This is a genomic window from Enterococcus sp. AZ109 (assembly GCF_051714625.1).
Lineage (GTDB): Bacteria > Bacillota > Bacilli > Lactobacillales > Enterococcaceae > Enterococcus_A.
Genome location: NZ_JBIOSF010000001.1, coordinates 2503014 through 2560684, shown reverse-complemented (window position 1 = coordinate 2560684; position 57671 = coordinate 2503014). Strand labels below are relative to the sequence as shown.

58 protein-coding genes and 2 pseudogenes (2 of these 60 cut by a window edge) are annotated in these 57671 nt (G+C 39.8%); 17 read left to right on the top strand and 43 right to left on the bottom strand.

Features of this window, described 5'->3' with window-relative positions; genetic code table 11:
- The 7 genes from IGI42_RS12375 to IGI42_RS12345 all read right to left on the bottom strand — a co-directional run.
- On the bottom strand, positions 1–44 hold the start of the coding sequence (locus IGI42_RS12375; protein WP_438716178.1) for a hypothetical protein. Its footprint begins 709 nt before the window's first position; the window shows 44 of its 753 coding nt (coding positions 1–44); its start codon is at positions 42–44; the stop codon falls past the left edge of the window.
- A gap of 11 nt (positions 45–55) precedes the next feature.
- The gene (locus IGI42_RS12370) at positions 56–712 is read right to left on the bottom strand and encodes a hypothetical protein (RefSeq protein WP_438716177.1); all 657 of its coding nucleotides are present in this window, start codon (positions 710–712) and stop codon (positions 56–58) included.
- Entirely contained in the window at positions 709–1212 is a 504-nt protein-coding gene (locus IGI42_RS12365) for a signal peptidase I (RefSeq protein WP_438716176.1), read from the bottom strand. Before IGI42_RS12365 ends, IGI42_RS12370 begins: the two co-directional genes overlap by 4 nt.
- Positions 1196–2047 (bottom strand): LPXTG cell wall anchor domain-containing protein, encoded by an 852-nt coding sequence (locus IGI42_RS12360; protein WP_438716175.1) that lies wholly within the window; start codon positions 2045–2047, stop codon positions 1196–1198. Before IGI42_RS12360 ends, IGI42_RS12365 begins: the two co-directional genes overlap by 17 nt.
- 99 nt (positions 2048–2146) lie before the next feature.
- Entirely contained in the window at positions 2147–3043 is an 897-nt protein-coding gene (locus IGI42_RS12355; protein ID WP_438716173.1) for a hypothetical protein, read from the bottom strand.
- 37 nt (positions 3044–3080) lie between these two features.
- Positions 3081–3710, bottom strand: coding sequence for a signal peptidase I (locus IGI42_RS12350; protein ID WP_438717046.1), 630 nt, complete (start codon positions 3708–3710; stop codon positions 3081–3083).
- Positions 3711–4184: 474 nt separating this feature from the next.
- Positions 4185–5219, bottom strand: coding sequence for an aspartate-semialdehyde dehydrogenase (locus tag IGI42_RS12345; RefSeq protein ID WP_438716172.1), 1035 nt, complete (start codon positions 5217–5219; stop codon positions 4185–4187).
- 195 nt (positions 5220–5414) lie between these two features.
- Here IGI42_RS12345 and IGI42_RS12340 point away from each other — a divergent pair, with 195 nt between their 5' ends.
- Positions 5415–6308, top strand: a complete 894-nt coding sequence (locus tag IGI42_RS12340; protein ID WP_438716171.1) for an LCP family protein — start codon at positions 5415–5417, stop codon at positions 6306–6308.
- Between the two features lie 224 nt (positions 6309–6532).
- Here the strand turns inward: IGI42_RS12340 and IGI42_RS12335 are convergent, their stop codons facing one another.
- From IGI42_RS12335 to IGI42_RS12320, 4 genes are all read right to left on the bottom strand, one after another.
- A complete protein-coding gene (locus tag IGI42_RS12335) occupies positions 6533–6757 on the bottom strand; it encodes a CsbD family protein (RefSeq protein WP_438716170.1) in 225 nt (74 codons plus the stop codon).
- Between the two features lie 58 nt (positions 6758–6815).
- On the bottom strand, positions 6816–7418 hold the full coding sequence (locus IGI42_RS12330; protein ID WP_438716169.1) for an alpha/beta hydrolase: 603 nt from the start codon (positions 7416–7418) through the stop codon (positions 6816–6818).
- Between the two features lie 78 nt (positions 7419–7496).
- Complete coding sequence (locus IGI42_RS12325; protein WP_438716168.1) at positions 7497–7817, bottom strand: DsrE/DsrF/TusD sulfur relay family protein; 321 nt, start codon at positions 7815–7817, stop codon at positions 7497–7499.
- A gap of 171 nt (positions 7818–7988) precedes the next feature.
- The gene (locus tag IGI42_RS12320) at positions 7989–8744 is read right to left on the bottom strand and encodes a helix-turn-helix domain-containing protein (RefSeq protein ID WP_438716167.1); all 756 of its coding nucleotides are present in this window, start codon (positions 8742–8744) and stop codon (positions 7989–7991) included.
- Positions 8745–9194: 450 nt separating this feature from the next.
- Between IGI42_RS12320 and IGI42_RS12315 the strand changes: the two genes are divergently transcribed.
- The 6 genes from IGI42_RS12315 (at position 9195) to IGI42_RS12290 (ending at position 15203) form a co-directional block, all read left to right on the top strand.
- Positions 9195–10640: a helix-turn-helix domain-containing protein gene (locus IGI42_RS12315; protein ID WP_438716166.1), complete on the top strand. Its 1446-nt coding sequence runs from the start codon at positions 9195–9197 to the stop codon at positions 10638–10640.
- 303 nt (positions 10641–10943) lie between these two features.
- Positions 10944–11657, top strand: a complete 714-nt coding sequence (locus IGI42_RS12310) for a lantibiotic protection ABC transporter ATP-binding protein (RefSeq protein ID WP_438716164.1) — start codon at positions 10944–10946, stop codon at positions 11655–11657.
- Between the two features lie 2 nt (positions 11658–11659).
- A complete protein-coding gene (locus IGI42_RS12305) occupies positions 11660–12394 on the top strand; it encodes a lantibiotic immunity ABC transporter MutE/EpiE family permease subunit (protein WP_438716162.1) in 735 nt (244 codons plus the stop codon).
- Complete coding sequence (locus IGI42_RS12300) at positions 12387–13115, top strand: lantibiotic immunity ABC transporter MutG family permease subunit (protein WP_438716161.1); 729 nt, start codon at positions 12387–12389, stop codon at positions 13113–13115. The genes IGI42_RS12305 and IGI42_RS12300 overlap by 8 nt, the downstream gene beginning before the upstream one ends.
- A gap of 55 nt (positions 13116–13170) precedes the next feature.
- On the top strand, positions 13171–13848 hold the full coding sequence (locus IGI42_RS12295) for a response regulator transcription factor (RefSeq protein ID WP_438716159.1): 678 nt from the start codon (positions 13171–13173) through the stop codon (positions 13846–13848).
- Positions 13821–15203 carry a sensor histidine kinase gene (locus IGI42_RS12290; protein ID WP_438716157.1) on the top strand — a complete coding sequence of 461 codons (1383 nt, stop codon included), beginning with the start codon at positions 13821–13823 and terminating at the stop codon, positions 15201–15203. The genes IGI42_RS12295 and IGI42_RS12290 overlap by 28 nt, the downstream gene beginning before the upstream one ends.
- A 97-nt stretch (positions 15204–15300) precedes the next feature.
- Here IGI42_RS12290 and IGI42_RS12285 read toward each other — a convergent pair whose 3' ends face one another.
- On the bottom strand, positions 15301–16569 hold the full coding sequence (locus tag IGI42_RS12285; RefSeq protein WP_438716155.1) for a RidA family protein: 1269 nt from the start codon (positions 16567–16569) through the stop codon (positions 15301–15303).
- A gap of 165 nt (positions 16570–16734) precedes the next feature.
- Positions 16735–16959 (bottom strand): aldo/keto reductase, encoded by a 225-nt coding sequence (locus IGI42_RS12280; RefSeq protein ID WP_438716154.1) that lies wholly within the window; start codon positions 16957–16959, stop codon positions 16735–16737.
- A 464-nt stretch (positions 16960–17423) separates the two neighbouring features.
- Between IGI42_RS12280 and IGI42_RS12275 the strand changes: the two genes are divergently transcribed.
- On the top strand, positions 17424–18410 hold the full coding sequence (locus IGI42_RS12275) for an ornithine cyclodeaminase family protein (protein ID WP_438716152.1): 987 nt from the start codon (positions 17424–17426) through the stop codon (positions 18408–18410).
- 82 nt (positions 18411–18492) lie between these two features.
- A complete protein-coding gene (locus IGI42_RS12270) occupies positions 18493–20073 on the top strand; it encodes an L-serine ammonia-lyase, iron-sulfur-dependent, subunit alpha (RefSeq protein ID WP_438716151.1) in 1581 nt (526 codons plus the stop codon).
- A gap of 188 nt (positions 20074–20261) precedes the next feature.
- On the opposite strand, the gene IGI42_RS12265 is transcribed toward IGI42_RS12270, so the two are convergent.
- The 6 genes from IGI42_RS12265 to IGI42_RS12240 form a co-directional block, all read right to left on the bottom strand.
- Complete coding sequence (locus IGI42_RS12265; RefSeq protein ID WP_438716150.1) at positions 20262–21647, bottom strand: hypothetical protein; 1386 nt, start codon at positions 21645–21647, stop codon at positions 20262–20264.
- Positions 21648–21661: 14 nt separating this feature from the next.
- Positions 21662–22345, bottom strand: coding sequence for an RraA family protein (locus IGI42_RS12260; protein WP_438716148.1), 684 nt, complete (start codon positions 22343–22345; stop codon positions 21662–21664).
- 61 nt (positions 22346–22406) lie between these two features.
- The gene (locus IGI42_RS12255) at positions 22407–23135 is read right to left on the bottom strand and encodes a PIG-L deacetylase family protein (protein WP_438716147.1); all 729 of its coding nucleotides are present in this window, start codon (positions 23133–23135) and stop codon (positions 22407–22409) included.
- Positions 23128–24030: a DUF6282 family protein gene (locus IGI42_RS12250; protein WP_438716146.1), complete on the bottom strand. Its 903-nt coding sequence runs from the start codon at positions 24028–24030 to the stop codon at positions 23128–23130. Before IGI42_RS12250 ends, IGI42_RS12255 begins: the two co-directional genes overlap by 8 nt.
- Positions 24031–24188: 158 nt before the next feature.
- Positions 24189–24836: a GntR family transcriptional regulator gene (locus IGI42_RS12245; protein WP_438716144.1), complete on the bottom strand. Its 648-nt coding sequence runs from the start codon at positions 24834–24836 to the stop codon at positions 24189–24191.
- Between the two features lie 711 nt (positions 24837–25547).
- Complete coding sequence (locus IGI42_RS12240) at positions 25548–26654, bottom strand: tyrosine-type recombinase/integrase (RefSeq protein ID WP_438716143.1); 1107 nt, start codon at positions 26652–26654, stop codon at positions 25548–25550.
- 775 nt (positions 26655–27429) lie between these two features.
- On the opposite strand from IGI42_RS12240, the gene IGI42_RS12235 reads away from it, so the two are divergent.
- The 5 genes from IGI42_RS12235 to IGI42_RS12215 all read left to right on the top strand — a co-directional run bounded on the left by IGI42_RS12235 (position 27430) and on the right by IGI42_RS12215 (position 30149).
- The gene (locus IGI42_RS12235) at positions 27430–28221 is read left to right on the top strand and encodes a hypothetical protein (RefSeq protein ID WP_438716142.1); all 792 of its coding nucleotides are present in this window, start codon (positions 27430–27432) and stop codon (positions 28219–28221) included.
- Between the two features lie 299 nt (positions 28222–28520).
- Positions 28521–28736, top strand: coding sequence for a hypothetical protein (locus IGI42_RS12230; protein WP_438716140.1), 216 nt, complete (start codon positions 28521–28523; stop codon positions 28734–28736).
- Between the two features lie 13 nt (positions 28737–28749).
- Positions 28750–28971, top strand: coding sequence for a DUF2922 domain-containing protein (locus tag IGI42_RS12225; protein ID WP_438717045.1), 222 nt, complete (start codon positions 28750–28752; stop codon positions 28969–28971).
- Between the two features lie 172 nt (positions 28972–29143).
- Entirely contained in the window at positions 29144–29527 is a 384-nt protein-coding gene (locus IGI42_RS12220; RefSeq protein WP_438716139.1) for a hypothetical protein, read from the top strand.
- 58 nt (positions 29528–29585) lie between these two features.
- Positions 29586–30149, top strand: a complete 564-nt coding sequence (locus IGI42_RS12215) for a DUF2922 domain-containing protein (protein WP_438716138.1) — start codon at positions 29586–29588, stop codon at positions 30147–30149.
- Positions 30150–30354: 205 nt separating this feature from the next.
- On the opposite strand, the gene IGI42_RS12210 is transcribed toward IGI42_RS12215, so the two are convergent.
- The 12 genes from IGI42_RS12210 to IGI42_RS12155 all read right to left on the bottom strand — a co-directional run bounded on the left by IGI42_RS12210 (position 30355) and on the right by IGI42_RS12155 (position 45461).
- Complete coding sequence (locus IGI42_RS12210; protein WP_438716137.1) at positions 30355–31767, bottom strand: lipopolysaccharide biosynthesis protein; 1413 nt, start codon at positions 31765–31767, stop codon at positions 30355–30357.
- A complete protein-coding gene (gene wzy / locus IGI42_RS12205) occupies positions 31764–33251 on the bottom strand; it encodes an O-antigen polysaccharide polymerase Wzy (protein ID WP_438716136.1) in 1488 nt (495 codons plus the stop codon). The genes IGI42_RS12210 and wzy overlap by 4 nt, the downstream gene beginning before the upstream one ends.
- A complete protein-coding gene (locus IGI42_RS12200) occupies positions 33214–34329 on the bottom strand; it encodes a glycosyltransferase (protein ID WP_438716134.1) in 1116 nt (371 codons plus the stop codon). The genes wzy and IGI42_RS12200 overlap by 38 nt, the downstream gene beginning before the upstream one ends.
- On the bottom strand, positions 34326–35231 hold the full coding sequence (locus IGI42_RS12195) for a glycosyltransferase family 2 protein (protein ID WP_438716133.1): 906 nt from the start codon (positions 35229–35231) through the stop codon (positions 34326–34328). Before IGI42_RS12195 ends, IGI42_RS12200 begins: the two co-directional genes overlap by 4 nt.
- A 51-nt stretch (positions 35232–35282) precedes the next feature.
- Positions 35283–36644 (bottom strand): hypothetical protein, encoded by a 1362-nt coding sequence (locus IGI42_RS12190; RefSeq protein WP_438716132.1) that lies wholly within the window; start codon positions 36642–36644, stop codon positions 35283–35285.
- Between the two features lie 3 nt (positions 36645–36647).
- Positions 36648–37619 (bottom strand): SDR family oxidoreductase, encoded by a 972-nt coding sequence (locus IGI42_RS12185; protein WP_438716131.1) that lies wholly within the window; start codon positions 37617–37619, stop codon positions 36648–36650.
- A gap of 33 nt (positions 37620–37652) precedes the next feature.
- Positions 37653–38378 carry a CpsD/CapB family tyrosine-protein kinase gene (locus IGI42_RS12180; RefSeq protein WP_438716130.1) on the bottom strand — a complete coding sequence of 242 codons (726 nt, stop codon included), beginning with the start codon at positions 38376–38378 and terminating at the stop codon, positions 37653–37655.
- A 41-nt stretch (positions 38379–38419) separates the two neighbouring features.
- Positions 38420–39166, bottom strand: coding sequence for a YveK family protein (locus IGI42_RS12175; protein ID WP_438716128.1), 747 nt, complete (start codon positions 39164–39166; stop codon positions 38420–38422).
- A 91-nt stretch (positions 39167–39257) separates the two neighbouring features.
- On the bottom strand, positions 39258–40568 hold the full coding sequence (locus IGI42_RS12170) for a nucleotide sugar dehydrogenase (protein WP_438716126.1): 1311 nt from the start codon (positions 40566–40568) through the stop codon (positions 39258–39260).
- The gene (locus IGI42_RS12165) at positions 40552–41694 is read right to left on the bottom strand and encodes a glycosyltransferase family 4 protein (RefSeq protein ID WP_438716124.1); all 1143 of its coding nucleotides are present in this window, start codon (positions 41692–41694) and stop codon (positions 40552–40554) included. Before IGI42_RS12165 ends, IGI42_RS12170 begins: the two co-directional genes overlap by 17 nt.
- 450 nt (positions 41695–42144) lie before the next feature.
- Positions 42145–44583 (bottom strand): glycyl radical protein, encoded by a 2439-nt coding sequence (locus IGI42_RS12160; protein ID WP_438716123.1) that lies wholly within the window; start codon positions 44581–44583, stop codon positions 42145–42147.
- A gap of 134 nt (positions 44584–44717) precedes the next feature.
- The gene (locus IGI42_RS12155; protein WP_438716122.1) at positions 44718–45461 is read right to left on the bottom strand and encodes a DeoR/GlpR family DNA-binding transcription regulator; all 744 of its coding nucleotides are present in this window, start codon (positions 45459–45461) and stop codon (positions 44718–44720) included.
- Positions 45462–45611: 150 nt separating this feature from the next.
- Between IGI42_RS12155 and IGI42_RS12150 the strand changes: the two genes are divergently transcribed.
- A complete protein-coding gene (locus IGI42_RS12150; protein WP_438716121.1) occupies positions 45612–46385 on the top strand; it encodes a glycyl-radical enzyme activating protein in 774 nt (257 codons plus the stop codon).
- Positions 46386–46491: 106 nt separating this feature from the next.
- On the opposite strand, the gene IGI42_RS12145 is transcribed toward IGI42_RS12150, so the two are convergent.
- Both IGI42_RS12145 and IGI42_RS12140 read right to left on the bottom strand, forming a co-directional pair.
- Positions 46492–46830 carry a hypothetical protein gene (locus IGI42_RS12145; RefSeq protein WP_438716120.1) on the bottom strand — a complete coding sequence of 113 codons (339 nt, stop codon included), beginning with the start codon at positions 46828–46830 and terminating at the stop codon, positions 46492–46494.
- 75 nt (positions 46831–46905) lie between these two features.
- Entirely contained in the window at positions 46906–47394 is a 489-nt protein-coding gene (locus IGI42_RS12140; RefSeq protein WP_438716119.1) for a beta-galactosidase small subunit, read from the bottom strand.
- 19 nt (positions 47395–47413) lie between these two features.
- On the opposite strand from IGI42_RS12140, the pseudogene IGI42_RS12135 reads away from it, so the two are divergent.
- Positions 47414–47488 (top strand): annotated as a pseudogene (locus IGI42_RS12135) (hypothetical protein); the annotation flags it as partial.
- Positions 47489–47560: 72 nt separating this feature from the next.
- On the opposite strand, the gene IGI42_RS12130 reads toward IGI42_RS12135, so the two are convergent.
- On the bottom strand, positions 47561–48571 hold the full coding sequence (locus tag IGI42_RS12130; protein ID WP_438716118.1) for a hypothetical protein: 1011 nt from the start codon (positions 48569–48571) through the stop codon (positions 47561–47563).
- 242 nt (positions 48572–48813) lie between these two features.
- On the opposite strand from IGI42_RS12130, the gene IGI42_RS12125 reads away from it, so the two are divergent.
- Entirely contained in the window at positions 48814–49377 is a 564-nt protein-coding gene (locus IGI42_RS12125; protein ID WP_438716117.1) for a DUF4839 domain-containing protein, read from the top strand.
- Between the two features lie 208 nt (positions 49378–49585).
- Here IGI42_RS12125 and IGI42_RS12120 read toward each other — a convergent pair whose 3' ends face one another.
- The 9 genes and pseudogenes from IGI42_RS12120 to IGI42_RS12080 form a co-directional block, all read right to left on the bottom strand.
- Positions 49586–50092: a hypothetical protein gene (locus IGI42_RS12120; RefSeq protein WP_438716115.1), complete on the bottom strand. Its 507-nt coding sequence runs from the start codon at positions 50090–50092 to the stop codon at positions 49586–49588.
- A 234-nt stretch (positions 50093–50326) separates the two neighbouring features.
- Positions 50327–51022 carry a CPBP family glutamic-type intramembrane protease gene (locus IGI42_RS12115; RefSeq protein ID WP_438716114.1) on the bottom strand — a complete coding sequence of 232 codons (696 nt, stop codon included), beginning with the start codon at positions 51020–51022 and terminating at the stop codon, positions 50327–50329.
- A 458-nt stretch (positions 51023–51480) separates the two neighbouring features.
- Complete coding sequence (locus IGI42_RS12110) at positions 51481–52047, bottom strand: VanZ family protein (RefSeq protein WP_438716112.1); 567 nt, start codon at positions 52045–52047, stop codon at positions 51481–51483.
- Between the two features lie 102 nt (positions 52048–52149).
- Positions 52150–52329: pseudogene (locus IGI42_RS12105) on the bottom strand (UDP-glucose 6-dehydrogenase); the annotation flags it as partial.
- A 189-nt stretch (positions 52330–52518) separates the two neighbouring features.
- On the bottom strand, positions 52519–53724 hold the full coding sequence (locus IGI42_RS12100; RefSeq protein WP_438716111.1) for a polysaccharide pyruvyl transferase family protein: 1206 nt from the start codon (positions 53722–53724) through the stop codon (positions 52519–52521).
- Positions 53725–53755: 31 nt separating this feature from the next.
- Entirely contained in the window at positions 53756–55261 is a 1506-nt protein-coding gene (locus IGI42_RS12095; RefSeq protein WP_438716110.1) for a lipopolysaccharide biosynthesis protein, read from the bottom strand.
- A 43-nt stretch (positions 55262–55304) separates the two neighbouring features.
- Entirely contained in the window at positions 55305–56660 is a 1356-nt protein-coding gene (locus tag IGI42_RS12090) for a hypothetical protein (RefSeq protein ID WP_438716109.1), read from the bottom strand.
- Between the two features lie 21 nt (positions 56661–56681).
- Positions 56682–57590: a glycosyltransferase family 2 protein gene (locus IGI42_RS12085; RefSeq protein WP_438716108.1), complete on the bottom strand. Its 909-nt coding sequence runs from the start codon at positions 57588–57590 to the stop codon at positions 56682–56684.
- Positions 57583–57671 carry the 3' end of a hypothetical protein gene (locus tag IGI42_RS12080; RefSeq protein ID WP_438716107.1) on the bottom strand. It continues 985 nt past the right edge of the window, so the window shows 89 of its 1074 coding nt (coding positions 986–1074); its start codon lies off the right edge, out of view — the gene reads right to left on this strand; the stop codon is at positions 57583–57585. Before IGI42_RS12080 ends, IGI42_RS12085 begins: the two co-directional genes overlap by 8 nt.

Here is a 57671-nt window from a genome sequence, read left to right as displayed (position 1 = left end):
AGGACTAAAACAAGCATCGCTAAAATGGTCTTGTTGCGTGTCAAAAAATCTCCTCCTAATCAATTTGGGTAAATCTAGGTACCAAATTCATGTACTGATCGGCTTGATACCCGATTCGATTTCCCTCTTCATCGTTCTCCCAGTTGTAGTCCGCTAAGCCAGAGTTTCTCATAGTAACTGAGAAAGTATAAGTTTGTGGTTGCTCACTAGGATAAACATCATGGGAAAGCATCGTCACATCGTTGGGATCGCCCGTCTTTGTTTCGGCAATTCCCGGTCCCTTCAGTTCCACCTTTTCGATTGTCATGGGACGGTCAGCTGGTACTTCTTTTTCCATAGCGAGCCGGATAGCGACTTCGGTTTCTAAGGTAATGGCGAAATCGACTCGTACTTTTTCTGCCACCTTTTCCTCTACACCATTGCCTGTGTTTACACTATATTGGAAGACTCTTGAAGTGGATTGCCACGATTCTGGCTTAAGATCATAGGTCTCGAGCACATCCTCCGCTTGATTGATTTTATGAACGGTACTATCAATCTTGTAGGAAAACTGGGCTGTTCTGGCACTGTCGGGGCTAGCATGAATATCTGTCGTATACCTTGCACTAGTCCAACCAATACTGGCACAAGTTAAACAAGCCAGCAGAAAAAGATACCTGAAAGAGTTAGCACGTATATTAGCGATCACTTTTTTGAAGTTGTGTTTAGTCATTCAGCTACTCCTTTTCCCATCTTTTTTGAATCATAATAAAACATCAATAAAAATAAGAGGATAACCACTAGTATTCCTAACGGGGTCGTCACAAATTGAATCAGATAGCCGATCCACGGTAAGGAAAAGACCACCCGTCCAAAAATCTGATCCGCCACAATTGGGGCATCCGCCACATTGTTAGCATCTCCTTGGGTGGTAAATTGTTCTGTATCCATCGCTATGATTCGGTGGGTAGTCGTACGTGTGTCTTCCTCTTGGATAAAAGTAATTACGTCGCCTACCTTATAAGTATCTTCTTGATGAACCACTACTAAATCCCCTAAGGACAAGGCCGGCTCCATACTGCCAGAAGCTACCACGGCATACCCATAGCCAAAAGCCATCGGAAAGCGCGCGTCATTCATCCTTCGCTGATACAAACTGAACAAATTAAATCCTAGAATCAGCAGCAAAAAAACAATCGTTATATTTTTTAATAGGTTAACTATCCTGTTCATCCTGTCGTCCTTTGCGTCGCCAAATAATAAATACGAAAAATACAATCAAAAACCCGATGACAATACTCGCCTTTGCCAGTGATTCTCCTGTTTGCGGCAGGCTGCGCCATTTTCTTTCGGAAAAGAAAGAGGATGCTCGTTCAATATAGGACTCCCCATCAGCCGGAGTATTCCCATTCGTGTCTGGTACTGTCCCAGAATTTCCCGGGTCCTCATTTGTCGGAGTAGTTCCTTCGTCCGATTCAACGACGACATTTAATGACAATTCATAAATTAAATCGCGTGTGGTTGCCAATACGCCATAATCCGTATCCTCTGGGTCGCGATTTCGTTCAAAAGGCCACTGCCATTGCAGGTTGATGGTTTCGCTCATTCCTGATTCAAGGGTGCGCTTGTAGTTCAATGGAAAAGTAGTTGACCACAAATTCCAGCTGTTCTCTCCTTGGGTAATCCACGGCCCATTGGCTACCCGCAGTTTAAAATCTAAGGGAAGCTCATCGACATTTTGGTCCCTGCCGATTACTGTATACTCAATGGGATATTCATAGGTATTATGAATAGTAAAAGAATAATTTCCGCTTGTCCCTGGCGCAATTACTTTTTCGCCATTCAAAGCAGGATTCGCCACCGTGTCTTCAATAACCGTTGCGAAGATATTAGTATTAGTCATTTCGCCTGGCCGCCAACGCTCACCGTATTGATCGATTACGTAGACGAAATCTTCAATTGCACCATAAGTCTCTTGCGGTTGTACAACAAAAAAGAGGAATAAGGCTGCAACAAATAAGATCAGACGACTTATCTTGCTGGCTGGATAACACAATTGTTTATCCATCATTTTTCCTCCTCTACTTTTTTCAATTTCTCAAAAGGCTGCCTGAAATAGACAACCTTTTGAGAAGCTGAAAACAGCTTCTCAAAACATCTTATTAAATTAGTCGACTTGGACTGCAGTATATTTCATAGTTAGTTCGAATCTTGGCATGCTAGGATCTGTTGATCCCAGGCTAGCTGCTCTATTACCTAATACAGTATCCCAACCATCTACCATGGCAATTGTTCCAGCAAGTTCGTCATCGTTAGGCGATAGCTCAGGACGTTCAAACGGCCATTCCCACACGATTTTCACAGACATTCTCTTTAATTTTTCTTTTTTCACCTCTAAGGTATCGCTAGGATAAATCACTTCTGAGCTTTCAATAGCTTCTAATACCTCGTTCAACCGATTACGCTGTACATCTCCTCCATTTACTCCACCAGGTGTTAAAGCATCCTTACCCATAGCATTGATACCATCATAAACCGGAGTAGTGTATTTATCTGCACCTTGTTCAGCTTCATTATAGGAATAAACGCTAAAGCGAAGAGGTAACCAATCTACTTGTTCACCTGAGTCATTAGACCTTTTCCAATTACCAACGTATGTTCCAAATACGCCATTGGCATTTGGTGCATATCTTAATCGAAAAGCAGTTTCAACTGCATTTAACTCATCCTCATCCATTACCGGCTCAGCAATTACACTTTTGGTAGTCCCTGGCGCAAACAGGTTTTGGTTGTCTGAAGGGTCCGTAATATTCTCAACTGTATTTTGTTTACCTGGTATTTGGTCATAAGCTGTATCAAATAAATCTAGTGTTTGCTCCTGAGGTGTAATTCCCCAACGTGCGACTCTGGCCGTATCAGTAGCTGTCCCAATTTCGCCCACATACTTCGCTAACGTGCCCCCTAACAAACTAGTTGTTAGTAGGACCGCACCAAACAACAAAACAGCGGTTTTTACAGACTTATTACTTTTGCGTTCTGTAATTGTTTTCTTTTTGTCACTCATTTCTTTTCTTCCCTTCTTTAATCAAATTCCCCTTTATTTATGATTCAACTTCCTTGCGTCGTGTCACTCGCTTGGCAACAAAGTCATATCCCAAAAACAGTAGTATTGGAATCCCAATACAAATCAACATACCTAACGGCGTCCGTGAAAACATGATGAAATCTCCCACTCTTGGTACACGCTGCATAAACTTACCGATGATCTGTTCCTTTGCGACTGGATCTAGATCTTCTGTATCATTGGCGTCACCTTTTGTAGTGAACGTATCCGTCTCTTGATCATAGGCGACAATTCGGTGAATAACGGCTGTCTGACCACTTTGGAACATAATGATATCGCCGACTTCCAAAGTATCTGGATCGGTCTTCCTAGTAACCACCATGTCGCCCGCACGAATGGCATCCGGCTCACCGGTGTTCATGGAATTGGTGACCACGGCCATTGGTGCAAAGCCCATTACAGTAGGTATTTCATCTTGGTTCAAGCTACCTTTCACGATAATCACTAGATTGACAATCAGAATTGGCAGCAGCAACAGACAAATAACGATTGCTATCCAACCAGTAATTTTTTGCGGCAATGATTTCGTTGCCTTTTTCTCTTCATGATTCTCTTGAATTACTTCACCATCTTCGTTTTGACGAATTTCCGTTTCACTCTCCTCCACCAAAAGCACGCACCTCCTTCTTATAACTAAGAACACTGCTAATTAAAATATCATTTTTTCCTTTACTAAAAGAGTACAGCCACCTGAATTTCTAATCCTCCTAATGTAATTATAATAATGTAACAATTATTAAAACACAAGATTTTTCTCAACAGTTAAATATTTCTTTTTAAGACTAACAAATCATCTGTTACAGAACAGAAGTGAGCGAAAATATTTATCAAAATTCCTTACATTATCATTTTACCAGATAGAATAAAAACATCAAAGACATTTATGTAAGTGTTTTCTTTAAAACTCAAACTTAAAATGATTACAATAAATAAAGTCAATCTTTTTATTTAAAAATTTTAATCACTAATACACCTGTACTATTTATCAAAAGATAAACCTCATCATTTTGCCGTTTTAATCACATTTTCTTAACAGAAAAAAAGACGCTCCTAAGAAGGAACGCCTTTACTACACTACGATTTACAGTAAATCCATTTCTACCATTTTTTCAGCAATTTGAACAGAGTTCCAAGCAGCACCTTTTAGCAAGTTGTCTGAAACCACCCACATGTGAACGCCGGTTTCAACATCTAAGTCTTTTCGAATCCGTCCAACAAAGGTTTCTTTTTTGCCGACACAGTTTAATGCCTGCGGATAGATTTGTTGGCTTGGATCATCTTCTAAGACAGCACCTGGTGCGCTAGCAATCACGTCTTGGATTTCTTTAACAGTCGCTGGTTTTTCCGTTTCAATATAGATTGATTCAGAGTGACCAGATAAAACAGGAATGCGGACACACGTTGCTGAAACTTGAATACTATCATCGGACATGATTTTCTTGGTTTCATTCACCATTTTCCACTCTTCGTAGGTATAGCCTTCTTCTGCGAAGACATCAATTTGTGGTAGCGCATTGAACGCTAACGGGTAATGCTTTTTGTCGCCGCCGCATGGCAGAATGTTAGCTTCCATTGGTTCGTCATTTAAGAATGCTTTGGTTTGGGTTTTTAATTCTTCCATTGCTTGGTTACCTGCACCAGAAACGGCTTGATAAGTGGAAACAATCACACGTTTCAAACCAAATGCTTGACGAACTGGCTCTAAAGCGACCATCATTTGAATCGTTGAACAGTTAGGGTTGGCAATAATCCCTTTATGGTCCCGTAAAGCTTCTGGATTCACTTCTGGAACAACCAATGGTACCTCTTTATCCATCCGGAAATGACTAGTATTATCGACTACGACAGCGCCGCGTTTTACGGCTTCTGGCGCAAACTTCGCTGAAATACCGCCACCGGCTGAAAATAAGGCTAGGTCAACGCCTTCAAAGGATTCAGGTACTAATTCTTCAATGATTTTCGTTTCGCCATTGAAGGTTAATTCTTTGCCTGCTGAACGGAAGGAAGCTAAAAATTTCACTTCGCCTAAAGGCATGGATGTTTCTTCTAACATCTTGATCATTTGTGTACCTACTGCACCCGATGCACCTACCACAGCTACGTTGACTTTTCTCATTCTAATCACTCTCTCACTTCATAGTATTTTTACCATTCTATCATATACCTTTCAAAAGACAACCATTGATTTTGTTAGCGGAACCAGCATTTTTTGATTTTTTCTAAATTTTCGAATTCTTTTCCCGATATGACTACCCATCTGGCAAAAAAAGTTCATAATAAGCACGAATGATATTAGAAATGAGGAACATTTATGAAAGCTGTCAAACGCGGATTGTTAATCCTGCTAGGCGCCATCGTACTAGTGGAGGGCTACTTCGCTTATTCCTTTGTTCATGGCTACGAATCAACGAAAACGGCTACCACTGAAGCTTCAATTGAGTTTAACGGTGAAGAAGCACCGGACGTCAACGACTTGAATGTCCTGATCATCGGGTCAGATTCCCGTGGAGAGGATCGGGGACGCTCGGATTCCTTAATGGTGGCTCACTATGACCAATCGAAAAAGACACCGAAGCTGATTTCAATTATGCGAGACAGCTATGTCGATATTCCAGGGTACGGGATGGATAAAATTAACGCGGCTTATTCCTATGGTGGGATCGAGCTAGTAAGGCAGACTTTAGAAGAAAATTTCAATCTGCCGATTCAATACTATGTTGTGATTGACTTTGATCATTTTAAAGATGCTGTGGATACCCTGTTTCCAAAAGGTGTGACCATCAATGCGGAAAAAGATTTGGACTTAGATGGGGTCTTCATTGAAAAAGGCAAACAAAAAATGGACGGCAACACGCTGTTGCAATATGCCCGCTTCCGTAAAGATGAAGAAGGCGACTTCGGTCGCGTCCGGCGCCAGCAGCAGGTGATGCAGGCGATCGCCGAACAGATCACTAATGTAACGTCCTTAACCAAACTACCAAGAACCACGGGTAAATTATTAGGCTATGTCGAAACCAATGTACCTGAAAGCACCATGATCAGCGTCGGGAAAGACTTTGCGTTAGGCAACACCGAAAGCATCGAATCCTTATCAGTCCCTGTGGATGGTTCCTGGCAGTTCAACGACTACACCGAAAGCGGTAGTGTCATCGAGCTGGATGCTCAGCAGAATACCGCTGCTATTGAAGAGTTTTTAACTGAATAGTATTGGAAGGTTTCACAAACTCACTTGGCTTGAGAAGCCAAGCATCCATACGAAAAGGTCCTCCTTGTGAGGGCCTTTTTTTGATCGACAAAAATACCCCAGCAACTACCAGCCACTGGGATATGTCTATTTAAACGCCATTCGTACTTCTTTTCCGAAGTTTGTCGCAATTTCGTACAGGACTTTAACACTGACCACTCCCGTAGGAATCGTCAGTCAGATAATTAGTCTTCTTTTTGCTTGTTGAATTTATCTTTCAGCTTTTTACCTTCGCTTTTAAGATCATCACCAAGGTGGCGGGCATCATTTTTCAAGTCTGCTCCGAAAGACTGACCTTTGCCTTTAAGTTCTTGGCTTTTGTCATCTCTTACCTTGCCGGCTGTTTCGTTAGCTTTGCCTTTTGCTTTGTCTTTCATGTCTTTTACTTCTTTGCTTGTGTCTGTCATCATAATGACCTCCTCTTTCATATAGAGTAGGCTTTATTCTGATTTGGCACAACTTTCCTGCCTATAGATTCTCCAGCCAATTACGTGCCGATTGCAGCTCGTCCATAGTAATTTGATGTCCGGTGCTGGTTTCTTCCACCGTAACATCGGCATGACGTTTTTGCAAAGCGGTGACTAATTCATCAAAGGATGCTTGACTTACAATTGGATCACGATCACCGCCATACGACAGCCAAAGTCGTTTATCAGACAGATCGAAATTTTGCGTATGCACTTCTAAGGACATCGGATGGAAAAAAACGCCTTGTCGCAGCGGTGTTTTACGTTCCAATAAAAGATGAGCAGCAATATTGGCTCCATTAGAATAGCCTACCAGTACCCAATCTTCCATTGCCACACCTTTGTCTTGGCTTTCCTTTTCAATCGCTGCCAACAGCTTATCACTTTCTTCTTCTAAACTTTCAAAATCGAATTGATTCAAGCCGTTGCGTTTAAAGAAACGGTTCATCCCGTCTTCTTGAATTTCACCACGGAAAGACAGAATACGGCAACTACCATCTAAAAAGCGGGCAATGTCCACTAAAGAGGTTTCATCGCCGCCGGTACCATGTAATAGTAATAAATTCTTGCCGTTGGATTTCCCAGTATCATAGAATGTTTTCATCGCTATGCCTCCATCGCTTACTTTTTATAAGTTAAAGGTAGCATGTTCCACCGCAGATGGCAAAGAATCTGTTTACAATTAGAAGGTTACAACTTTGTCCGCCCATTCCACCATTTCGACACAGTCAAACATCGTCGAAATCGGGCAGCTAGTTTTGTCTTCCAATTGCCGAGATTTCAGGCATGTTCCACACGCCAGAAGCTCCCCGCCGGCAACTTCGAGTTTCTTCATTTGATCCAGTACATCGTAGGCTTCGTCTTCGATGGCTTCTACTTCTACCGCTTCGCCCATCAAGAAAAATTTGACCGCATGCCCTTTTTTTAAGCTGGCCACGCCAAAACGAAAGGCATTCCAGGCTTTTTCTGGTTCTTTGGTTTCTAATATGATCGCTAGTTTCATTTTTGATTCGCTCCTTTTAGTTGGTAACTGGCTGATATTTCCGACATACGTTAACAATCTCACTAGCTATATTATAGTAGCTTTTTGCGTTTATACAATACGAAGAACCGCACAAATAAGAGGCTAAACAGTTTTCTGCCTAGCCCCTTGCTTATTTCTACGATTATTAAATTAACCGACTAACTGTCCTTCCGATTTCGCCAACTGGATTAATTGCCAGAACTTATCAGTGAAGGCATAGCCTTTCTTCCACTGATTCTTGATGATTTCATCTTGAATGCCCACTTCTTGGAACTTCCCACGAATCTTTTTCACAATGTTGGATAAAGAGGACAGCTGGGAATTGGTTAGGTCATCTCCCCAAACATGTTCGCAAATTTCTTTGCGGGAGATGGTGCCATTTTCCACTGATACTAAATAGTAGAAGACTTTCCGTTCATTGCTGGAAAGCTTACGTAAAGCTTTTAGGAATTGCTCGCCTTCTGACAAGAAGAATTGACTCTTAGATCCAAAGACACCTGCAGTTGTTTGGGCACTTCCATCACTTGGATCGATCATTTTAAGTGCTGAACGTTCAAGTTTTTCCCGCAACACTTCTAAAGGATCTGAAACCTCCAACCACTCATCAATCGCTAAATCTTCATACTGTGCGCGGACCTTTTTGTCTGGCATATCCTGCACTTTACGAAATACCTTAGTCTGTTGCGGATTTAGCACTTGAAGAATCTCTGACATTTGGTTATCCGAGACTGTCTCACTAATAATCACGATTTGGAAAAAATTAACGATGTTCATCAAGAAAACCTTATTATCCAATTGCTCAAAATCACACAATGTACAATAAACTTCATGACTCAAGCGCTGGATATTCTCCTGCAGCTCCTGCTCATTTAATATATTTTTGGTGACAATCAAGACTTTACGCATAGTTGTTCCCTCCATTTTTAAAATAATTTGCGTTTGTTTTTTCCATTTACAGCTACTGATCTCCAATAAACAACCCTGTTAGTTTTAGAAAAATCATTCGAATTATTTCTAGTTATATTCCATTTTTAAATCAAATAATGATCTAACAGCTAAAATTTTCTAACATTAATGCACCGCTAGTTAGTTGATTTTATTCATTAATACATTTTTAACAGCAAAACCTGACTTTTTATACGCTATCGTCCTTTTTATTAGCTTATTTTAATTATCAGACTATTTTTTTACTTTCCTAAACTAAAATCCAAAACAGATATTTCCTTCTGGCAAAAATGATTTTTCTTCGTTTTGCTTCAATTTTTTGTTATAATGAGACTTAAAATGGTTATTCATTATTTTCTTGTTTTGTTTTTAACATAAATAAGAAAACTGGAGGATAAAGGAAGTGAGTCAATGAAGGAGTTATTATCTGCCAAGCACCAGATTCAACTGACTATTATGGAAGCTTTTATCAAAAGGAATGAAGTTACGATTGAGGAACTGGAAGCTATGACTGGTGCCTCAAAGCAAACCATCCTTACATATATTGATGAAATAGAACAGTCCACTGATTTTTTCGAAATCCAGCGCGGGCTGAAAACCTATTTCCTCAAGCGAAACAACCGAACAACATATAGTGCCATCTATCGCTATTTCTACCAGGAATCTGTCCAGCTGCGCCTGATGGAATTCATCTTTTTGAATCCCTATACCCAAACTAAAGATATTGTTAAGAACCTATCCATCAGCCGTTCCCAGTTCAACCAGTTAAGACAGAACCTCAAACATATTTGTCAGTTGTATAACTTCTCGCTGAGTGATTCGCCCTTTCACTTGCAGGGGGACTATCACGCTATCTGCTCTTTTTACATTGCCTACATGTTGGAGAAATACGATCGGTTGGATGAATTTATTTCAGCTAAGGAGAACAAGCTGCTGGATCAATTAGTCTTAAGCTTCACCAATTTGCCGCTTGTAGGTGGGATTCAAGACAATCAACGGCTAAAAGTTTGGCTCTGGGTTCTTATCAAACTGAGCAAGCATTTCCCACAATCCTTGAGTTTAGACGTCTATAAAGGAGACAGTAACCTCTTTGTGTTTAGCCACCAGCAGTTTGAAGAAGCCTTTGAGGTGAAGTTTTCGGGGTTTATCAATACGGTATTAACTGAGCTTGGTTCTTTTCTGGAAGAGGCAGTGAACTCTCCAGAGTTGCTGGAGAAAAAGACTGCCGCCCTGACCTTTGCGAAAAATCTATTTGCCGTGCTGGGGAGCAAGGAAAGCTTTAGTAATAGCCGGGTTCTTGATGCCACCCTTTCCCTTTACAAAACACGAAACTATATTTTGAACAACAAGAAGCTGCGCTTTGTCCAGAGTTTCTTTGAACAAAACAGTTGCTTTTCAGAGCCCATTGCCCAAGGTATCCAAAAAGAACTCTTACACTTTCGTCAAGCAATTAAAAACGATGGGCTGTTCTTTGAATTGGTTTATTGCCTGATCGTCAACGAAACTGCCCTAACAGAACTAGTGAAGAAGAATCAGATCAAGAAAAAAGTCGGTATCTTATACACCTACGACAAGGAGCACAGTGAACTCTTTTCCCATCAACTGAATAATTCCTTTACCAATAATTTAACCTTTGAGGTAATCGATTATGATCAGTTTTGCGACTCTTCGTTGGAGCTGACAGGCTTTGATTTTATTATTACTAGCCTGACAACCATCAAACAAGATAATTGTGTGGTGACGGATGTCTTTCCCACTGTTTCGGACATTCGATACCTGAACCAACTGGTGAATGCTTCGATTCAGCGAGATTTCGAAAAAGGGTTAAAGCAAGTTTTGGCCCTTCCTATTTCCTGAGCCATATCAAAAATTCTACGCAAACTCGCTTTATGAAATCAGTCACTGTTTGAATTGCTGGTATCATCCTGCTAGTTGCGAACAACTGATCCTTTCTCCCCTGACAAGAAAGGTTTTGCAAACTCGCTTACGCTTTGGAGCAACTAAGACTAAAATTGGGATAAACCTATACTTTCTTAAAAAATCGAAAAAGAGGCAAACCAGCTTGAGCATGTTCAAGCCGGTTTGCTTCTTTTTATTTTCGATCCTTATCCTTTCCTTATATTCTCCGATTATAGTAAAGCTATCAAAGGAGGATTTTCCATGCAAAAAATGATCTTAACTACCAAAAACCTGACGAAAACCTACCATAAAGAAACAGCAGTCGATCAGCTCAATTTGTCGATCCCTGAAAAGAGTATTTACGGTCTGCTAGGACCTAACGGCGCAGGCAAATCGACCACATTAAAAATGATCGCCGGAATTGTTCAGCCGACAAAAGGGGAACTGTTCTATCGAGGACATGTCTGGCAGCGGCAAGATTTAGTGGAAATTGGCGCCCTAATCGAAAGTCCACCCCTTTATGGCAATTTGACTGCCTATGAGAACCTTTTAGTACGAACGACGACATTAGACTTGCCCACTTCTCGCATTCAAGAGGTGCTAGAGCTGGTGGATTTAACTGATACCGGTAAAAAGAAAGCCCGCCAGTTCTCGATGGGGATGAAACAACGTCTGGGGATTGCTTTAGCCTTGATTAATCAGCCCAAACTGCTGATTCTGGATGAACCAACTAATGGGTTAGACCCACTTGGTATTCAGGATTTGCGAGAATTGATTCGCTCGTTTCCAGCTAAAGGCATCACGGTCATTTTTTCCAGCCATATTCTTTCCGAAGTCGAAAGTACCGTAGATACTATCGGAATTATCGCCAATGGTCGCTTGGGTTATCAAGGTGCCTTACCCGAAACTAGTGCTGCCTTGGAGAACTTGTTTATGGAAGTTGCTCGAGCACATCGTACCAAGGAGGTTGGGTAACTATGGGGAAGCTTATTTATGCCGAATACATTAAAGGCAGGCGCAGCTTTGGTCGGCGAAGTTTGTTTTTCTTTCCATTATTGATCGCTTTGCTGGCGATTTTCTTGATGGGTGGTCAATTTACGCAAATCGGTGCCTATAACTGGTGGTATATGACGTTGCTGCCGACTGTAACGGCATTGGTCTGTATCAACCTAATTAATCCGGATAAACGCTGGGCTTTTTTCAATCTGGCGGTTTTACCAGTTGCCCAGACAAAGATCTGGCAAGCTAAGCTTTGGACAGGTTGCAGTTACCTGCTTGTAGCAAACTTCATCGTTTTTGGCTTAACCACGCTATCTGGTCTATTGTTCGGTGGACAATATCCCCTTTGGCGCGGATTGGCAGCTGGAATTGTTCTTACCTTGACTTGGCTATGGCAAATTCCGTTGGGGATGTTCTTAGCGACACGTTTCCATTCGATTGCGACGTTTTTAAGTCTGTTGGGGTTAAACATTGTCTTTTCCATTCAAGATTTTGCTGGTGGTTCTTTGTGGTTCATCCCCTTTGCGATTGCTCCTCGATTGATGGCGGCGATTCTGGGGATTAATCCTAACGGTGTGCCGATGACTGCCGACAGTCCCTTACATGATACTCGTGTAATTTTGCCTGGGCTGGTGATCTCGCTTATTTTATTTTTGATTTTTTCTTGGCTTACGACGAAATGGTTTGGCAATCGGAGGGATTCAAATGAGTAATCAACTAAAAGCCGATGCCCTCAAACTCAAACGGACCGCCTTTTTCTGGCTGCATCTAGCCATTCCGTTAGTGGGAATCATCAGTTTTGTCAGCTACCAGCAGGCCACCCCTTATGCGGCAGAAGCCCTCACCGTCAATTATTACCAACTGCTAGCATTGATTTACCCGTTAATAGCAGCTTGGATGTGTACCCTAGTCACCGATCAGGAAATCGAAGCCGGCGGTGGTTTCTTTCTATTATATGCCGCTTCTCGTAATCGGGTTTTAGTGTCGAAGCTGCTATTTCTGATTATTTTCGGATTAGGGGCTTGCTTGCTGATCACTGTCGGCTATCACCTGATCGTCAGTAGTTTTATCGCCGATTATGATCTGCCAATTGCCACTAGTCTTCTACTGACGATGGTCATTTGGGGCTGCGCCTTGTTTCAATATTTCTTTCACACATGGTTGGGACTGCGATTTGGTCGGAATGTTACCTTTGCTGTAGCGGCATTTGAGCTTTTACTTGGGGCATTGCTCTTGACTGGATTAGGAGAAACAATCTGGTTCTTCTTCCCCTGTGCTTGGGGTGTTCGATTGGTTCCAATGGTCGCAAATCAGGCATGGGGACAGTTCGGCTTGCAGCTAGGAATCATCGTCTTATTGTTGGATACAGTGGTGATGGTTGTCGGGCTCTTTAGGTGGTTTCAACGCTGGGAAGGACGAAAAAATGAAGAATAAAAGTCTTGCGGAATGAAGCCTCTCAAAATATACTTAACGCAACGGAGGTGCAACGATGGCACAGATTTTAGCAATTGACGACGACAGAGAAATTTTAACCTTCATCAAAACGGCTCTGGAACGAGAAGGGCACCAGGTAATGACTGCCACCTCCACGTCAGAGGTCACACCAGCCAAGATGACCTTTGCTGAACTGATTTTACTAGATGTGATGATGCCAGATGAAGACGGCTTCACCTACTGCCAGAGAGTTCGTCAGCTGGTGGATTGCCCGATTCTATTCGTTACTGCCCGCACAGCCGAATCCGATCTAATCCACGGTTTGGGGCTGGGTGCCGATGATTACATTCAGAAGCCCTTTTCTGTCGGCGAGCTAAGAGCACGAGTAACGGCTCACCTGAGACGAGAATCTCGCCCCCATCGCCATGTCCTGCATGTCGGCTCATTCATTCTAGATTTATCTGGGCAACAGGTACTTTATCAGGAAAGTCCTTTACCCTTAACTAAGTCCGAATACGCCATTTGTGCCCATTTCATGGAACACGTCGGTCAAGTCTTCTCCAAAACCCAGCTTTATGAGGCGGTTTTCGGCTATGAAGGCGTGTCTGAAGAAAGTGTGATTGTCGAACACATCAAAAATATTCGAGCAAAGCTCAAAAAAGTTGGGCTTGAACCAATTGAAACAGTCTGGGGGATCGGCTACCGATGGCAAAAAGAAAACCAATCAGCTTAACCAACTATGTTACCCGCATCTTACTGGCGGCCTTTGCGATTATTTTTCTGATTTTGCTCATGGCGCTAGTGGGCTTTCAGTTGCTGATTCAGTTCAACTTGATTACGCCAGCCAATGCCGGAGAAACCGCCGCTCGAGCAGAAATTGATCGTTTGAGACAAGCCGGCAGCTTTACTGGCGAGTTGAATTCCCAGCTTTACGAGTACGTCTATTTTGACCAAGAAGGACAGGTGCAAGAGTCTTCATTAACTGGCAATGCCCTCAAACAAGCCATTGAGCGTCATCCGGCAGAGGATGTCACTTATGCCACTGGTGCGTACGTTTCTTTCCCAGATGGCAGTCGCTGTCTGTTTACTTGGCGTTATACCGCTTATTTCACTAACGAAATCTTACAACGGCTTCTTCCTAGCGCTGAGGTCACTTATCTCTCAAGCGTCGGACTGGTTTTACTGCTTTTTCTAGTTTTTTATACCCGCTCAATCAGTAAGAAGCTTAGACAAAAGCTCGTATTAGTCGAAGCTGCCAGCCAGCAGATTGCACAGCAAAATTTAGAAACGCCTATCCCTACTACTGCTGGTATTCGCGAGTTCAATCAAGTGCTGCATTCAATGGAAAACCTGCGAGAAGCTTTAAAGACTTCGCTACTGAAACAATGGGAAACCCAGCAACAGCGCACGCAAGAAATCGCCGCCTTGACTCACGATATAAAAACACCACTAACCGTCATTAACGGCAACGCTGAATTATTATTAGAAGACCCGCTAGATACTGAAACCAAACAATTGGTGCAAGCCATTCACAACTCCGGTACAAAGGCACAGCACTACGTCAGTACCCTCCAGCAAGTGGCAAACTTTGATCTGATCAGCTACGAAAAAGAACCCTTAGCCGTCGATTCACTCATACGTGAGCTTGTAGCTGCCCTTTCACCCTTAGCCAAAGCAAAGAATATCCAATTAAGTTACAACTATGACCAACCGCTGCAAAAGATCACAGGATCAGCCTTTATGTTAAGTCGCGCATTAAACACCCTCGGCGAAAATGCGATTCGCTACACTGATACAGGCACAGTAACCATTCAAGTGAAACAAACAGATAACGAGACCCATTTTTGTTTTGAAGATCAGGGTCCCGGATTTACCTCCGAAGCCCTGCAGCACGCCACTGAAATGTTCTGGCAACAAGACAAAAGCCGCACGGGAGACAACAACTACGGCATCGGTTTAGCCTTAGCTAAAAAAGCCGCCCAGCAACACAACGGTCAGTTGGTGTTAGAAAATACAGAAAACGGGGCTAGAGTAACTCTTGCGATAAAAAATAATGCCTCTTCCAACGATCCAACCGGTCGATCATAAGTCAATAAACGAGTGAAACGGTGGCATGATAATATGTCACTGCTTCACTCGTTTTTGTCATTGTAGAAAGTACAAGTTATTGACCATCGAAAGATGATTAAACCAATGGCGGTGTGCCTTCAGCATTCCCAACAATCGCATCCATTTGGATCAAGGCACCTTTTGGTAATTCGCTAACACCAACGACTCTGCGAGCGGGTGTGCCTTCTGGGAAGAATGTTTGATAAACTTCGTTGACTGCATCCATGTCAGCCAAATCTTTAACGAAAATATTGATCTTCACAGTATCTTCCATTACGTGGTCGACACTTTCAATCACGGCTTTGATATTTTTCAGGCATTGTTTCGCTTGCGCTTTTACTCCGCCCGATACGATATCGTCCGTGTTTGGTGCGATTGGTAATTGTGCCGCAAGATTATTGTAATGAGAAAATGCAACGGTTTGGGTAGCCAATGGGCATTGCCAAGCATCCTTTGTATTGTTTGCTTCTAGAATTAAGCCGTGACGATCCTCAATTGCTTGCGGCGGTGTCCCATCGCCATAAGAAACAACGGCTTCGATTTGGACAGCAGCACCCATTGGTAGATCACTGACAACGGCAATTGTTCGCGCAGGTACATACTTCACGGTTCTAGCAATCGCTGAATCTGGGAAGAAGGTTTTGTACACCTCGTTAACCGCTTTCATTTCGCTTAAATCTTTCACAAAAATCGTAATCTTAACAATATCATCCATCGGAACATCGACACTAGTCAAAATGGCTTTAATGTTTTTCAAACATTGTGCCGTTTGCACTTTGATGTCACCTGCGACTACCCGACCCGTTTCTGGATCAATTGGTAATTGAGCGGAAATGTTGGTGTAGTGAGAAAAAGCAACAATTTGACTGGACAATGCGTCAGCTGGTGCATGTTCCGTATGGTTCGTTAATTTAATTAAATCGCCAGCTTGTGGGGCATCAGGAATAGTTCCTTCGCCATTTGAAAGTAACGCTTCAACTTGAACTAAGGCATCTAATGGTAATGCGTCAACTGCTACGACCGTCCGTGTTGGAAGATACCCGGCAAAATAGTTCTTGTAAACAGCATCCACCGCATCCAAGTCTCTTAAATCTCTGACGAAAATCGTTAGACGAACCACATCGCTCATCACATGATCGATACTTTCAACAATCGCAGCCACATTTTTAAATGCCTGCTCTGCTTGTTCAGTGATGCCGCCTGCGACTAAGTTACCCGTTTGCGGATCAATCGGTAACTGGGCGGAAAGATTATTGTAATGAGAAAATGCAACGGATTGTGAAGCGAACGTATCAATTGGTGCCTCTTGGGTGTTTCTAGCTAATACTACATTGTCTTTAGTCATAAATAGTTCCTTTCTTGAGCTGAAAATTTTTTGTCATAAAAGGCATATTACGGCATAAGATCAATAATGTCAACGCTTTCATTGAAATTTTTTTTGGGTATGTACTCTCCACTGCAAGGCAAACACGAAAAAACCGCATCCAACGAAGGATACGGCTGTACTGATCTAGCCAATATTTAACCGTTCTAACTCGGCATTGATGGCTTGGATATCTTCATCAGCCAGCTGCCATTTAAAGGTTTCGCAGTTGATTTTGGCTTCCTGCGGATTGCGGACACCGATTAGAGCGGTGTTGACAAAGCTTTGCTGTGTAGACCAGTTAATCGCTACTTGAGCAACTGGTTTATTGTATTTTTCAGCAATCTTGTCTAACGTTTGCAACAGCTCCATGATTTTAGAGAAGGAAGGCTCTTTAAAGAATGGATAGAAGGATCACCTTCTGTCGTGGCGGCAAATAAAAGATAGCCGAATTTCCTTAGTTAGAAAAATCGCTCCTTACCTAACATCTAGCACGTTTGCCTCCTCTTTAACCTTAGTATTCTCAATCGTCCACTCACTTAAATCATCAAAATACGACGCCCATATTTTCGTTACCACTTTCCCTACAAATCCTTGGGGGTTAGCCGCTTGCTTACTCAAATAATCGATTAATGGATGATAGAGCAGAGCACCTAGCGCAATTAAACTTACCAGTAATAGTAAAGCAATGAAACCCGTTCACTAAAATGATTCCTGAAATTCTTACCAACCCTTACCACCTATTGAAATAGCTTACAAACTGATATATGATCCGTTTAGATGAACAGATCGTGCTTCACTATTTTTTGTTCAATAAAACACAAGGAGGAAGAACCATGCTACTGTTATCAAGAGCGGATATCAAGCAAGTATTTTCAATGAAAGAGGCCATCGAAGCTGATAAATTAGCGTTTAAGATGTTTAGCCAAGGAAAAACCGAGGTGCCATTAAGAACTCAAATCGTTGCAGAAAAACAAAATGGCACCTTTCTTTTCATGCCAGCCTATGCACCCGAGTTAGATGCGGCATCGCTTAAAATCATTAATATTTTTCCGGATAATATTGACAAAGGATTGCCTTCAGCACCCGCACAAGTGCTCCTAGTCGATGGCGAAACTGGCGTTATCAGTTCCGTCTTAGATGGCAATACGGTGACACAATTTAGAACCGGTGCAGCATCGGGAGTAGCTTTTGACGTATTGGGCAGAAAAGATGCCAAAGAAGGAGCCTTGATTGGTACAGGTGGTCAAGCCGCCAGTCAACTTGAAGCGATGGTGTGTGCTAGAGACTTAGAGGTTGTGCGTGTCTATGACATGAACTTCGAAAGAACAACCGCCTTCGCAAAAAGGATGGCGGAAGAATTAGCTGAATATGGCACTAAGATTGTTCCAGCAAGTTCTTCGGATGAAGCGATTACCAATGCCGACTTAATTGTGACTGTTACGCCAGCTACCTCGCCGGTATTTGAGGGGTCAAAAGTAAAGGCTGGTGCGACTGTTAGTTGCGTCGGATCTTACCAACCCCATATGCAAGAAATGGACCCCGTTATTTTAGAACGAGCGTCTAAGCTTTACTTCGATTCAGAAGAGGCGGTTCTGTCTGAAGCCGGAGACATTCTAATCCCACTGGAAGATGGAACGATCACTAAGGATAAGTTTACCGGTGATATTGGCAACGTATTGCTAGGCGATTTGGTGGGACGAGAAAACGAGCAAGAAATCATTGTTTTCAAAACAGTTGGTATCGGGGCACAAGATTTAGTCACCGCCAAACAAATTTATGATCTGGCACGGGAGAAAAATGTGGGAACTGAGTGGTCCTAAGAAGGCAAAAATCCCTTCGTTAACAATTTAGAATCCTGAAATTAATCAGAATAGATTTTTTATTTAGTAAGGAGGAAGTTCCATGCACGAATATCCCAGTATTTTTAATGATGTCTTAGGCCCTATTATGGTTGGTCCTAGTAGCTCTCATACCGCAGCTTCTGTCCGGATAGGCAGAGCACTAGCGCAAATGGTCAAAGGAAAAATCACCTATTTCCAAGCTGATTTCGATCCCAAAGGCTCATTGGCAGCTAGTTATGTTGGTCAATGCTCTGATGTCGGTCTTGTCGCTGGATTACTTGGAATGGAGCCGACTGACGACGATCTGCTTCACTCGATTAAAATTGCCGAAGCTCAAGGGATGGAGATAAATTTTAGCATCGTGCCTTACGATGCACCCCATCCAAACACTTACAAAATGACAGTCAAGAGTGACTTAAATGAAGAAGTGCATGCCACTGCTCTGTCTGTCGGCGGTGGAATGATTGAGTTCATCGACATTGACGGTGCCAACGTTTCAATCAACGGAGGGTTCTATGAAACCTTGCTATTTGGTAAAAACCTCCAATTGACGGAAAAAGAATTAGTGAATGAGTTAGAAAATACACGCACGAAGTTTTGCTCATTGTCTGTTGTGGAAACGAAGGATCATAGTGTTCTTCATATCCAAACCCATGAACCGATTCAGCCAGCGGAAATCACGCGTTTAAACGAACTGATGACAATCGAAAAGCTCATCGCATTTGATCCAGTCTTGCCGGTAATGTCCCAAAAAATACCTAGTGTTCCTTTCCTTACAGTCAAGGAAATGCTGGAGCAAGCCAAAAAGGACCAACTAGATTTAGCCGATATGGCCCTAAAATACGAAAGCATCCGAGGAAGTATTTCGGAAGAAGCGGTGTATGAAAAGGCAGACCAGATTGTTGATATCATGCGCAAAGGGATCGAAATTGGCTTAAATGGTACGAGTTATGAGGATCGAATCTTAGGGTATCAATCCTATAAAATGTTTGAACCTAACAACAAACTAATCGGCGGCGAGCTAAACACGCGGATTATTGGCTATATTTCAGCCATGATGGAAGTTAAAAGCTCGATGAATGTCTTCGTTGCCGCACCAACAGCAGGTTCTTGCGGGGTCTTGCCAGGAACCGTTATTGCTGTTTCAAGTTTTTATGATAAATCGAAAGATGACTTGGTTCGGGCGATTTTAGCAGCCGGAATCACTGGTGTTTTTATCGCAGAATATGCTACTTTTGCGGCTGAAGTGGCCGGGTGCCAAGCTGAATGCGGCTCGGGATCAGGGATGACAGCTGCGGCTTTGGTTCAATTAATGGGCGGAACGATCGAAGAAGCTGTAAATGCGGCTTCTATGGCTTTACAGAATGTTTTTGGCATGGTCTGCGATCCAGTGGCAATGCGGGTTGAAGTTCCCTGCTTAGGAAAAAATGTGATGAGCGGTTTCAACGCCTTAGGAGCTGCCAATATGGCATTAGCCGGCTATGATCCAGTTATCCCATTGGATGAAACGATCGATAGTTTTAACAAAGTTGGGCGAATGATCCCGTCAGAATTAAGATGTACCGGGCTAGCCGGTGTTGCTCAAACAGAAACTGGTTTAAAAATCGCAAATAAGTTGGGATGTTCACTGGATTGTTGCTAAGGAGTACCATCTACTAAGCCGATTTTTAGAAAAGTTTACCATTCAGTTGGTAGACTTTTCTTTTTTTAGGCCTTTTTCCTAATTTTAGTGAACTTTGGTAGCTAGTTTTTTGATTTACGGGATTTCAACAACTAAAAAACCCAAAGACATCATTGATGGCCTTGAGTTTTTCATTATTCATTAAGAAGCTATGCTGTCAACTGATGCAAAATGATGGTGAACAGAACCATGCCGATCATGGCAAACGGGAAAGTAGCTCCATATCCTGTAGCCGCATCATCTGAGTCGAGTACATCAATTAATGTTCCCATACCAGTCGTATTCGTCATACCACCACAAATAGCTCCTGATAACAGCACCCAATTCATCTTGAAGACATATCTTCCTACAAGGAAACCTGATAACAATGCTACTGCTGCTGTTACAAAGCCTACAACAACAAAGGTCAATCCAGAACCGGTAATAGACTCAACAACACCGAAGCCATAACGTAGTCCTACGATAGCCAAGAAAATTTCTAAACAAAGAGTTCGCAAAACCTGTAATACTTTATCTTCCATGCGAAAGTTAATAAATCTGATTTTGCCGATTGATCCTAAGACTAATCCGCCAAGCAAAGCACCACCAGTCATGCCTAAGCTAAACGTTCCAAAACTACCCAGAGGGATTTCTATACTCCCGATAATTAAGCCCGCTAGCGCAGCCAACGCAAATCCAGTAACATCAAATAGGACATTTTTTGAAAATTTATTTTTCTCATCTTTACCCTCAGTATCTCCATCCGACATAATTTTAGCGAACTCCGCTTTTTCATCCTTAAGATTGATTTTAAATATCTTATGAATGAAGCTCATAGATAGAATTACTACAATTGATCCAATCGGAAATGAGATTGAATGTCCAATACCAACATCAGCTGATGCTTTTTCCACAAAAATTTTTTGCTGGCTTTCAGTAAGAGTTTGGGTATTTTCAATCGTCAGATTTTCTTGAGAATTATCATTTAATACATCAAGAATCATCTGTTTTTCTTTCGTTGGTAAGGTTTCATAATTCTTGGCATCTTCAGTCGTAGTAGCCTGCACCGTTTCAAGTGCTGCAGCTAATGAAGGAGAACTTGTCATTGCCCCTGAATACGTTCCAGATACTTTAAAAATATCTTTCTGTGGGAGTGATTCTGTTAAAACGAAACTTGTAGCTGCACCCATAAAAGTGATTAAAAATCCTAAAATCACGAATTGAAACCCATATTTTTTGATGACTTTCTTTATGCTGTTTGAAGCCAGCAACCCGATAGCAGTAACAAATAAAACTAGAAATGTATTAAATAGCAGATGATCAATGACTCCTTTTTGAATAAAAGCCTGTGCTGCCCCATATTCATCTGAGCCTTCAGTAAAACTATGTGCATATTTTAAAACAAAATATCCGATAAATAGTCCGGCAAACAAGACACCCGAGCCTCCAAAGCAAAAACTTTTGATTCTAATTCTGCCAAAGAGCATTCCTAAAAAGATTGCTGCAAAAATTAAAACGAATGGATTAAAAACAAATTCTGTCAAATTAAAAAACATTATTCTCCCCCCAGTTAATCCAGCACCCCTAATTTTCGAAGCTTCTCATCGATATCAGGTTTGGTGATATGTCCCTCTTCAATTTCAATCGCTCGTTTTGCTTCGTATTTCAACTTCTTCTCAGTTCCACTTACAATTTCTTCAATTTGGTCTGGAGGAATAATCACTATTCCATTGTCATCGGCTACAACATAATCTCCCGGCATTACAACAACACCGCCACAGCTGATCGGATGATTGATTTCACCAGGACCATCTTTGTCACCAACTGCAGGGGTCACAGCTTTAGCAAAGATTGGGTATTTTTTTTCCATCAATTCTTCAATATCTCGAATTGCCCCGTCAATCACAAAGCCGCCAATTTTTTTCTTGAAGGCTGCACTAGACATCAGGTCTCCCATGATTGAATAGTTTTCAGTACCGCCAGTATCGACAATGATAATGTCGCCTTCTTTTGCAATATCTATTGCTTTGTGCAACATTAAATTGTCTGCTGGTCTAAGCTTCACCGTAATGGCCGGACCTGCTAGTTTCACCCCACTAGAAACCGCTTTAATTTTTGAATCTAAGGTATTAAATTTATTAAGTCCGTCACTAAGAGGCGGCGTCCCAAAATCCATTAATTTTTGAAAGATTGACGTATCCTTCGGACGGTTGATATCTTCCCCAATTCTGAAACCAATTCTACCTTTGCTCATACGTTTCTCCTTTATATGTATCTCACTTCCCAGTTTTAGGAAGCGAGATAATTTTATTGTTTTAAACTAGTTCCTCTGAAACTACCGCATAGAAATTTGCAAAGCTCTCAGCATACTTATACGTGTTGTTCCCAGATAAACGACGGGCATGATTGCCTCGCATAAATGCTCGTTGTTTGTAGTACTCAATTAAGTGGTGCTGCCCTGCAAAACACTCCATTGCTTTGACTTTTTTGTCGTATACTTCAGTAATGTCAATGAACTGATCCGGTACGTATCCGCTAATTTCTGTTTGATGAGGTTCAAACCCAAACATTCTCATTTGCTTTGTAACGGGATGTCCCTCTGTTAAAATCCCTGCAGAATTTGACATAATACTTGCCCGCCATACTAAATCATGGACGTTATTGTGATCGGGATTTAATATGTCATTTTTATCATGGGTGATGATAATGTCAGGTTGGGTTTTGCGAATAGTTTCAACTACTCTATTTTCTAATTCTTGGTTGATATCAATTGGATAATCCACCAAATCCCAATATTCCATATCAGTGACGCCAAGAATGGCAGCTGCAGCGGCTGTCTCTTGTTTTCTTACTTCTTTTACTGAATCATAGGAAGCGTTCTCTTTTTTCCATAAACCATTTGATTCTCCTCGAACTCCGTATGTCATAACGACTACCTTAACATTGGCACCATTTGCAGCATATTTTGCAATTGTTCCACCTGATCTCCAGACATAATCTGCAGCATGAGCACTAAATACTAATAAATTTTTTCCTTTAATCATTGCTATTCTCCTCTGCTAATAATTTTGAAGGGTTTTCTACGATCATTTTTCTAATATCATCCTCGGTAAATCCTTCTTCATTGATCAAACGTTCAGCGAATTCGCGAAGTCCTTCATCTGGGTAACAATTTGTTGATTGCCCAAGGTCAGTAGCAAGAATTACTTTATCCGGAGTCAGTTCACGAATTTGGCGAGCTGTTTCAGCAAAATCAACCTTTCCTGATTTCCACGTTACATAACAATGCTCCATGTATGCTCCGAATTCTGCTAACTTTTTCTGGTCTTCTACACTGTAATAGGTGGTTGGAAAATCTACATGGGTGATGATGATTTTCTTTACGCCCCGTTTTTGCGCTTCTTCAACTAGTGCAAAAGTTTCTTCATGTGATAAGTGACCAGTAGCCAAAATAATGTTGTATTTGGCGATTGTATCGATCACCTTAATGGTATCATCAGTCAGTTTTCCGTCTTCTAGGATAGTTATCGTAGGAATTTCAATATTTTCATCCTTAAGGTCTTTCACTATTTTGGCCCAGTAAGGAAGTTTTTTGTTAGGATCACCAGTCATAACATGAGAGATCTCATTTTCAGAGTCGGTAGTCGGGAACCAGACAATTTTTGCTCCCGATCTTGCTGCCATTTCCACAGCGATTGAATTGATCCCCCCAACAGACTGGTTTAAAGCGATAGCTCCAATACAATTGCATTCTGGCGTTACCTTGTTTACTAAATATCCACGTTGCGCAGTATTGAAATAATGTGACTTCAACACATAGCCAGCCATTCCAGATTCTTTGATTCGTTCGGCCATTTCCAAATCATCAAATTTCCGCGGCATGATATCTGGACCTGAATGTACGTGTAAATCATATGCACCTTTTAAAATATTACTCATCTTATCTCCTCCTGTTGATCATTATTGTTGAACAATCTTGTTGACAAGTGAATTGTAACCGCTATCTGAAAGAATGTCAATCAGAAATTAAAAAAAGACATTCGAAATCGAAATGTCTTTTCCAAGAATCCTGTATTGTTAATGTTTCAGGCGATAATTTAGTGATTTAAATAATCATTGTATTCCAAAAGTGTATCTCTCACACTGAAAATATGTTCTTTGGCTCTTTGAGAAGCAAGTGCGCCATCTCTAGTTTTAACTGCTTCTAATATGTTTTTATGTTCTATAATCGTTGCTTCTTTTCGACCCGGAATAAGTATGGTTTTAAAGTTATACTTTGATAGTTGATTTTTTAAGTCTCTTATGATGCCAATAGCCACAGTATTGTCACATTTATTGTAAACGACTTCGTGAAAACTTTTATTCAGCGTGGAATGATTTTGAAGGTTATTCTCAGCAATATTATCAACCATTCGCTCATATATTTCACTCATCTTTTTGATATCATCATCACTTAGAAGTGGTGCAACCTTTCGAAAAACATACCCTTCAAGCTCAGCTCTGACCTCCAATAAATTGATGATATCTTTAGTATTTAGTGCTGTTACCTTTGCTCCTTTGTGAGGCTCGATAGAAACTAAATTATCTTTTTCCAATAATGAAAGGACGTTTCTGATCGTATTCCGGCTTGTTTGAAATCGGTTCGCCAAGTCATTTTCTATCAGCTTTTCATTAGGATTATACACACCATCATTTATGTCTTTTTTTAGTTGATTCAATATTGTAGTGGTTTTGCTTTCACGCATAATTTCACCTCATCCCTCATTTTTTACAAAATATTTATACCCCTTATACTAACTAATTTTACCACATCTTTCATCAAAAATTCTGATTAGATAAATGGTTGTGCACAATGGTTATCTATAAAGAAGGGCTAAAATGAAAAAAGTCTATGACGAATCAATAAAACGTTAGACCTGATCCATTTGTATTGAAGAACAGCGTTACATGGTAATTTAAAATAATATGTAAAAATTCCAACTTTTTACTCAAATCTTTAACAGCTGTCTAAACTATTATGGTACTTGCAATCGTCATTGATCCAAAATAGATTCTATTTCCCTTTAATAGACCTTTTATTTCTCTAAGTCCTACAGTGATCTATTTCTTATGTAGTTCATTTTACGAACATTTTTGCTTTAAATACCCAAATCATTTATACTTTTATTAAACAAATGAGTACTATTTTTCCTAGTTTTAGAAAGACTAAGAAACCTGATAAAAACCTTATTAATTCAACAAAAACCCCCTCCACTTGACGGAAATTGACGGTCTATAATTCCAAAACAAAAGCAAAAAAAATCGAAAAAAATTTCATTTAATAACAGTCGGTCAAAGAGGTGCAACTCACACATGACCTCACTTAAGGATGTCAAATAAGGATGACTATTTTCGATACTTGTGTGCAATTTCAAGCACCTCAAACTGTCGGCATACACATTTTTTTGAAAATGTGGTTATTCCAAGTCTTTTTCCATTTGTTCGACGACTCGGATACGTTGCTCCATTAATGATCCTGCATAAGTATCCAGCGTCATTTGAGTAGAACTGTGTCCCATCAATGCACTTACACTCATGATATCCCCATTGCTTTCTAGACAACGCGTCGCAAAGGTATGTCGTAACCGATGGAAATTGACGCCAGCTAAATTTGCCTCTTCCCGAATTTGATGAAAGTGGTAAGTTAAAAGTCGCGGCTCTGAGGGATAATTTTTGCCAGAAACAACATAGCTCCCCGTAGATTCTTGCTTTCGTTTCCACAACAGTTGAGTTAACATCAGGCTCATTGGAATCGATCGTGTAGCCGAAGGAGTCTTAGAATCCATGTATACCAGCACAGTTTTTCGCTGGTCTTCTGAATTTGAAACCCGCTGATAAGTGGCTTCTACGTGGATCATCCTATTCTCAAAGTCAATATCTTTCCATGATAAGGCTGCTATTTCACCAATCCGTAAACCCGCATGTAACGCTAAGAAAACTGGTATCCCTTTACCTTCTTCCCTTTTCAGGGCTGCTTCTTCCAATCGCTTTTGTTCTTGTTTGGTTAAGGACTGATTTTTCTTCTTAATTACTTTAGGCAACTGAATTGAGGTAAAAGGATTTTCTTTAATCAGTTCTTTATTTAGCGCCGAATGCAAGCATTGGTTGATAATTCGAAAGATTGCATGAATCGTGGATGACTGTAGTTCTTGCTCTTTCAGATGTGCCAATAGTTGTTCGGCAATCTCTTCATTCAATTCATTAAGATTGTAGTCCCCTATCAATGAGAAAACGTAATGGACCAATTTGTGTTCATAGTTTGCATAGGTAGATTGTTTAATCGCTGGTTTAATCTCCTGCAACCAATGAAGTCCCCACTCACAAAACAAAATTGCAGCTTCGCCTTGAAAGTCCATAAGAAACTGATACTTCATCTTTTGGGGATACAGTTTTTCCCGTACTTCTTGCAATGTTTTGCCATAAACAGAACGATACTTTGTTTTCCCATTGGTATTTTTCCCAACTGCGTATCTTCCTTCCCAACGCTTGTCCTTCCGCCGATAAATATTTTCACCTCGACGCATCACGCCACTTCCTTTCAGTTTTTTTTGACGGTAATTTTGACGGTAAATAGATAATCCCGTTATCTCGGTAATTTCTTGACAGACTTTCCCAGACATCTTGAAGCACAAAATAAAATAAACATATATTTTTATTTTTGCAAAAAATTATTCAAGCATTTTCCAAACCGGATCGTAATAAACCCAGCTGTTATTGCGGAAATATAAAAAACAAAAAGAATAATTCACATTTCTCTTAGTCTTTCTAAAACTAGGAAAAGAAAAAGGATATCCCACCAATTAAATAACTAACAAATTCTTATTTTTTCTGATTATCTGTTTTCCGTCAATGACATATCAAAATACGTCAGAATTTTATTATATAACAAAACTATCAAACGAATATTAAAACTAGTTAAAAGTATAATATTTTTCATTTTTTATCAATGAAATCGTTGCCAAAAACTTCATGTTATGTTTCCACAAGGCGTTTTTTTTATAGTATGATTAACATACAGTCACTGTATTATAGCTGTACGCTCTACTAGTGTTGTGAAGATCAGGACTGAAAATAAACACTGATCCAAGGAAGCTTTAGCGCTATAAATACTTGTTAGGATCACTATGTTTTACCAAGAAGATCGTCGCCCAGATTCCGGATAACTGTGGCGAGAACGCTAAAGAAAATGACTCTGCCAGCTTTTAAAAGTACTCGAGTTAAGAACTGCTCAGTCAATGAATTGCTTACAGCGATTGTTACCCCATAACGCTAGTAATCAAACTTGTTAGGAGTTGATCCATGTTGAGAACTACTTTCAAATCAACGAAGCAGACGAATGATTCCCCTTTATTGCTTGACTGCACACAATTTTCGAATACTTGGCAAGAGGCGCTGGATCGAGCGACCCCTTACATGCCTAAGGAAAGTCGGTACCCTTCTTTAGTGATCCCGATTCCCAATCGGACAGATTCACTTATTATTTCTCAGGGTCGCTATTATTATTCACCCCAAAAGACGTTAAGTACTTTAAGAGATCACGAAGCAGTCTTACAAAGTTATGATTATGCTTGCTGGGCTCGTGCCCTTAGATATTTTGATTGTTTTGGTGTAAAGCTATTACCAGTAGTAAATAGAACGTCCTGCTTGTTTCCTATCATTTCGTCTATTCACCACGCTCTCTGGATAAACCCAATGGAGATTGAAGAAATGATAAAAATCGGTGACTTTACACGCATTATTATGGTTGATGGTACTGCCATACAATGTTTTGTGAGCAAACGCACAGTTAGTCTTCATGCAGCTCGTGCCCTAACTGCCCTAGCTACCATCCGCAGAGACCATTTATACCCTGATATTCTTGGACACCACCCGTTAGATTATTTGGAATTGCCAAACACTCCCTTTCTTCGTTCAATCATTAAACGTTCGAAATCACTTCAATTTTCCATTCCACTAAGTGAGTTAAAACGTCAATATGAAACCGAATGTTTGACTCGTCTGTTTACGAAGTTAGGGAAAAAAACGAATCTAGGTGGCTTAACTTACACTTCGATATTAAATTCTTTAAATAACACATATAGATTTTATTAAAATTACACCAATGCGGTTTTGAGCATAATTCAAAAACGTATTGGTGTCTTTTTTTCCTTTTTTCTACTAATTTGCTAACTTTTTTTACCCCCCTCTAACGTGCACGCTTAAAAAGAAAGAATGTTGTTATATCAATATTCTTTCTTTTTTGAAGTGCACGTTAGAGGGGTCTTTTGCAAGTTAGCGTTTTTGTCTTTTTCCAAAAAATGGTTTATCTTTTAGTCACCGGCCGGTACAAAAAAACAAAACCTAAAAAAACGAAAATAAAAATCTAAAAACAGAAAGCAGAGGAAAATAACATGATGCAAAAACTAGGAAACAAACTACAAGTCATTATCGAACAAGAAGGGCAAGAAAAACAAAAGAAAGTCAGCTTCCAAAATGTGATCGACAATCCCGCAGAAGCGGACATCCTTTCATTAGGTGAAATCATGGCAGAGTTATCGGTCAGCGACAGTATTTTTGACAGTGTCATCTTGACTTCGCAAACACGTATCACAAAGGAGGCGGAATAAAATGGTCACTAGTATGAAGAAATTAGTTGTAAACTTTCGAAACGCCGTCGGAAAAAGCCAGACGTGGAGCTTGAAGGACCCAGATACGACGAAGACCCCTTCACAGATCAAAACCTTGTTAGAAAAATTCTCAGGGTTAAACCTGTTCCAAAAAAACGGGGTGCGTTCTTACGAAACCCTTGTCAGTGCTAAATATGTTGAAACCATTGAAACCATCATTTTCACGAATGAGTAACAAGCAATCTAAACAAGGTTAACGCTTGAGCTTCCAACTGATCATCCTTCAACTTCGGCAGTTACTAGTTTCAATGCGCAAACTGCTGGAGTTGGTGGTTGTAATTGTTTAGCTATATTGGCTGTCTAAAAAACTTTAAACTAACTATATTAAAAAAAGGAGTCGAATCACTATGTCAGAGCAACCCTTCACACACTATCAGATCTTCAACCTCACACTTGAGACACTCGAGCAACGCATCGGAGAATACTATGAGCAAACGCAAGACGGTACCACCACCATTCAACTATTGCTTGCTTTACGCGTCCGCTATCAGCTAGGTGCGGAGGAGTTTGCTCTGGTATTACAAGATTTAGTTCGCTATTTATTCCTGCGGACCAAGGCGACCAAAGTTATGAAACGTTTCTTTTACTATTTTGCGGATTATTTTGAAGCACCTGAATGGCAGAAGCTGTGCTTAAAAGTATTTCCCGTACGCAATTTCATTGAAAAAGCCAAGTCCATCGCTGGGTCACTGATTGCTAAATTTCGTCCGACAGAAACGGCGGTTCCTTGAGATACTTGATTTGTTGCCTGGTCCTCTATGCTAAAAATTTTGAAAGGAGTCGCAAAAAATGATCAAATTAGTTGGGACTTTTCTAAATGATGTGGGAAAGAAACATACCTTTACTATGAAAGAGCCAAATATCGAGTTAAGTCCTGCAAAAGTCAAAGAATCACTGGAACTATTGACCGCTTTAAATCTATTTGAAAAAGAGGGCACTGCATTATTTCAAAAAGTAGTCAGTGCCAAGTATGTCGAAACGATCGAAACACCTATTTTTAAGGAAAATGAGTTTTTTGGAGAAGCCGAAGAACCGACCAAATTAAACCAACCGCTAATAGTAACTGATCCTGTCTTAGATGTGGCAGAAGAATCTATAAATGAAGAAAACACTCAAGCTGGCGATCCTCAGCAAATGCCGGCAGAATTAACTGCTCAAAGCAGCTACAGAAAACTGCCAGAAGTCCCAGTTGTTACACTGAAGGAGGTCTCACCAGAAGTCAAAGAAACTTCCCGTATTGCTCATTCAATCCAAGATGAAAAAGAATCAGGACTTTATAACCTTATTTTAGATATGTTACGTAGAAGAAATCAACGAAAAGCGCAGGAACAACAGAAAAAAAATCCCGATTAACCCGCCCACAAGCTGATTTTTATTTGATCGATCAATAAAAAAGACCACCTGCGAAGGTTGGGCACTTCGCAAGTGGTTTGTCCGTTCATTGACAACCGAATACATACGTAAACTTTATCATTGATCCGAAATAGCGTGCTTGGTTCCCCATTACGGATTACTTTTTCACTTTATTCAGTTGATCGCTTGTTTTAGCGATCCACTTTTATATAAATTTACTTAACAGCGTTACATCCTGAGTAACTGTTTTCCATTTTACTAGAAGTACGCTAATCAAAACTACAGTATAGACCGTTCCTGCCAAGGCAAGCGGTAAAAACTGATTACAAAGAATGAATACTAACGGCAGAAAGATTTGAAGAGCCAACATCTTCACATCTGTTTTCTCAAAAAACTTCAGCAAGAAGAGCTCACCTAGCAAACAGCGAATACCTAAAACCAAAGGAATACAGCATACCGCCAGCAAGAGATTTGGAGCAACAAAAACAAAGAAAATGGAACAACCCAGACTAACAAAAAACGAGAGCATGTTCATCAAAAATAGCGTGTTCTCCATTCGAAAAGCTTTTAATCCAGGATTTATCAATAAGGAGACCTTTGATTCAAATAAACAAATCGGAAAAACGATCCCCATATAAACGATACTGCTTTGATAATCCGGCAACCATCTAGTTAAAACGAATGCCAATGGGTAATACATGATCAGCAGGGCAGAAAGGACTAACGTAATACAATTGGATAGACTTGGATAAATTTCTTTGAGTTTTGATTTTCCCAATTGTTTGAATACAGGAAAAAGTACCAATCCCAACGCTGAGATAAAGATCAACAAGAAATTGCACAAACTCAGAGTTAACGACACCCTGCCAAAGGTTTCGATACTCCATTTACGTTCAATTGCCATCCGAACAGTCCCGATGATCAGCATACTCATGGTGCTTGCTAGAAGGATCATCGATCCAGACTTGATATTTCTGCCCACATCTTTTTGAACACTCTTCAACGTAAGTGTTTGGACTGCAGAGGCGCTGAATAGTTCACGATACGTATACATCGCATACAGTAATGAAAAAACTTTTCCTAAAATATCTGCTACCACAAGGTACCGATAGTCTTTTATTTGAAGCAACAGCACCACCACAATTAGAGCCACAGAGAGTACCCGCTCGATAACAATGATTTCTGAATACAACTTGAAATTACTAATCGCCTGCGAAAGATGGATGAAAAAATACCGAATATTCACAAAAACGATAAAAAAGGCAATCGCTTGGATGACAAAGCGCTTCTCTAAATCGGTCACCAAACAGGCGGCGAAAAAGACACCTGTACTTAACATAATCTGTAAGACTGAAAACAGTTTGAACTGGATCTGTAGGTTGCCAATGCCAATTTCCACTAATTGCTTGCCAGTATAACGTAAGCAAATTCCGTCAGTCCACCCGAGTGTGAACAAGGTGACGTACGAAGAAATGAAGATGTAATACTGCCAATAGCCATACTCTGTTATGCCAATAAATTTTGGAACAAGTAAAACCGTGATCGTTGATCCGATCATTTTTATCAGATTCGAAGATATACTATAGGAAAAATTCCTCAAGATTTTTTTATTGTTCATTGACTCATTCCTTCTTGATGGTCTTTTTCCTTACTATGCCATCTTCTTTCTAATTCGCTGCCCTCAAGCCACTGAGTCAAAATTACGATAGCCAAATACGGAAATAACAAGAGATACAAGCAGTGTCTGATATTCAAATAGATGGAAGAGCGACCAATAAATGCAAAAATGTAAAGCGCAATCGCTATAAACGGGATTCGTAAATCTTGATAACGTTTAATCCAACTACCTGACAATACCCAAAAGATAAATAACCCGACAAAATAGATGGCAATAATCCCAAACCAACCAAAATTATAATAGGTCTCCCCTAACATAGAAAAACCTAGACCATACGATTCATGCTCAATTTGAGTAATCCAACGACTCAGTATTGCATAATTAGCAAAGGAAAAACCGCCAAAGAAAAAAGAAGGTATGCAGCTGAGTACGGAGGCTACATAAGAAAAGCCAAAGGAGTAATTTTGTACTTCTGGAACAATCGATTGGAGCCGCAGCCAAATCTGCATGGAAGAACCTAACTCGCCGAAGGTATTGATCGCTAGTTGTAAAGGACCGCCAGCATCTATGTAAGCTTTTAGATAATCATCCAAGGTTCGATTTGCGGCGCCTCTAACGGATGCAATTAATGGATAGACAAAAAACAAGATGCCGATTATTGCTACTGCAAAGATCGTATAGGCCTTTCTGTCTTTCTCAGAAGCTGTGGTCAACAGGAGAAAAATAGTGCCTAGCAGCACGGATGTTCCTGAACCTCGATCACCCACATAAAAACTGAAACAAACCGTCGCAAACAATGTGAGTATTAACAGGTTCTTTTTCAGCAACTCTTTCCTAAACATATAAAACAAAAGGAATACTGCCGGAATAAACCATAGACTTAAGAGATAGGCTAAGCCAGAGCCTTCATTGGAAGAAGCGTAAATCCCTCCATATCCCATACTGCTTGTAACACGATAGGTCGCCATTTTCTGCTGAATAAATGCCGGAGCTGAGAGGGCAAATAGACTGAATGCGACGATTTTTGTGCTGTTAACTCTCGTGATCGAGTCTGTTTGTTCTATGATTACGGGTTCTTTCTTCTGTAAAAAAAAGGTAGAAGAAAAGAGAAAGAACAGCATGGAAAAGATAAAATAAAGAATATACTGATTGATTAGCTCCATTGAATATATTTGAAACAGATTAAAGCGCTTATAGGTCAATCCTAGAGAGTAGAGAAAGATTTGCCCATAAGAGAAGATGAAAATAGCACTCCAAAGCAAACTGAATTGATTGATCACTGTCGCTTTACTCTTCCAAAAATATACGATCCCATAGGCAAACACACCATTGCCAACCCATGCCAAGCCTACTAGGACTCTTGGGTCATCAAGTCCAATAAATACACTAATGCTTGCGGCCAATAAAGCAGCAGCAAGTATAAAAAGGGTGATGACTCGATTGACTTCATGTGTAGAGGCTATAGAATAGTTCTGTTTTTCCATCGATATCAAACCTTTGCCTTATGATTTCTTTGCGCAGCTGTACTTGGACGTCTAGGATCGGTGAAGAGGATCGATTGACCGAAAGAATGGTACCGATCCAATGATCCAATGACGCCTCAAGGTCTAGCCAAGTAATTAATCCTAGCTCTTTGGCTTCCACTTCATTGGTAATAGTGGTTGCGGCCACGATCGGTAATTGGGCAGCTTGTGCTTCGACTAATGTAACCGGGTACCCTTCATAAAGTGAAGGCATGAGCAGCACATCAAATACTTGCATCAATAAAGGGACATCGCTTCTTAGTCCTAAAAACAAAACTTCTTCTTCCAGCTTGCGTTTGGCTACTTCTGCTTTTATGGCTGCATGTAACGGACCATCTCCTACTAAAACGAGCTTAAAATCAACCTTTTGGTGTTTCAATGCTGCGGCTAGTTTAATGAGAAAAGCATGATTTTTCGCCGGGCGGAAGCTGCCGATATGGCCAATCACTAGGGAGTGCTTAGAAAGCTTTAACTTATTTTTACACTGTGTGATTGTCCCACGATCAACCGTGGTAAAATCCTCAGTGTTGATCGCATTATGGTAAATCACTCCTCTAGTACGAAAGGCTTTTTCACCATATAAGGAGTTCCCAGCTAATTGGCTGCAGCCAACTAGTTTCGTCGCTGTCTTTGCAATAATGAAGCGGGTCGTGTGTACATAGACACTTCGGATAAAAGACGTCTTCTTCTCTTGAATAGCACTATGAGAATGGCAAATTCTAATCGGTACCCCTAGCTTTTTCGCAAAAAAAAGCGGGACTGCGCTATGGTGATTTAAGTGCACGTGGATCGCATCATAGCCATTCTCAGCAATGATTTTTTTGAATTGACGGTAATACTGCCATAGATTCTTACGATTGGTTAACACATGGATCTTCGCTCCCTGCTTCAGCGCTTCTTTTACATAAGAGGTGTCCTGCTCTTCGTAGAGTAAAAAATCGAAGGTACAGTTTTTGGGATCGATTGTTCTAAATACACTCATGATCATCGCTTCAGCTCCGCCTTGCTTAAGACCGCCGACTACTTGCAATACCTTCATTTTCCAGACAACCTCACTTGCAGACGAACACCATAAGCTAAAATCACACCGGGAAGATAACACGCTAGGACTAGCGGTTTTTTCGGGCAATCTTTTAGGAAGTTTAACTTTCTAGCATGTACACAATGCATGCAATAAAGCAACGCACGTCTAATATAAAACCTTGGAGTACCACCTTCTAAAGAGAGCAAAAAACGCTTATGATCGGCAAATGATTTGGGACTGTTTAAGTATTGCCTTTTTTTCGATTTAGAGATGCCTTCTTCTTGATAGTTCACTACGATTAGTGGTTCATTCAACAATAAATAGTTTTTTTGCATCGAGATTTGGTGATGCAAATAGGCTTCATTTAGCGACTTTTCATCGTCGTAGTACTTGGAAGGTTTCGTGTGCTTGTAGAGTTCACTTCGGATGACTAACTTTCGATCTGCCCATTTGTAAGCTGAACGCTCCGTAATAATATCAATAAGATTAATTTCAGTTAAGGTATCCGGAAATTTGCCACCGATAATTTCTCCTTCTGCGGTCATATCCAATCCGCAAATTCCAGCGTAGTGATCACTGCCCTTGGCTTCCCATAAGGAAAGCACTTTACTGATTGAATCGTCTAACAAATAATCATCTGAGTCGACACACATAGCTAGTTCAGTAGTTAAGTGTTTAATTGCCTCAACATAGGCTGTTTGTAGACCCCCATTTTTCTTATATTGGTAGTCAATCGAAAAGTCGGTTTCTTGCTCGATCCACTTTTCGACCAAGGATCTTGTCTCATCCGTTGAGCCATCATCAATAATTAGCCATTTAAACCTTTGATTGGTTTGTCTTTTTAATGAGCCATAAAGCAGTGGCAATAGATGTGCCCGATTATACGCGGGTGTGAAAATGGTGATCGCTGGTTCCATCGTATTGTTTCCTTTCTGCTTAAGTTATCGTTGTTTTTTGTTGGTAATGATTCATTGCATCTTATTGATCAATAGTCTGAATTTGCCATTTTTTTCTCTCGGGATTTCTTTTACTTGGTTTATTGTGATCGTAGCATCCTGACCAAAGCGGAATATTCCTTCTTTTAGTAAAATGTGATCGTAACGCTCCTTATAGTTTTCATCGCTGACTATTTTTATTTCAAAGTTGGTTTTACTATTCTGAATAATTTGTCCCCTAATAATGCCTTCTGGGACCGCCTTAAACAAATTGGACACATTGGCCGCGGTTATTCTTGCCCCTGATGTGGCGAAGAGAAAATCTTTTTCTCTTCCTAGAATCGTTTCGACAAGATGCGTTCTTCCACATTTGCAGACAATATCTTTGTCCGCCATCACCATACTGTCGCCAATTGCATAACGAATCAACGGTGTCCCTCTAGTAGTAAAACTAGTAATTACAATCTCATTACTTGTTGGCTTGTTCTCAATTACGCCGCTATAAAGATCCAGATGCAGCCTTCTTTCATTGCATTCAAAGACAAAGGGTGCCCCTTCACTTGAAGCGTATTGATCATACAGCTTGGCTTTAAAGGCACGCTCAATAATGTCTTTTCTAAACGCATCCACCGTCTCTGAAGTTGGAAAAATCGCCAGTGGTTTGAAAGACAGCGTAATGCCATGCCTCAAGATGTAGGCAGCAATTTCGTAAATTGCATAAAAGAAGCCATCAACGGCAGCTGGCTTTACCTTATTCAGACTATCGATATAGTACGGAATATTTTCTTCGGTAATATGAAAGGAAGAGTAAATCATCTGCTTGTTGGCTGCATTCCAACGCCAAAAAACTTTTTTGCTTTGCTTCAGTGGAACAATTGGTTTTCCGTTGAACGTAGCTTTTGTCATCTGATTGTTCAAAAAGCCTTTTTCTTGCTTGAAATGGTCCAATGAGGCCATTCGTTCCATGATATCTGCTTTCATAAAATAGACGGTTAAGGGTGTCCCCGTGGTGCCGCCTGTATGAGAAACAATGCTGCTCTTTTTATCGATCGTTACAATATTTGCTAAATTGGTTCGCAGCTCTTCTTTGGTTAGGTAGGGAAGTTCACTTAACCAACTCAAATCATCCATTTGATGTAGCGGGAACCCCTGCAATCGCTCACGATAAAAGGGACTGTTTTTTTTGGCATACGTAAGGAATTCTTTGAGACGCATCAGTTGAAAGGCTTCTTTTTCTTCCAGGGAATATGCATCAAACTCTTCCAGGCGTTTTAGACTTTCGGTGTAAAATGAACCGTATCTCTCTTTCGTATTCTTTAAACCAGCAGTCGAAGTCATTAGGTTTTGAAAAAAAAGCGGGGATCGATTGTACAGGTGCAGCAATTTCCCTTGCATTTGTTAGTCTCCTAAATAGGATTGAATCGTCAATGACAACCCTTGGTTAAAATCATAGCTTCCGACATACCCTAGCTCTTTTTTCGCCTTTGAAACATCCGCATGAGAGTGTCTAATATCTCCCGCACGTTCTTCTCCATAGATCGGCTGCATCTCCTTACCTAACAAAGACACAATTGTTTGAAAAAGTTCATTTAAGGTAACATTGCCGCCAACGGCTATGTTAAATACTTCACCACTAACAGATGATGGGGCACTAGCTGCCTTCAAATTTGCTTCGATGACATTTTCAATATAAGTGAAATCCCGTGATGTTTCGCCATCGCCGTTTATCTGAGGGACTTCATCGTTCATTATCTTATTGATAAACTTAGGGATAACTGCCGCATATGCGCCATTTGGGTCTTGGCGTTTACCAAAAACATTGAAATATCTTAGCCCAATCGTTTCTAGACCGTACAAGTGAGCATAAAGTCGCGCATATTCCTCGTTGGTTTTTTTGGTCAATGCATAAGGAGATAATACCCGACCTTCGCCTCCTTCAACTTTAGGCAGGCGCGGATCGTCCCCGTACACAGAAGAACTAGATGCATACACGAATTTTTTCACATAGTTTTTTCTCGCAGCTTCGAGCATATTCAAGGTTCCTTCGATATTTACTTCTTCGTAAAAAAGTGGTTGTTCAATACTCCTTGGAACACTTCCCCAAGCAGCTTGGTGCAACACATAGTCGATCCCATCACACGCCTGTTCACAAGTGTCCATATCAACAATGTCTCCTTGGATGAATTCAAACTTATCATTTGAAATGAACGTGTCCATATTTTTCTTAAAGCCTGTTGAAAGGTTATCTAAACAGCGTACTTGGTAGCCTAAATTCAACAAGGCCTCACATAAATTACTTCCAATAAATCCCGCACCACCAGTTACAAGAAACTTGCTTTTTGGTGGAAATAGTTGCATGTTATCCGTCATGAGATCCTCCGATATTCTTTTTTATGTCTATCTTTATTTTTTTGAAAAAAAACGTCTTTTTCGCTTTTTATTTTTACCGCCATAATGATAGTTGCTAGCTGCATTAAGTTCTTCACCGTTGTAAACGGCACCTATAATCTTAGCATTGGCTAGATCCAGCAGCTGCTTAGCTTTGGCTAATTCGTATTTGTTGGTTTGTTGCTTGCGAACAACCAAGATGGTTCCATCCGTTTGCGCCGCTATCAGCTGAGCATCTGTCACTACCGTAACTGGCGGAAGATCAAAAATAATCACATCAAACTCTGAACGCATACTATTAATACATTCTTTCATCCGTTGCGAGCCTAACATTTCCGACGGTTTAGGTGGTCTTGGTCCACTGGTCATGATCTGCAAGTTCTCTATGCCACTTTCTAAATAGTAGTCCCTGATATCTGCTTCACGATCTGACAGGTAACTGCTTAATCCTTTAACTTTTTGAAGTTTAAACGCGATAGCCAAGGATGGACTTCTCAAATCAGCATCCACCAACAGTACACGATTGCCTGCATCAGCAAACACGACAGCTAAATTAGCTGATGTCGTCGATTTACCTTCCTTCTCGCCAGCAGAGGTAACGGCGATGGTCTTTAATTCTCTATCCACCGAAGCGAAACGAATATTCGAACGGATTTTGCGGTATTGTTCAGCAAAAGAAGAATATGGGTCTGCCAACGTCACTAGACCAATCACATCTTCTAACCACTTTCTCTTGTTCATCCAACTTGCTCCTTACCTTTTCATCCCGTTAGGTTGTATTTTTAAGAACGAGACATTTTCCGCGTCTTTCTTAAAGAAACTTTTTTACTAGCAGTCAAATCCTTCTTGCTTAACTCAGACGTTTCACCTAATATAGGAATTCCTAGATACTCTTCTACGTACCATTGGTCTTTTACAGTCTTATCAATCAGCTCCAGCAAAAAGCAAAAAGCGCTCCCGAACATTAAGCCAGTAATCAGCCCTAGCAAAATATTCAGCTTTCGATTAGGTGAAATTGGATTTTGAGGGACTCTTCCCTTCGAGGTGATGGTCACTGTGCTGACTTTCAGTATCTCTTGCGCCTTTTCTTGGAAAACTGCGGCAGTCGTGTTCGCAACCATCGCTGCATCTCTCGGTTTTTCCGCAGTCGCAACAATGCGAAAGATTTGTGAGTCTTCTGATTGATTAATCGCCAAGCATTGGTGCAACTCATCAATCGAAATACGATACTGATACGTTTCTTCCAGCTCATCACTGACTGCTTCTAACACGAGATCACCAAGAATCATATCTTTATACGTGTTAATCATTAAGACGTTTCCATTCACATTGGTTTGTAGATTCGCTCCTGGGTCCTCCGCCGAGTTGGCATTAACAATTAACTGGGTGGATGAACTATAGACAGGGGGCATCACAAAAAAAGTGATGGCAGACGCAATAGCTACGCCTAAAAAACCACCAACAATTATTATCCATAAACGTTTTTTTATTATCCTTATTACATTGATGAAATTTGATTTATGTACCATCTTTCTCCTTTACCTTTGCGATGTTTCTGACAGGTCGAATTGGCTGAAATCCGTTATTTCTAGACTAACTCTACGCTTTACTATTTACAGCTTAAAGCCGCCAGTAACTAATTCCACTTTGCTCCAACAGCGATTTATTCAAAATTCCTTTAATATCAAAAATAATCTTCGACTCAGTCAATCGGTTAATCCAATAGTTGTGATCCTTGTTTTTAAATCCTTCATGGTCAACGGCAATTACCAACGCATCCAATGCCTGCATGTCCGTTTCCTCGGAAAGAGTCAAGCCATAGTTACATGCTACATCTGCTGCATCTGCTTCAGGGTCATAAATGAGCGGTGTGATCGCATAGTCGCTTAGTTCATTTACAATATCCATCACCTTGGTATTGCGAGTATCTGGACAATCTGATTTAAACGTAAAACCGAAAATACCAACCTTTGAAGCAGAGAGGTTTTTATCCTTTTTAGATAGGCTCTTCACAATTTCTTGGGCAATTCGCTTGCCTGAATTGTCATTGATTCGGCGACCGGCCAAAATCACTTCTGGCTGATACCCAAACTGTTGGGCACGATGGGTTAAATAATAAGGGTCCACTCCGATACAGTGTCCACCTACCAGTCCTGGCTGAAAATCTAAGAAATTCCATTTAGTTTTGGCGGCGTCTAAGACTTCTTTAGTATCCACCCCCATTTTATGGAATATGATGGATAGTTCATTCATGAAAGCGATGTTGATATCCCGTTGCGCATTTTCGATAATCTTGGCAGCCTCGGCAACTTTAATTGAAGCAGTCTTATAAACCCCTGCTTTAATAATCCATTCATAGACTTGGGCAATGATTGCTAGTGCTTCTTCATCCGAACCTGAAACTAATTTTTTAATGTCTGCTAGGCGATGAACTTTATCGCCAGGATTAATTCGTTCTGGCGAATAGCCGACTTTGAAGTCCTGACCATACGTTAATCCTGATACCCCTTCTAAAATAGGAATACAGAGTTCTTCAGTCAAACCGGGATACACAGTCGATTCAAATACCACGATTGATCCTTTGCTTAAATTCTCGGCTACTAGCTGAGTCGCCTTTTTTAAAGGGAGCAAATCCGGTGTCTTGTCGTGATTGATTGGCGTCGGGACAGCAACAATATGGAAGCTTGCTTCTTTTAACGCCTTAGGATCAGAAGTAAATTGGATAACTGCCGTTTGAATTGCTTGGCTTCCTACTTCATCTGTCGGGTCTTGCCCTGAACGGTACTGCTCGATTTTACTTGGGCTGATATCAAACCCAATGACTTCTACATACTTAGAAAATGCTATTGCAATTGGTAATCCGACATATCCCAGTCCGACAACGGATAGTTTTGTTTCACGGTGCTTCAACTTGTTAACTAAATTCTTCATGTTTTCCCTCTTCATAAATATATCTTGGTTCTACAGGTTCCGTGTATTCCCTTATTAATTCTAAATAGCTCTCAACAACCAGCTTGCGGTCAAACTGATTCTCCACTAGCTTTCTTCCCTGTAACCCCATCTGCGCCAGCTCGGCTTTGCTCATGATAAGAATTCGCCTGATAGCTTCGATTAAAGGAAGAACTTCTCGTGGGGAAATTAAATAGCCAGATACCTCATCTTCAATAATTTCAGCACATCCGGGAACGTGACTGGCAATAATTGGTCGTCCCATTGCAGCAGCTTCTAACAATGTATTTGCCATTCCCTCATGATAGGACGGTAAAACAATCACGTCCATTTCTTCTATTAATCCTTGAACATCTTCAACATCCCCATGATACTGAATCACGCCTTTGTTCACATAGCACTCAATAGCCATTCGGTAGGATTCGTCCAACAATCCTGCCACATGAAACGTTGCATATGGTTGCTCTTTGAGGACTGTTTCAGCCGCCGAGAGATACTCCTCAATCCCTTTTTCTTTGATAATTCTCGCTAGAAAAAGAAAATGGGTTCTTTGGCTTTCTTTGAAGGGAACAACTTGATATTCCTGAAGATTGACGCCAGATCCCGGCAAGACAGTGCAGGGACTGTTAAGGATTTTTTTTTCTTCAAAATAACTGCGATTGGCTTCGTTTTGGAAAAAAATATGTGCGACTTTACGAAAGGATACCCGATACATGGTCACCAGCATGTTTTCTAAGCGATTGTTTTGAGAAAAGCCTGTGCCTAAACCGGTAATGTTCGGAAAAAAAGGAATATGTAAAAATGCCGCAATAAAAGCCCCATAGATGTTCATTTTAATGGTATAACCTAAAATTATATCCGGTTTGATCTTGTGAATTTTCCGTAGCAGTTTTAAAAAAAGGGTCGCTTCTTTCAGAGGATTCGTTCCATGATTATCAAAGACAAAGTTGTGCAAACGCACTCCGTGTTCTTGAAAATAATCTAGTTCTTTTCCATGGGGACAAAGCAGATGTACCTCATACCCTTGCGCTAGCAGTTCTAAAACTAATTCTTTTCTTGTTCGATAGGTATATTTTGATCCTGTCGATACGATTAATACTTTCGGCAATGGAACCCCCCCTACCTCTATTCTTTCTATGCATCAACCAACCGTTTATAAATTCAGCATACAATACGAATAACTGTTTTTCAATAAAATTATAAATATTTACTCAAAAATATAATCTAAATACAATCACAAAGATATTATTATTAACTTTTTTATCATTATTATTTTTATACATAATTGATATACTGCTCTAAAAAACATTTCCATAATTTACTTTTTCGCCAATGATGCCCCACTCCTTGCCTTTCTATTTCGCATATATTTCAAATAATAAGTTTTTTTCGATTATGCTTGGCAAATAAATTCTTTTGATTGAGAAGAAGACTACTGCACGACAAATTATTCTTCCCTTAACCAGATGCCTACTCCAACATAGAATGCGATACGTGCCAGATCAGTTGAAAGCAAAAAAAGACCACCCTCTCTCAGAAAGGATGATCTACTTTCGTTTTAAATCACATGCTCGGTCCGTTCGATAATGTCGTCTTGTGTGGCTTTTGATAAGACATTAAAGAAGGCAGAGTAGCCGGCAACTCGGACGATTAGGTCGCGGTGTTTTTCCGGATGCTTTTGGGCGTCGATCAGGGTTTCTCGTGAAACGACATTGTATTGAATGTGATAGCCATGGAGCTTATTGAAGAATGCTCGCAGCAGCATGATCAATTTTTGTTTGTCTTCTTCTTTGGCTAAGGTTTGCGGATTGACTTTTTGATTCAACAGCACGCCGCCGATGATTTCATCGGTTCTTAGCTTAGAGACAGATTTCAAGACAGCAGTTGGGCCATTTTTATCCATATTATGGGATGGTGAACAACCTTCAGCCAGTGGTACCCAGGCGTTACGACCATCTGGTGTTGCCATGGTGCCACGACCTTGTCCGACATTGGCAGAGATGGACGAGGTACCGGAATAACGAGTGCCGCCGATTGGTCCGCGACCAAAACGCGTATTGGGATACTTTTTGACTTCTTCAATGTAGCTGTCGTAAGCTTCCGTCACTAAAAGATCGGTGTAATCATTATCGTTGCCGTATTTTGGTACTTCGTTTAGGATCATTTCTTGAATTTCTTGGCTGCGGTCGCTGGCGTAATCGGTCATTAGTGCTTCCCACAGTTCTGCTTGAGTGACGCGTTTTTCTTCATATACTAGTTGCTTAATCGCTGCGAGTGAATCGGCTAGATTAGCGATCCCCACTTGCAGACCGGAAATGAAATCGTAAACGGCGCCGCCTTCTTTCAAGGTTTTGCCCCGACCGATACAATCTTCGGTTAAGGCTGAACATAAAATATCCGGTACTTCTTGTTCTAATCCAAGATCGATGGCATTTTCTACAATGACACTCATGCGGGTTAATTCACGAACGGTTTTATCCCAAGCTGCCAGCAGGTCTTCATAAGAATTCATGTCGTTAAAATGACCATAGCCTTTGACAAACCGTTTGCCAGACACCGGATCGATGCCGTCGTTCATGGCGATCATCAGAATTTTCGGGAAGTTCATGTAGCTCATCCCGGTACAGCGATAGCCCCATTTACCAGGGACGGCCGTTTCTACACAGCCGATGGCACTATAATCGTAAGCATCTTCTTCGGTGACGCCAATTTTCTTGAAGGACGGAATAATAATCTCATCATTATTGAACGCCGGCATCCCAAAACCAAGCTTCATCACTTCAATACATTCATTCATAAAACGAGCATCTAGCCCCGAATGATAACGCACAGTTAGATTCGGCTGCGGCAGTTTGGTTTGAGCAACGCTGCGTAAGACTAGGTAAGACAAGTCATTCACGGCATCTTTTTTGTCACGGGTTTGTCCACCTACAGTAACGTTTTGGTACAACGGACTGCCGGCACTACTGAAGGTATGGGCTTGGCTGCGGACTTTGTTGACAGTCAGGGTCTTGATCCACAGGTTGGTTAACAGTTCCACCATTTCCGCTTCCGTGCTGCGACCACTTTCTAGATCAGCCTTCATATAAGGATACATGTATTGATCGAAGCGACCATAAGACAGCGAGTGACCATTGGATTCAATTTGCAAAATTAATTGGATAAACCAGACCGCTTGCACCGCTTCTTGGAAGGTTTCCGCTGGTTCATAGGGAACTTTGGCACAAATGCGGCTGATTTCTAGTAGCTCCGCTTGACGTTTTGGTTCCGCCGTTGCCGCTTGTTCCTTGGCTAAGGCTGAAAAACGATCCGCATAGGTCTTCACCGCATCCAATACGATGACAACAGAATTATAGAAATGGTATTTGCCAATACTTTCTGGTTGGGTCAGGTCCAAGGCCGCTTTTTCCTTTAGCGCCCGTTCCTTGTAGCCCTTCAAGCCAACTTTCAACATTTCTTGGTAATTCACTGCTAAATGGGCATCGCCGGAATTCATTTTGCCTTCCATGCCGAAGAAGCCGGTTTCCATGAAGACCGATACTTCATCTGGCAATAAAGCGCCTGCTTTAGCACGCAAGTTATTATTTTCCCAAAACGGGGCAATCGAACGTAAATCTTCTTTGGTTTCCTCGGTGATATAGAAGACATCACCATCTCGCTGATCAAACAGATCCAGCTCGTTGATGACAAATTCCAACGTATACTCAGGAAAAATCGGGGCATCCTTATTGGAAGCTGCTTGGTTACCGACAATTAAGGTCTCATCTTCAATGTAGATAGACATCTTTTCCAAAATGTTCTTTAACATCAAGGCTCGCTTCATCACACTTGGCTGATTCTGATGCTCCTTGTACGCTTCAGTAGCTAACAAAGCACGTTCGGCACAAATATATGGCTTCTTGGTCAGGACCGACTCCCGGTACTCATTCATACGATCGGTTAAACGGCCAAAATACGGTTGCTGCTCTTCAGTTCTTTCCTTTACTTGGGTAGTCATCGCGTTTCCTCCTATTTACGTTCGAAATAAATAATAACTTCTTTCGTAACTATAATAGCATGTGACGGCGTGACCGGTCAATGGAAAACGGGGTTTTGGACAAATAAAAAAAATACTGCACAACTGTGCAATATTTAGGTAGTAAATAATTCAATTTTCTTAGCCTGCAAAAATTCAGCCGTCTCTTTTGGAATGCTGTTATCTGTAAAGACTTTGCTGACTTCGTCAAAGCCGAATTCCGAGATCACACCATTTTGGGTAAACTTGCTGGAGTCGGTCAGGACGATGGTTTGGCTAGCTGCGGTTGCTAAGGTTCTTGTGGTATCACAACGAGTAATGTCACTGCCGGTAAACCCCCGCTTTTTATCAAAACCATCGATGCCGACAAACAGCTTGTCTACGAAAAATTCGCTGACGACTTTTTTTACCAAGGGACCGACGTTTACTTGCGATTCCTTCTGGTATTCCCCACCCAGTAGGATCACCTTCACCGATTCAGCCTTTCTTATATAAGAAGCAATGAAGCAAAAATTGGTGATAATCGTGATGTCGTTGCGGTTAAAAGCCAGTTCCTCTGCCAGTAGCGCACAGGTAGAGCCCGATTCAATCATGACAATCTCGCCATCATCCACAATCTTCGCCGCTTCTAAAGCAATCTTGCGCTTCAAGTCATAGTTGTGAGCCAAACGGTAATTTATATCATCAGAATTATTCAACAACGCATAACCATGCTGGCGATGAATAATGCCGCGAGCTTCTAGTTTGTCTAGGTCTTTGCGAACCGTTACTTTGGAAACATTCAGTAACTCCGACAGTTCATTGACTTCGATTTTCTTTTTTTGACTTACGATCGAAATGATATCTTCTTCTCTAGACATAAAATCCTCCTTTATGGTGCTTTCAGTGTATCATATTCTGGAATAGGTCACAATTAAAGGTTTGTTTTATAGTTTCGTTCGTAACTAATTATATTTACGTATCAAACTTTTTCTGTTAAACTAAAGCTGACAAGAAAGGAGTTACATCCCATGGAGAAAGCATGTATCTTCAATATCCAAAAATTTAGCCTCCACGACGGACCGGGCATCCGCACAGTCGTCTTCTTTAAAGGCTGTCCTTTACGCTGCTTCTGGTGTTCCAATCCGGAATCGCAAAAGGGAAAACCTGAACAAATGTGGGACAATCAAAAAAAAGCTTACACCACTGTCGGCGAATATAAAAGCCTCGAAGAAATCATTGCTGAAGTGATGCAGGATGAACCTTTTTACGAAGAATCCGGCGGCGGCGTGACGCTTTCTGGCGGAGAAGTATTGCATCAGGCGGCATTTGCTACCGAGCTGTTGCGGCAATTAAAGGAAAAAGGGGTTCACACAGCGAGCGAAACCACTGCTTTTGCCCGGCGGGAGGTCTTTGAACGCTACATTGAACAAGTCGATCTGTTGTTTTTGGATGTGAAGCACTACGATGAGGACAAGCACAAACAAGGCACTGGAGTATCTTTGCGACCAGTCTTGGATAATTTGGCATTAGCTTTAGAAAAGGATTTGGAGCTGATCGTGCGGGTGCCAGTGATTCCACTGTTTAACGACCAGTTGGAGGATGCGAAAGGTTTCGCACAGTTGTTCAATCAGATGGGCATTCAACAGGTAGAACTATTACCCTTCCATCAATTTGGCGAGCAAAAATATACTTACTTAGATCGAGATTATGCCTTACAGGATATTCCCCAGTTACATACCGAAGATTTGGCTGAGTATAAAGCGGTGATTGAGGGTTTTGGGGTTAAGTGTCGGGTGCTGTGAGAAAGACTTCGCTCATTCATTTTTTCGATACTAAGTGGGTTTGTGGCGCTGAAGCAATGGACATAATTCTGTAGGACTGGCACTCTCAGGCACAAAAAAAGGAGCGTCAGTTCGACGTCTCCTCTTCCTCAAACAAATTCACTCGTAAAAAGCCCCAGTGTGTCGGATAGTAATACCCATCGACTGCATCGTTTTTGAGTCGACTGGAAATCAAGGTTCCTTTTATCTGGTACAGTGCTGGTTTTTCTGGATCAACCGGTCCGATTTTTTCCAGTAATTCTTCCAAGTCGCTTTTGGTCATCATGAAATACTCAAAGGTTACATTTTTTAGATGCTCATGGGTTATCGCACCCTCAAAGGTCATTTTGCTCATTATTTCTTCTGTACTTAATTTCACCGATACCGGCAACATCTCCAACCCTCGAAAGGAAAAGCCTTCCGCCATTTGTTCTCCTCCTCCTCAATTGCTTTCCCATTTATTTTATCATAGTTGAAGCAAGGATAGCAGGAGATTGGTTAGTTATTCTAAGACGAACCCAAAAGCAAAATCATCAAAAGTACAGCGATATTTTTGCAACTGATCTTGTCCGCAGGCATTACTGCCCAGTCCGTTTTGTTTATAATCCAAGTACAGATAGGTCGCATTATCTTCGACTAATTCGTTAGTATGTTTGGCTTTTTCCAGCGTCTCATCCCCATAATGGGACACACTGAAGTTCAGTTTATTTGGTGCTTGGATTTTCAGTGTGTGATCGTTTGCCCGCACGTCCAAATAATCCACTTCCATGCGATTGCCGTGTTCTTGCGGATACACATATGGAACATACATGCCAGCCACGGTATCTTGAAATACCCCAGGGTAAACCGATTCGCGGGAATCGCAGTAGTTCTCATGAGGTCCTAAACCACGATAAGTCACTTCTTCGAACACTTTCGGCAACGTCATACGAACACCAATCCGTGGAATCATCGCCGGTGCCTGATCTTTTGAAGAAGTCGCCCAGCTCACCGGCTTTAGCGGCTATTCTCACTTCTCCAAAATCTTTAGCAAATACAAAGGCTACTCGCCTCATAAGTTTCGCTTACGGTATCGGGTGCATTGATTGGTAAATAAATGAAACACCAACTTACTATCTAGTGTGATAGTAGGTTGGTGTTTTCCTGAATATTCAGCATTAATCCGCAACGCCATAAGGGTCTCGTACATACGGCTCAATGCGGTTCCAGCCGATAGTATCCCCTTCATCAATTTTCTCAGCTACATAAAACTGCTCACCATCATAACATACAGCGTCTTCTACTATGCCCGCCTCGGAACGCTTACCAAGAATAAATACTGGCTCCACTAACTCGTTTTCTTTCGTAAATCCCTCTTTGATATCCGCAGCGCTCAGTTTTTCATAAGCGCCCACGTCTTCTACATTTTGGAATATAGCTGTCGATGGCTTGAGACTCTGGGCGAATTGTATGAACCCATTATAATATAATGGCTCATCTTCAAGTGCACCTTCAAATGCCACATTGGCATAATCGGTAACAAATTCATAGGTACTGTAGTCCGCATATTCGTAGATATCTTGTTTATCTGCTGGTACTTCCGCCATTGTTTTCCCTTCGTAATAAAGCGTACCATCCTTTAAAGTGATCCCCGTATCAGTGCCCGAATAACTAAATTCTTGCGGATTATACAAAGAAGGCTCGAATCGCAAAAAAGGATTTAGGGCATAATTACGATAAGGAGTCGGATCTACAACATCCTCTAGTTCTGTATAAGAATAAAAAACCTCTTCACCCTGTTCAGTTGCTACAATTCCTGATTGCAATTTGGAGCCTGGATACGGTAGTATATGAAACTGAGCATCCTCGTCTGCATAAAATAGCTGCGGTTCCTGTGCCCCATCTGCTGGTGTATCAATGGTAAATAATGTGAACTTCCCATCTTCTGTCACCGTCAACACGGCTTCATGTGCTTGTGCCTGTGCCGAATCAACAATACTCGAATAAGAAATACTTTCATTAGCAAGATAATATTTCCCCGCAATAGCTTTCGTATCCGCTAAATCTTTCTCTTCCCAATGTTTCTCAGAAATACCTACATAGTCATCCACCGAAGCCGCACCTGAACAACCTGTTAATACCAACAAAACAGTTAGTACAAAAGAACCGCTTAAGACCTTTCCCCACATATCATCCACTCCTTATTTTGTACAGCTCACTATCTATAGGTAAAATTGTATCATTAAATAAAAATGAACAAAAGGAGGGGAGATAAAACAATATGGTCACTCAAAAGTTTTTTGAACAAATGATTTAATCTTTTCACCGGCACTATATCCACTTTTTTAATTACAAACATTTCGTCATGTTAAGAAATTAAACTGGTATACTGAAGGCTGAGAATACAAGAAAAACAAAGGAGATTACCAATATGAAGACTACCTATTTTATAGGAATAGCAACCATTTTAAGCATTACCAGTTTAGCTTTAAGCGGCTGTACGAATGAGGAAGATACGGACAAAATCGTTGATTCTTCGACTACAGCTGCTCCTTCAAGTATTTCTAGCACATCGTCCACAGCTACGATTGAATCCTCAGTAGCGCAAGAAACTATCTTAACAGAACAAACCAATGCTGATTTTGCGCATATTTTACAAACCAGTGATGACTTTGAAGCCTATAGAAACTTCGCAACCAATCATAAAGACCAAACAATAGAATTTGATGGAAACATCGCTTCTATCGCAAATCACGAAGGCTATAGTACCAGATACGATATCTTAATTTACGCAGGTGATTACAGCGCAACTTCTGCTACCGGCGCATCCTTCCAATTAAAAAATGTAAGTCCGACTACCATTAACTTCACAGGGGATAATCAGCCTGATTCTTTGCAAGAAGGCCAAAACATTCATATTGTTGCAACTGTTGTCGATTATAATGACGGTGGAGATTTAATTATCATTGAACCAACCACAATCAGCATGAGATAAAATTATCAAACAGGTTAATCAACCTTTGAAGATTCAACTGAGAAAACACGACATTCTATTGAGCTATCTATATTGCATAAAGTTTTTAGGTGTAATCTGGGCTGACTGCTAGATAGCTTCCAATTAAAAGTGACCGCTATCACTCATTTGACAGCGGTCGATAGCTACTCCAGATTTTCACATTTAAAGAGAAACAGCCTGCTTCTCCCTATCCTTCAAACCCTGCATCCAGCGTGTCCACCACCGTACCATCGCTATAAACTTTCACAAATCCTAACGTTCCGGTGCCTCCTTGCTTCATGGTACTAAGGCTGGCTACTTTTACCTTTCTATACGCACCATAGTCATCGGTTCCCTGACCAGAATCAGTGTACCCAAAGTCTGGGTTTTGATCACGATTTTGCAAAATTTGAAGCGCCATTTCCGGACTTGGGGCAACTGTAAGGTCCGGTACAGGTTGATTACCAGATGGTTCAGAATTATTTGGTTGTTCAACCACTGGTGCTTCTGGTTGCTGAGAGCTAGCATCAGAAACAGTTGGCAAGGATTCGCTAGTTTCAACTTCTTGTGTACTACTTGAAGTAGCTTGTGTCGATTCAAGTGTGCTGCTTTCTGTAGTCGAATGGGTACTGTTCGTTGAGTCATTTTCTCTTCTACATCCAGTAAAGATACTTAGCAACGCTAAAGCACTGATGAGCATGATTATTTTTTTCATTAAAAACCCCTCCAATTTTGACAACTTCTCTTATGCTTTAATTGTAAGCACATTTTTTAACGTGGTCAATTAATCGCTGTTACGATCAGAGATGTTGCTAAATACTCTCGAGCAAAAAAAATGACTCTCCCACGGGAAAAGTCATTTCATTTAAAGAAAAACGAGAGCCATTAAGAATTAGATAGAAAACGAAGATTCTCCGGTTGCATTTCCATTCAGCAGTCATCTAAACGTTTAGCTAATCATTGCGTTTAAAAGAACCCCAATAAGTACGTCAAAAAAGATAATATAATCATAAATAATATGAGCATAGAATCCACCGCGGAGACTGTCAGCACTTTTCCATGCGTAATTAAAAGGAATTCTGGTCAAACCAATAACCACAATACATTGATACCAGTTCCATTGATACGTTGGTAAATGAATCATTCCAAAGAAGATGGAACTCAAGATAGAACTAATCAGAAATGCTTGATTTAAGGTTACTTTTTTGGTCAGATAGTGGAATATTGGGAAGGTGACTGCCGCTGTCGCTAATTCTTCACCAACTAAAGCTATCCAAGTTGTCAGAAAGAAAAGGACATTCAGCAATAAACTATTTTGTTCTATCAACTTTACAACCGGATTTTCACTGGTAGTTGTATTCAATAGAAAAGGTTCAAGTTTAGCCGCAATTAGTGCAAGGACAAAACTTAGAATCATAGCCAGCAGAATATACCTTACAGAACCCTTTCTAACTGGCTGCAACATTTTTTTAAACGTATCCGATCCAAATTGAAGAATGAGTGCAACAGAACAAAAAAAGGCAAGAAATAACCAACTGAACTTCCAATTGGTATGCATCCGCAAATAAAGCCCTAAAATAACAAGTACCGGCATGGCAATTACTCCAGCAGTGTTCAGCTTTGCTCGCTTGATTGTCTCTAGCATATTAATCATCTCCTTTTTATTAATTATACAGCATTGATTACACGCGATCCACTAAGCATTGACTGTTCTATAAAAACGAACCTGTCCTTTCGAAAGCAAAAAATCCCTTTATTAATCCCTTGAACAACTTATCTAATCCTGACAAAAAAATAACAAAATTATCGCAAATATCCTATTAATCTTTTGAACACAGTCGATGAAATTATAGGATTTTCTCAGATATCGAACAACTTATTGTAGATGAACCGTCAATCATATCTTGATCCTGATAATTTCACATTATTGCCTCCTCTGACTTACTTTGATGCCCATCACATCCCACTAAAACGGCGACTTGCGAACCTAGAATCCCGATCAAACGACCTTCAAAAAAGATCAAAGCAATGATCAACCTACCAGATCGTGACCATAAAAAAAGCCAGTGAAATGACGAAAAACATCGTCTATTCACCAGCTTCTTATCTTACAAACTGCTTCTTCAATTTCATACACACCTGATAACCCGCCATACAGCCCGCAAAGTTCGTCAAAACATCCCAGATATCAAACGTCCCAAGATAGAAAACATATTGCAACGTCTCAATCCCAAAAATCGTTACCAACGACAACACAACCGTTTCCCACCGCTTCGCTCGCATCCCATACAAAACACCCAGCGGAATAAAGTAACAAATATTCAGCACAAACTCAATCACTGCCGCCGGCGACATCAATGGTATATTAAAAATATTCAAGTTCAACGCATGATAATGCTCCGCCTTAGTAAACAACACAATAAACATCAGTAGCGCATACACACTATAAAACAAGTACAAATAAATCGACCACAACTGCCGCTTCTCCCATTGAATATAGAACAACCACATACTCAAAAACAAAAACGCCCACAGCGCCTCATCCGTATAAACAAAACGATACATCATCCCCGCCAAGCGCGGATAATGCATCAATGTCGGTAGAACTAAATAGTAAATAATGCCAAAGCTGGCAATAAATGATAGAATCCCCGCAATGATTTTTTTCATATAGAGCCTTTCAAGGTTTTTGGTTATTATAGCAGAAAAGCCCTACTTGCGATAGAATGTCTAAGGCAAGCCGGACTTTTCTTATTAATAATATAAAAATTACTAATCTCTCCCAAAAATATCGCGAGTGTAGACTTTTTCCTCTACATCTTGTAATTTTTCCTCGTAACGATTGGAAACAATCACATCAGAAATTGATTTAAACTCTGCTAAATCTTTAATTACACGCGAACCATAGAAAGTATCTTCTTCTAAAGTCGGTTCGTAAACAACTATTTCGATTAAGTAAAAGAAGACAACTAAGAATATTTCCTTAAAAGCGTATTAAAAATGATCTTTTATAAATCATCTCTAATCTACAACACTAAAATTTTCTATTTTTTCTACGTTGCAAATGAAACCCTTTTGTTTTCTGAACCATACATGACTGTAGCTAGTAATGCTTGTTTAAACAGGATATTCTAAAATATATTACTTTTTTATCCCATCCATGATGACTTTGGATATATTGTCAAAATTTTTACTAACTTTCTTTTTAACAAATTTTGATTGATAAGCTAGTTTTTCTTCAGGTGTTTTCATAGCTTTTCTAGCCGAAATAAATATTTGATCATATTGAACCGAGTATTCTTGATCTGGAACAGAATAGTCTTTGAGAAATTCTGTTAGTTTGCCTATTCTTTTATCAATAGCAACAGTTGGAACGTTGTAAGTTAATGCTGTAATATTCCCATGCAAACTAGTCCCTATGAATAATTTCGAATGTGATATTACATACATAGTTTCGAAAATATTAACATCAAATAACAAAATTTTACTTTTAAGATTCTTTTTTCTGTTCATCACACTATAAAGTTTTTTCAAAGGAATGTTGTCTTCATGTAAGGCAGCTTTACCAATTGGTAACAGTACTAACTTCAAATCCTCACTTTCCAGTATTTTAGTCAGCTCTTTTTCAATAATGCTTAAATTTCCATTCGAAAATTTCTTCCCTATTTGAAAAACAATATATTCAGTTCCATCAATTTGTTCAAAAATTTCTTTTGAAGCATTCTCTTGAAGCCATGTCTTAGGGTAAATATCCGACATTATATAGGCTGAATCAGGATACTCGTAGACATCTTCAACACCTATATCTTTTAAATTTCTATAAGTTAATGAATCTCTCACTGAAATGTATGAAGATGACTGTAAATCTTCAAGATAATTTTTGCTTATGTTTGAGTAAAAATCTTCTTGTGTGCCCGACACTGTATTGTATATTACTGTTTTAATATTTTTTGTTCCAGACCTGAAAGTCCACGGGTAGTTCATAAATTCATAGTTCAAAGCTCGTTTAGAGATCTTCTCAATAAAGTTTATGCTAAATACTTTTTTTAAAAATCGACAAACAAAAACTTTTAGTTTTCCAGTTTGCAAATGAATGTAAGTATCCGCCCAAGAAGCTGTAAGAGTTTCCCCACCGACAAATATAATAACATCAAAGCTTGAATCTAATTGAGATAACGACTTGCACAAAAAACCACCTGATGGTCTCATATCAGCTTCAGTTGACCCAAAATATTCAAACTCCACATCAGTAGGAAGTCTCCTCATTAATTCCTTCTCAACAATCATTGGAAAAAGCAAATCTCCGTAATTATACCTATCAATTGCACCAACTAAAGCTATTTTCATTTCTATTATTTACCACCTTGTCAATATTTTTTCAATTCTTTACTCTTCTGAAAATTGAAAAAAGTAGTTCTCTTTCTTCTAGTGAAGAAGAAGTAAATATATATATTATAAAATATAAAAAAGAATAGCAGACAGCGTACAAAGCAATCCCAATCATGCCATTTGTCCCAACTAACGATTTGAAGAAAAATATGCTAAAAGTTGCTAAAGTAAATGGTATTAAAAGATTTTTGATGCTGTTCCAATACAATTTCATATCTAATGACATCTTTTTTTGATAGTACCAATTCATCAAAAATATATTTGCTAAGAATGTATACACAATAAATCCGATCATCACATATCTTATACCATAACCTTTAACTAACAAAATAGTAATTAATAAGTCAATTACTGCACAGGTAAAATATGCAATTGAACGGAACTTATGCCTATTTTGAGACTGCTGGATAGCAACTCCCAAGTTTTGTGCCATTGGAAATAGTGCTGGCGCAATCATCATTAGCAAAATAACGTAACTATATTGATTGTTCTCGCCGGCCCAAATAATTATAAACTCTTTGCCTACAACTATAAATCCTCCCAAGAAAAACGAAAGAAGAATAAATTGTATTCTTCCAACCTTTATCATGAGTTTGGTTAGCGTTAAACCCGAGGCCTTCTCTGCAACTAACTTATTTACATATGGCAGGAATACAGTGCTCAAGGTCGAAGACAACATAACAAATAGATTTTTCAGTTGTAGTGCCACCGAATAAGTAGCTACAGAAGATGAACTATCATACATCCCCAAGATAACACTAGGACCTTGATTCAAAATTATTTCAACTACTTGGGTCATAAAAACGAAAAAAGAAAATGAAAGTACATCTTTGAATAAATTCAAATCAAAATTATTGAATGAAAAGCGCATATTCAATCTAACAATTGAAAACCGAGCATTTAATATTAAAAATATTGTCGTTACTAAAGTTTGACCTATCACTATAGAAATTGATCCATATCCTAATAGAACTAAAGGGACAGTTATCAAAGGAACAAAAACAGACTGAGCTATTTGCCTAGACTGCTGAAATTTAAATTCTTCATGTACTAGAATATTAGAATCAAATACAGATGAAATGAAAGTTAACGAAATGTTAATTGTCATTAATATCATTAATACTTTCACTGTTCTAATTTCTACAGAATTCAATCCTTCAGAAAAAATTACATCGGAATATTGTGCAATAAATCCTCCAACAATTAGACAGACTAATGACAATATTACAAAGATCGTCAGAAACATACCATTGAGTTGGTTGATTTTATTGTAAGACTTTTCTGTTTGGTATTTTACGTGAAATCTTACATACGCTACCCCCATTCCCATTGAAAGAAGTGAAAGAGTCATTATTAACGAGTTGGCCATCTGGTACAATCCATAATCAGATTGACCTAAGTACCGAAGAAGAAATGGTGTATATATCAATACAACTAAATTTTTAATTACGATATTCAAATATGAGAGCGCAGCCCCTGTTTTTCTTTGTGACATCTATTCACCTTATTTCACTTTCACTAAGATAATACTTTTATTCCTATAATCCAAAAATATCTGTTTTCAATTTTTTTCTTTGCACAAATAACAAAGCTATCATTACTGGAAAAGAAGCTCCACCAAAGTAGAAATAGGACTGTGTACTAGAAATAATTAGTCCATATATGAAAAGGAGAAGAAAGTATGCATGCTTTTTCCTTATTCTGCGCTCAAATGATACTGCTATACAAATGATTAATGTAACGTAAAACATCAAGACACCTATCACTCCGTAGTAATATTTAACTTCAAACACCCCTAAGTCAGACAAATACATACCTCGTTGAGTACCAATGAGATGCTCATTATTGATATCCCCATTATTTATTCCGCCTAAGCCGAGTACTTCGTTTCCTTTCAGATTTCCTTCATAAAAGTTCTGTTCATACTCCCGGAACCCAATATTATTATTAGTGTCTGTACTACCAATGTCACCAAGATAATAATCTAAAAAGCTATTACCTAATGGAGTTGCTATCAGCATTGAGGCAAAAATTATCACTATCGAAACTACAATAGGCTTCGCTTTGATTTTTGTAAACAGAAGGATCCCAAGAATAAAAGTTGCTATTACCGAAATAAGCGAGGCTCTTCCTTGGTTGATAAAAATAATTTGTACAAAAAAACCTGTGATGAACATAAGCCGTTGAATAGTAATCTTCTGAGTTATCATTCTGATCCATACAATCGTTGCAGCAAAACGCGTTATTGTGATGGGAACATAGAGTCGATAGCCCAGTCTCATGTTGACAGCCCCCTCAAAAATTATTGGACCGCCTGCATACATCAATATCCACTGTGATATTGAAATTAAAATTATTGCTACAGCGATTCTTGTAATGTAATACTCGATTTTTTCTAGCGGATTATCTTGTCTATAAAGACCTAAACCAACTAATGGTAACAAAATGAAGGGTATTACTCTTCTTTGCGTAAAAATAGTCATTAATATACTTTGATTGGTATTACTTACACCCTTGATACTTCCAATGATTAGTAATGCAAACCAGCCAATTGCTATCAATAATAAACTACTAAAAAAAAGCTTAGGAATTCCTTTTCTTAGCGAGAAAAATATAAAGATGATCAAACATAGTATAGATATATCAACCACTTGAATACTAAAGAATATAATATTCACTTTTTGTGGTAACAAACCGGAAAGAGATTCTCCGAACCAAAAACTCCAAAAAATAGCAATCATAGGATTCTTGATACATTGTACAGAAATTACGAACAATGTTGCTACTATCATCCCGCCGTTTAATAAAGGATTTATTTTCGATGCGACTAGAAGAGCAGTTAATAAAAATATTGTTAATATCTCCTGTTTTGTAAGAAACCTTGAGTCCATCATATCTTTTCTTCTTATCCTCTCTTACCAATTAGCAATCTTGTTCTTATGCTTTAAACTAATTAACTTATTAATTATTCGCTTTTCAAATATAGAGTAACTATTAGCTATATCCAAAATTAAATTTTGCGCTTTCGACAAATCTAGATATCTTCTTCTAAAATATTGTTCAGATTTTGTCATGGCTGCAAACTTCTTAACCGATCCTATGCTCTTAGAATAGTCATGTCTATGTTCGAATACTAAATCTCTAATTAATCCTACTCTCAGTCCTTCTTGTTTCATTCTTTCATACAAAACTTGTTCTTCATAGTATAAGAATATATTTTCGTCTAAATAACCAATTTTTTCTAAACTTTCACTTCTAAATATCAAAAGGCAGCCCCATATTACTTCACACTCAAAAATTCTATTTGAACAGCTTTTTACATCTTGAACTGTTTTATCAATTTGTATTTGAAGATTCTTATTACTGCTAAAATATCTTGTGATGAAAAAAGAATAACTTAGCATTTCTAAAAATGAAGGAATCTTTTTGTGTTGTAACTCATTGTATACCCCTTTTTCATTAGTATGCATTGGAGCAAGAACACCAAATTTTTTATCTAATAAACTAAGTCTAAAGGCTTCGAGTAGTATTGGTTTTTCAATCCAAATATCTGGGTTAGCGATTGCTACCACATTGCATTCGCACTTATCAATTAGATATTTTAATCCTATATTATTACCTGCAGAGTAGCCAGAATTTTTATTATTAAAGATTACTTTTATTCCGTATTCATTTAAAGACTTTAGCACTTCCTTAGAATCCTCAGTAGAATTATTGTCGACTACACAGACTTGCAAATTATTGTCAAAAGAGTTAATATGTTTAGCTAAAACAGTAGTCAGTTCAGCCTGATTGTAGTTCAAAATTACTACTCCACTATTCATCAATTTCATCACCTAATGCTCTCAAAAAGCTTTTTTCTATTTTCTTGTCGGAAAAATCTTTCAAAAATTTGTCAAATTCGT

What these genes read in the sequence shown, in the direction of transcription:
- IGI42_RS12190 (WP_438716132.1), bottom strand. Translation starts at nt 36,644, where the DNA reads ATGCAAGGGAAATTGCTGCACCTGTACAATCGATCCCCGCTTTTTTTT.
- IGI42_RS12235 (WP_438716142.1), top strand. Translation starts at nt 27,430, where the DNA reads ATGTTGAGAACTACTTTCAAATCAACGAAGCAGACGAATGATTCCCCT.
- IGI42_RS12085 (WP_438716108.1), bottom strand. Translation starts at nt 57,590, where the DNA reads ATGAATAGTGGAGTAGTAATTTTGAACTACAATCAGGCTGAACTGACT.
- IGI42_RS12155 (WP_438716122.1), bottom strand. Translation starts at nt 45,461, where the DNA reads ATGTCTAGAGAAGAAGATATCATTTCGATCGTAAGTCAAAAAAAGAAA.
- IGI42_RS12270 (WP_438716151.1), top strand. Translation starts at nt 18,493, where the DNA reads ATGCACGAATATCCCAGTATTTTTAATGATGTCTTAGGCCCTATTATG.
- IGI42_RS12110 (WP_438716112.1), bottom strand. Translation starts at nt 52,047, where the DNA reads ATGAAAAAAATCATTGCGGGGATTCTATCATTTATTGCCAGCTTTGGC.
- IGI42_RS12325 (WP_438716168.1), bottom strand. Translation starts at nt 7,817, where the DNA reads ATGAAACTAGCGATCATATTAGAAACCAAAGAACCAGAAAAAGCCTGG.
- IGI42_RS12220 (WP_438716139.1), top strand. Translation starts at nt 29,144, where the DNA reads ATGTCAGAGCAACCCTTCACACACTATCAGATCTTCAACCTCACACTT.
- IGI42_RS12145 (WP_438716120.1), bottom strand. Translation starts at nt 46,830, where the DNA reads ATGGCGGAAGGCTTTTCCTTTCGAGGGTTGGAGATGTTGCCGGTATCG.
- IGI42_RS12320 (WP_438716167.1), bottom strand. Translation starts at nt 8,744, where the DNA reads ATGCGTAAAGTCTTGATTGTCACCAAAAATATATTAAATGAGCAGGAG.
- IGI42_RS12195 (WP_438716133.1), bottom strand. Translation starts at nt 35,231, where the DNA reads ATGGAACCAGCGATCACCATTTTCACACCCGCGTATAATCGGGCACAT.
- IGI42_RS12370 (WP_438716177.1), bottom strand. Translation starts at nt 712, where the DNA reads ATGACTAAACACAACTTCAAAAAAGTGATCGCTAATATACGTGCTAAC.
- IGI42_RS12300 (WP_438716161.1), top strand. Translation starts at nt 12,387, where the DNA reads ATGAGTAATCAACTAAAAGCCGATGCCCTCAAACTCAAACGGACCGCC.
- IGI42_RS12295 (WP_438716159.1), top strand. Translation starts at nt 13,171, where the DNA reads ATGGCACAGATTTTAGCAATTGACGACGACAGAGAAATTTTAACCTTC.
- IGI42_RS12170 (WP_438716126.1), bottom strand. Translation starts at nt 40,568, where the DNA reads ATGAAGAATTTAGTTAACAAGTTGAAGCACCGTGAAACAAAACTATCC.
- IGI42_RS12200 (WP_438716134.1), bottom strand. Translation starts at nt 34,329, where the DNA reads ATGAAGGTATTGCAAGTAGTCGGCGGTCTTAAGCAAGGCGGAGCTGAA.
- IGI42_RS12305 (WP_438716162.1), top strand. Translation starts at nt 11,660, where the DNA reads ATGGGGAAGCTTATTTATGCCGAATACATTAAAGGCAGGCGCAGCTTT.
- IGI42_RS12245 (WP_438716144.1), bottom strand. Translation starts at nt 24,836, where the DNA reads ATGCGTGAAAGCAAAACCACTACAATATTGAATCAACTAAAAAAAGAC.
- IGI42_RS12345 (WP_438716172.1), bottom strand. Translation starts at nt 5,219, where the DNA reads ATGAGAAAAGTCAACGTAGCTGTGGTAGGTGCATCGGGTGCAGTAGGT.
- IGI42_RS12090 (WP_438716109.1), bottom strand. Translation starts at nt 56,660, where the DNA reads ATGATGGACTCAAGGTTTCTTACAAAACAGGAGATATTAACAATATTT.
- wzy (WP_438716136.1), bottom strand. Translation starts at nt 33,251, where the DNA reads ATGGAAAAACAGAACTATTCTATAGCCTCTACACATGAAGTCAATCGA.
- IGI42_RS12240 (WP_438716143.1), bottom strand. Translation starts at nt 26,654, where the DNA reads ATGCGTCGAGGTGAAAATATTTATCGGCGGAAGGACAAGCGTTGGGAA.
- IGI42_RS12365 (WP_438716176.1), bottom strand. Translation starts at nt 1,212, where the DNA reads ATGAACAGGATAGTTAACCTATTAAAAAATATAACGATTGTTTTTTTG.
- IGI42_RS12250 (WP_438716146.1), bottom strand. Translation starts at nt 24,030, where the DNA reads ATGAGTAATATTTTAAAAGGTGCATATGATTTACACGTACATTCAGGT.
- IGI42_RS12100 (WP_438716111.1), bottom strand. Translation starts at nt 53,724, where the DNA reads ATGAAAATAGCTTTAGTTGGTGCAATTGATAGGTATAATTACGGAGAT.
- IGI42_RS12180 (WP_438716130.1), bottom strand. Translation starts at nt 38,378, where the DNA reads ATGAACAAGAGAAAGTGGTTAGAAGATGTGATTGGTCTAGTGACGTTG.
- IGI42_RS12255 (WP_438716147.1), bottom strand. Translation starts at nt 23,135, where the DNA reads ATGATTAAAGGAAAAAATTTATTAGTATTTAGTGCTCATGCTGCAGAT.
- IGI42_RS12265 (WP_438716150.1), bottom strand. Translation starts at nt 21,647, where the DNA reads ATGTTTTTTAATTTGACAGAATTTGTTTTTAATCCATTCGTTTTAATT.
- IGI42_RS12230 (WP_438716140.1), top strand. Translation starts at nt 28,521, where the DNA reads ATGATGCAAAAACTAGGAAACAAACTACAAGTCATTATCGAACAAGAA.
- IGI42_RS12280 (WP_438716154.1), bottom strand. Translation starts at nt 16,959, where the DNA reads ATGGAGCTGTTGCAAACGTTAGACAAGATTGCTGAAAAATACAATAAA.
- IGI42_RS12275 (WP_438716152.1), top strand. Translation starts at nt 17,424, where the DNA reads ATGCTACTGTTATCAAGAGCGGATATCAAGCAAGTATTTTCAATGAAA.
- IGI42_RS12160 (WP_438716123.1), bottom strand. Translation starts at nt 44,583, where the DNA reads ATGACTACCCAAGTAAAGGAAAGAACTGAAGAGCAGCAACCGTATTTT.
- IGI42_RS12125 (WP_438716117.1), top strand. Translation starts at nt 48,814, where the DNA reads ATGAAGACTACCTATTTTATAGGAATAGCAACCATTTTAAGCATTACC.
- IGI42_RS12310 (WP_438716164.1), top strand. Translation starts at nt 10,944, where the DNA reads ATGCAAAAAATGATCTTAACTACCAAAAACCTGACGAAAACCTACCAT.
- IGI42_RS12290 (WP_438716157.1), top strand. Translation starts at nt 13,821, where the DNA reads ATGGCAAAAAGAAAACCAATCAGCTTAACCAACTATGTTACCCGCATC.
- IGI42_RS12115 (WP_438716114.1), bottom strand. Translation starts at nt 51,022, where the DNA reads ATGCTAGAGACAATCAAGCGAGCAAAGCTGAACACTGCTGGAGTAATT.
- IGI42_RS12340 (WP_438716171.1), top strand. Translation starts at nt 5,415, where the DNA reads ATGAAAGCTGTCAAACGCGGATTGTTAATCCTGCTAGGCGCCATCGTA.
- IGI42_RS12210 (WP_438716137.1), bottom strand. Translation starts at nt 31,767, where the DNA reads ATGAACAATAAAAAAATCTTGAGGAATTTTTCCTATAGTATATCTTCG.
- IGI42_RS12130 (WP_438716118.1), bottom strand. Translation starts at nt 48,571, where the DNA reads ATGTGGGGAAAGGTCTTAAGCGGTTCTTTTGTACTAACTGTTTTGTTG.
- IGI42_RS12215 (WP_438716138.1), top strand. Translation starts at nt 29,586, where the DNA reads ATGATCAAATTAGTTGGGACTTTTCTAAATGATGTGGGAAAGAAACAT.
- IGI42_RS12185 (WP_438716131.1), bottom strand. Translation starts at nt 37,619, where the DNA reads ATGACGGATAACATGCAACTATTTCCACCAAAAAGCAAGTTTCTTGTA.
- IGI42_RS12225 (WP_438717045.1), top strand. Translation starts at nt 28,750, where the DNA reads ATGAAGAAATTAGTTGTAAACTTTCGAAACGCCGTCGGAAAAAGCCAG.
- IGI42_RS12260 (WP_438716148.1), bottom strand. Translation starts at nt 22,345, where the DNA reads ATGAGCAAAGGTAGAATTGGTTTCAGAATTGGGGAAGATATCAACCGT.
- IGI42_RS12355 (WP_438716173.1), bottom strand. Translation starts at nt 3,043, where the DNA reads ATGAGTGACAAAAAGAAAACAATTACAGAACGCAAAAGTAATAAGTCT.
- IGI42_RS12315 (WP_438716166.1), top strand. Translation starts at nt 9,195, where the DNA reads ATGAAGGAGTTATTATCTGCCAAGCACCAGATTCAACTGACTATTATG.
- IGI42_RS12330 (WP_438716169.1), bottom strand. Translation starts at nt 7,418, where the DNA reads ATGAAAACATTCTATGATACTGGGAAATCCAACGGCAAGAATTTATTA.
- IGI42_RS12175 (WP_438716128.1), bottom strand. Translation starts at nt 39,166, where the DNA reads ATGGTACATAAATCAAATTTCATCAATGTAATAAGGATAATAAAAAAA.
- IGI42_RS12360 (WP_438716175.1), bottom strand. Translation starts at nt 2,047, where the DNA reads ATGGATAAACAATTGTGTTATCCAGCCAGCAAGATAAGTCGTCTGATC.
- IGI42_RS12335 (WP_438716170.1), bottom strand. Translation starts at nt 6,757, where the DNA reads ATGATGACAGACACAAGCAAAGAAGTAAAAGACATGAAAGACAAAGCA.
- IGI42_RS12285 (WP_438716155.1), bottom strand. Translation starts at nt 16,569, where the DNA reads ATGACTAAAGACAATGTAGTATTAGCTAGAAACACCCAAGAGGCACCA.
- IGI42_RS12095 (WP_438716110.1), bottom strand. Translation starts at nt 55,261, where the DNA reads ATGTCACAAAGAAAAACAGGGGCTGCGCTCTCATATTTGAATATCGTA.
- IGI42_RS12120 (WP_438716115.1), bottom strand. Translation starts at nt 50,092, where the DNA reads ATGAAAAAAATAATCATGCTCATCAGTGCTTTAGCGTTGCTAAGTATC.
- IGI42_RS12150 (WP_438716121.1), top strand. Translation starts at nt 45,612, where the DNA reads ATGGAGAAAGCATGTATCTTCAATATCCAAAAATTTAGCCTCCACGAC.